General features: G+C 71.0%; 39 protein-coding genes and 4 pseudogenes (1 of these 43 running past the window's edge). 21 read left to right on the top strand and 22 right to left on the bottom strand.

The window, feature by feature from the left end:
• Positions 1 to 1,241, top strand: partial view of an RICIN domain-containing protein gene (locus tag G3I56_RS27845; RefSeq protein WP_164413601.1) — the 3' portion only. The gene continues 445 nt to the left of window position 1, outside the view; only the last 1,241 of its 1,686 coding nucleotides appear in the window; the start codon falls outside the window, past its left edge; its stop codon occupies positions 1,239 to 1,241.
• Positions 1,242 to 1,377: 136 nt separating this feature from the next.
• On the opposite strand, the gene G3I56_RS27840 is transcribed toward G3I56_RS27845, so the two are convergent.
• Complete coding sequence (locus tag G3I56_RS27840) at positions 1,378 to 2,073, bottom strand: alpha/beta fold hydrolase (protein WP_164413599.1); 696 nt, start codon at positions 2,071 to 2,073, stop codon at positions 1,378 to 1,380.
• A gap of 333 nt (positions 2,074 to 2,406) precedes the next feature.
• On the opposite strand from G3I56_RS27840, the gene G3I56_RS27835 reads away from it, so the two are divergent.
• Positions 2,407 to 2,841, top strand: a complete 435-nt coding sequence (locus G3I56_RS27835) for a protease inhibitor (protein WP_164413597.1) — start codon at positions 2,407 to 2,409, stop codon at positions 2,839 to 2,841.
• A 165-nt stretch (positions 2,842 to 3,006) separates the two neighbouring features.
• Here the strand turns inward: G3I56_RS27835 and G3I56_RS27830 are convergent, their stop codons facing one another.
• From G3I56_RS27830 to G3I56_RS27805, 6 genes are all read right to left on the bottom strand, one after another.
• The gene (locus G3I56_RS27830) at positions 3,007 to 3,429 is read right to left on the bottom strand and encodes an STAS domain-containing protein (RefSeq protein WP_164413595.1); all 423 of its coding nucleotides are present in this window, start codon (positions 3,427 to 3,429) and stop codon (positions 3,007 to 3,009) included.
• Positions 3,430 to 3,659: 230 nt separating this feature from the next.
• Complete coding sequence (locus G3I56_RS27825) at positions 3,660 to 5,171, bottom strand: MFS transporter (protein WP_164413593.1); 1,512 nt, start codon at positions 5,169 to 5,171, stop codon at positions 3,660 to 3,662.
• A gap of 234 nt (positions 5,172 to 5,405) precedes the next feature.
• Entirely contained in the window at positions 5,406 to 8,228 is a 2,823-nt protein-coding gene (locus tag G3I56_RS27820) for an NHLP bacteriocin export ABC transporter permease/ATPase subunit (protein ID WP_164413591.1), read from the bottom strand.
• A 1-nt stretch (position 8,229) separates the two neighbouring features.
• Positions 8,230 to 10,455 carry an NHLP family bacteriocin export ABC transporter peptidase/permease/ATPase subunit gene (locus G3I56_RS27815; RefSeq protein ID WP_164413589.1) on the bottom strand — a complete coding sequence of 742 codons (2,226 nt, stop codon included), beginning with the start codon at positions 10,453 to 10,455 and terminating at the stop codon, positions 8,230 to 8,232.
• Positions 10,452 to 11,258 carry an HlyD family efflux transporter periplasmic adaptor subunit gene (locus tag G3I56_RS27810; protein WP_164413587.1) on the bottom strand — a complete coding sequence of 269 codons (807 nt, stop codon included), beginning with the start codon at positions 11,256 to 11,258 and terminating at the stop codon, positions 10,452 to 10,454. Before G3I56_RS27810 ends, G3I56_RS27815 begins: the two co-directional genes overlap by 4 nt.
• Positions 11,259 to 11,431: 173 nt before the next feature.
• Positions 11,432 to 11,650: a type A2 lantipeptide gene (locus G3I56_RS27805; protein ID WP_164413585.1), complete on the bottom strand. Its 219-nt coding sequence runs from the start codon at positions 11,648 to 11,650 to the stop codon at positions 11,432 to 11,434.
• 1,020 nt (positions 11,651 to 12,670) lie between these two features.
• Between G3I56_RS27805 and G3I56_RS27800 the strand changes: the two genes are divergently transcribed.
• Positions 12,671 to 14,119, top strand: coding sequence for a S1 family peptidase (locus tag G3I56_RS27800; RefSeq protein ID WP_203690823.1), 1,449 nt, complete (start codon positions 12,671 to 12,673; stop codon positions 14,117 to 14,119).
• 130 nt (positions 14,120 to 14,249) lie between these two features.
• Here the strand turns inward: G3I56_RS27800 and G3I56_RS27795 are convergent, their stop codons facing one another.
• Entirely contained in the window at positions 14,250 to 16,400 is a 2,151-nt protein-coding gene (locus G3I56_RS27795) for a SpoIIE family protein phosphatase (RefSeq protein WP_164413581.1), read from the bottom strand.
• 332 nt (positions 16,401 to 16,732) lie between these two features.
• On the opposite strand from G3I56_RS27795, the gene G3I56_RS27790 reads away from it, so the two are divergent.
• The 9 genes and pseudogenes from G3I56_RS27790 to G3I56_RS27750 all read left to right on the top strand — a co-directional run bounded on the left by G3I56_RS27790 (position 16,733) and on the right by G3I56_RS27750 (position 30,212).
• The gene (locus G3I56_RS27790) at positions 16,733 to 18,307 is read left to right on the top strand and encodes an acyl-CoA carboxylase subunit beta (RefSeq protein WP_343240071.1); all 1,575 of its coding nucleotides are present in this window, start codon (positions 16,733 to 16,735) and stop codon (positions 18,305 to 18,307) included.
• 86 nt (positions 18,308 to 18,393) lie between these two features.
• Positions 18,394 to 20,208: a fatty acyl-AMP ligase gene (locus G3I56_RS27785; RefSeq protein WP_164413579.1), complete on the top strand. Its 1,815-nt coding sequence runs from the start codon at positions 18,394 to 18,396 to the stop codon at positions 20,206 to 20,208.
• Positions 20,205 to 24,296, top strand: a complete 4,092-nt coding sequence (locus G3I56_RS27780) for a type I polyketide synthase (RefSeq protein ID WP_164413577.1) — start codon at positions 20,205 to 20,207, stop codon at positions 24,294 to 24,296. Before G3I56_RS27785 ends, G3I56_RS27780 begins: the two co-directional genes overlap by 4 nt.
• Before the next feature lie 42 nt (positions 24,297 to 24,338).
• Entirely contained in the window at positions 24,339 to 25,340 is a 1,002-nt protein-coding gene (locus G3I56_RS27775; protein ID WP_164413575.1) for an alpha/beta hydrolase-fold protein, read from the top strand.
• Positions 25,341 to 25,483: 143 nt separating this feature from the next.
• Entirely contained in the window at positions 25,484 to 26,740 is a 1,257-nt protein-coding gene (locus G3I56_RS27770) for a PucR family transcriptional regulator (protein WP_164413573.1), read from the top strand.
• Positions 26,741 to 27,008: 268 nt separating this feature from the next.
• Positions 27,009 to 27,546 (top strand): annotated as a pseudogene (locus G3I56_RS27765) (cutinase family protein).
• Positions 27,547 to 27,660: 114 nt separating this feature from the next.
• On the top strand, positions 27,661 to 28,323 hold the full coding sequence (locus G3I56_RS27760; protein ID WP_164413571.1) for a Tat pathway signal sequence domain protein: 663 nt from the start codon (positions 27,661 to 27,663) through the stop codon (positions 28,321 to 28,323).
• Between the two features lie 21 nt (positions 28,324 to 28,344).
• The gene (locus G3I56_RS27755) at positions 28,345 to 29,208 is read left to right on the top strand and encodes an alpha/beta hydrolase (RefSeq protein ID WP_343240070.1); all 864 of its coding nucleotides are present in this window, start codon (positions 28,345 to 28,347) and stop codon (positions 29,206 to 29,208) included.
• 389 nt (positions 29,209 to 29,597) lie between these two features.
• The gene (locus tag G3I56_RS27750; protein ID WP_343240069.1) at positions 29,598 to 30,212 is read left to right on the top strand and encodes a response regulator transcription factor; all 615 of its coding nucleotides are present in this window, start codon (positions 29,598 to 29,600) and stop codon (positions 30,210 to 30,212) included.
• 297 nt (positions 30,213 to 30,509) lie between these two features.
• On the opposite strand, the pseudogene G3I56_RS45105 reads toward G3I56_RS27750, so the two are convergent.
• The 4 genes and pseudogenes from G3I56_RS45105 to lanKC all read right to left on the bottom strand — a co-directional run.
• A pseudogene (locus G3I56_RS45105) lies at positions 30,510 to 31,061 on the bottom strand (ATP-binding cassette domain-containing protein); the annotation flags it as partial.
• An 889-nt stretch (positions 31,062 to 31,950) separates the two neighbouring features.
• Entirely contained in the window at positions 31,951 to 33,678 is a 1,728-nt protein-coding gene (locus tag G3I56_RS27740) for an ABC transporter ATP-binding protein (protein WP_164413568.1), read from the bottom strand.
• An 88-nt stretch (positions 33,679 to 33,766) separates the two neighbouring features.
• Positions 33,767 to 33,883: a SapB/AmfS family lanthipeptide gene (locus G3I56_RS27735; protein WP_164413566.1), complete on the bottom strand. Its 117-nt coding sequence runs from the start codon at positions 33,881 to 33,883 to the stop codon at positions 33,767 to 33,769.
• Positions 33,884 to 33,943: 60 nt separating this feature from the next.
• The gene (lanKC, locus tag G3I56_RS27730) at positions 33,944 to 36,586 is read right to left on the bottom strand and encodes a class III lanthionine synthetase LanKC (protein WP_164413792.1); all 2,643 of its coding nucleotides are present in this window, start codon (positions 36,584 to 36,586) and stop codon (positions 33,944 to 33,946) included.
• Positions 36,587 to 36,777: 191 nt separating this feature from the next.
• Here lanKC and G3I56_RS27725 point away from each other — a divergent pair, with 191 nt between their 5' ends.
• The 5 genes from G3I56_RS27725 to G3I56_RS27705 all read left to right on the top strand — a co-directional run bounded on the left by G3I56_RS27725 (position 36,778) and on the right by G3I56_RS27705 (position 43,047).
• Complete coding sequence (locus G3I56_RS27725) at positions 36,778 to 39,219, top strand: SpoIIE family protein phosphatase (protein ID WP_164413564.1); 2,442 nt, start codon at positions 36,778 to 36,780, stop codon at positions 39,217 to 39,219.
• A gap of 81 nt (positions 39,220 to 39,300) precedes the next feature.
• Entirely contained in the window at positions 39,301 to 40,368 is a 1,068-nt protein-coding gene (locus tag G3I56_RS27720) for a glucose-1-phosphate thymidylyltransferase (protein WP_164413562.1), read from the top strand.
• Positions 40,365 to 41,375: a dTDP-glucose 4,6-dehydratase gene (rfbB, locus tag G3I56_RS27715; protein WP_164413560.1), complete on the top strand. Its 1,011-nt coding sequence runs from the start codon at positions 40,365 to 40,367 to the stop codon at positions 41,373 to 41,375. The genes G3I56_RS27720 and rfbB overlap by 4 nt, the downstream gene beginning before the upstream one ends.
• Positions 41,372 to 42,244, top strand: a complete 873-nt coding sequence (rfbD, locus tag G3I56_RS27710) for a dTDP-4-dehydrorhamnose reductase (protein ID WP_164413558.1) — start codon at positions 41,372 to 41,374, stop codon at positions 42,242 to 42,244. The genes rfbB and rfbD overlap by 4 nt, the downstream gene beginning before the upstream one ends.
• Positions 42,244 to 43,047, top strand: coding sequence for a class I SAM-dependent methyltransferase (locus tag G3I56_RS27705; RefSeq protein ID WP_164413556.1), 804 nt, complete (start codon positions 42,244 to 42,246; stop codon positions 43,045 to 43,047). Before rfbD ends, G3I56_RS27705 begins: the two co-directional genes overlap by 1 nt.
• A gap of 82 nt (positions 43,048 to 43,129) precedes the next feature.
• On the opposite strand, the gene rfbC is transcribed toward G3I56_RS27705, so the two are convergent.
• Together rfbC and G3I56_RS27695 are read right to left on the bottom strand one after the other, a co-directional pair.
• The gene (gene rfbC / locus G3I56_RS27700; RefSeq protein ID WP_164413554.1) at positions 43,130 to 43,729 is read right to left on the bottom strand and encodes a dTDP-4-dehydrorhamnose 3,5-epimerase; all 600 of its coding nucleotides are present in this window, start codon (positions 43,727 to 43,729) and stop codon (positions 43,130 to 43,132) included.
• Between the two features lie 4 nt (positions 43,730 to 43,733).
• A complete protein-coding gene (locus G3I56_RS27695; protein WP_164413552.1) occupies positions 43,734 to 45,713 on the bottom strand; it encodes a glycosyltransferase family 2 protein in 1,980 nt (659 codons plus the stop codon).
• Positions 45,714 to 45,938: 225 nt separating this feature from the next.
• On the opposite strand from G3I56_RS27695, the gene G3I56_RS27690 reads away from it, so the two are divergent.
• Positions 45,939 to 46,448 (top strand): metallophosphoesterase, encoded by a 510-nt coding sequence (locus tag G3I56_RS27690; protein WP_164413550.1) that lies wholly within the window; start codon positions 45,939 to 45,941, stop codon positions 46,446 to 46,448.
• Here the strand turns inward: G3I56_RS27690 and G3I56_RS27685 are convergent.
• The 4 genes and pseudogenes from G3I56_RS27685 to G3I56_RS27665 form a co-directional block, all read right to left on the bottom strand.
• Positions 46,439 to 46,797: pseudogene (locus G3I56_RS27685) on the bottom strand (XdhC family protein); the annotation flags it as partial. The gene G3I56_RS27690 and the pseudogene G3I56_RS27685 overlap by 10 nt on opposite strands.
• Positions 46,798 to 47,048: 251 nt before the next feature.
• Complete coding sequence (locus G3I56_RS27680; protein ID WP_164413548.1) at positions 47,049 to 47,651, bottom strand: HutD family protein; 603 nt, start codon at positions 47,649 to 47,651, stop codon at positions 47,049 to 47,051.
• A 343-nt stretch (positions 47,652 to 47,994) separates the two neighbouring features.
• A complete protein-coding gene (locus G3I56_RS27675) occupies positions 47,995 to 48,555 on the bottom strand; it encodes a GNAT family protein (RefSeq protein ID WP_164413546.1) in 561 nt (186 codons plus the stop codon).
• Positions 48,556 to 49,332: 777 nt separating this feature from the next.
• Positions 49,333 to 50,328: a helix-turn-helix domain-containing protein gene (locus tag G3I56_RS27665; protein ID WP_343240068.1), complete on the bottom strand. Its 996-nt coding sequence runs from the start codon at positions 50,326 to 50,328 to the stop codon at positions 49,333 to 49,335.
• Positions 50,329 to 50,526: 198 nt separating this feature from the next.
• On the opposite strand from G3I56_RS27665, the gene G3I56_RS27660 reads away from it, so the two are divergent.
• Entirely contained in the window at positions 50,527 to 50,727 is a 201-nt protein-coding gene (locus G3I56_RS27660; protein ID WP_164413544.1) for a hypothetical protein, read from the top strand.
• A gap of 893 nt (positions 50,728 to 51,620) precedes the next feature.
• Positions 51,621 to 53,483 carry a cellulase family glycosylhydrolase gene (locus G3I56_RS27655; RefSeq protein ID WP_164413542.1) on the top strand — a complete coding sequence of 621 codons (1,863 nt, stop codon included), beginning with the start codon at positions 51,621 to 51,623 and terminating at the stop codon, positions 53,481 to 53,483.
• 37 nt (positions 53,484 to 53,520) lie between these two features.
• Here G3I56_RS27655 and G3I56_RS27650 read toward each other — a convergent pair whose 3' ends face one another.
• Positions 53,521 to 54,786 carry a YncE family protein gene (locus G3I56_RS27650; RefSeq protein WP_164413540.1) on the bottom strand — a complete coding sequence of 422 codons (1,266 nt, stop codon included), beginning with the start codon at positions 54,784 to 54,786 and terminating at the stop codon, positions 53,521 to 53,523.
• A gap of 213 nt (positions 54,787 to 54,999) precedes the next feature.
• Between G3I56_RS27650 and G3I56_RS27645 the strand changes: the two genes are divergently transcribed.
• On the top strand, positions 55,000 to 55,689 hold the full coding sequence (locus G3I56_RS27645; RefSeq protein ID WP_164413538.1) for a TetR/AcrR family transcriptional regulator: 690 nt from the start codon (positions 55,000 to 55,002) through the stop codon (positions 55,687 to 55,689).
• Between the two features lie 49 nt (positions 55,690 to 55,738).
• On the opposite strand, the gene G3I56_RS27640 is transcribed toward G3I56_RS27645, so the two are convergent.
• The 3 genes and pseudogenes from G3I56_RS27640 to G3I56_RS27630 all read right to left on the bottom strand — a co-directional run.
• Positions 55,739 to 56,968: a glycosyltransferase gene (locus G3I56_RS27640; RefSeq protein WP_164413788.1), complete on the bottom strand. Its 1,230-nt coding sequence runs from the start codon at positions 56,966 to 56,968 to the stop codon at positions 55,739 to 55,741.
• Between the two features lie 108 nt (positions 56,969 to 57,076).
• On the bottom strand, positions 57,077 to 57,436 hold the full coding sequence (locus G3I56_RS27635) for a hypothetical protein (protein WP_343240067.1): 360 nt from the start codon (positions 57,434 to 57,436) through the stop codon (positions 57,077 to 57,079).
• Positions 57,437 to 57,465: 29 nt separating this feature from the next.
• Positions 57,466 to 57,671, bottom strand: a pseudogene (locus tag G3I56_RS27630) (cytochrome ubiquinol oxidase subunit I); the annotation flags it as partial.

The raw sequence follows: 57,671 nt of genomic DNA, 5'->3' as shown, positions 1-57,671 counted from the left end.
CTCTTCCCGGACTCGCCCAGTGTCTGCTGTGGCACACCGAGGTGGAGGCCGAGCCGATGAATGTCCCCGCCGTCCTTCTTGGCATGGACACGAATATGGCGGCGGCGTCGCTCGAACAGGCCCGCGAACAATTCCGTGAGGGTTGTGTACGCGCCCACCGGGAACTCGCGCCGTCCAAGGAATGCCGGTTCTACAACCGTCTCCTCGACATCCCCATCCGGCGCGGCGGCGCTCTGCTGCCCGATGTCCAGCAGCACCTGTCGGTGTGCAACTACTGCCGGCACGCCGCCGAGCAGCTGAGCCACTTCGAGGGCGGCCTGGGCACGTTGCTCGCCGAGGCGGTGCTCGGCTGGGGCGCCCGGCGCTATCTCGACTCGCGCCCGGGGCGTAGTCAGAGCGGCACGCGGCTGCGCGGCCATGCCCGGCACCGTGGCAGTGGCAGTGGCAGTGGCGGCGGCGGTGAGGGTGCCGGTGGCCGGGGGGTCGGCCTGGGACGCCATCGTCTGCTGTCACGGATTCCCTCGCCGCGCCACCCGCTCGCGGGCGGGACCGGGAAAAGGAGAACCCTGCTCACCAGTGTGGGTCTTGCCTCGACAGTCGTCCTCGCGGTCGTGCTGGGCAGCGGGCTGTGGCCGAAGGACGGCAGTGGCGCCGACCCGGCCGCCTCCTCCAGCGCGACCGCCGGACGCGGCACGGCGCCCGGCGCCACGCCGACCTCGCCCGCGGTGTCCTCCTCGCCGCCCGCGGCGGGCAACAACCCGACCTCCATCCGGCAGACCCGGCTGCGCAACGTCACCGCCGACCAGTGCCTCGACATCCGGGGCGGCCGGGCCACGGCCGGCGCCGTCACCAGGCTCGCGTCCTGCTCGACCGCGTGGACCCAGCTGTGGACGTACGAGGACGACGGTCAGTTGCGCAGTGTCGCCAACCCCGAGCTGTGCCTCGACTCGCACGCCGACGCCGGTGTCGTCATCCTCGGCCGCTGTGCCGCCGAGTCCGCCGAGCGCGGCAATGACGTCCGCTACGACCTCACCGTGCGGGGCGAGCTGCTGCCACGCTGGGAGGAGGGCCTCGCCGTCGCCACCGCCTCCGCCGACCCCGGCGCGGACGTGGTCGTCAAGGTCCGGGACGGCTCCGCAGGCCAGCGCTGGCTGGCCGACAAGGTCACCGCCAGCCCCGAGTCCCTGTCGATAGGCGGCTCACTGGGCAAGGCTGCCCAGGTCGACGCGGACCCGAGGTAGCGGCGGTGTCTCCCGCCCACCCGACTGACGCCCTCGGCGCGTCCGGCGTCAATCGGGGGTCTGGGGGCGGCAGCTCTCAGTGGGGGTCCCCCTCTGGGGGAGGGACGGGTAAGGGTGTCGGGGGCGGAACGCTCGGTCAGGTGCGGGTCGCCGACCGGTGCAGGATGGCGGCCAGTTCGCGTGGGCGGGAGAACATCGGCCAGTGTCCGGTGTCCAGCTCGACCAGATCCCATCGGTCGCTCCTGAGCAGCTCGACCACGTCCTCGGACGGCTCCGGGTCGTCGAGCAGACACTTGACGTAGGTCGCGGGAAGGTCACCCATCGAGCCCGTGAGGACGGCCGGCTCGGTGAGGGTGGCCCCGGGGTGGGGTGTCGAGCCGCTCACGATCCGCGCGATCTGCTCGTCGGTGAGCCCCTGGCCCGCGAAGTGGTCCGGCCCCGGGGTCGGCCAGAAGCCGTCGTTCGCGGCGATCGACGCCTCCGCCCCGGCACTGTCCCAGCCCCACAGGAACGACCTTCCGTGGGCCGGGACACTCGCGTCGACGAACACCACCCGGCCCAGCCGCTCACCGATCCGCTCGGCGGCCTGCCCGACGGGTATCCCCGCGTAACTGTGACCGACGAGCACGACGTCCCGCAGATCGAGACGCTCGACCTCCTCGACGACGTCCCGCACATGCGTCTGCTGCCCGGCCGGCTTGCCCCGCCGCTCCGCCACCCCCGACAACGTCAGCGGGTGCACCCCGTGCCCGGCGGCGCGCAGCTCGACCGCCACCTCGTCCCATGCCCAGGCACCCAGCCGCACACCCGCGACCAACACGAATTCGCTCATGGGGCACAACCTAACGCGGTGGCCCGGGAGCCCCGTACGGCGCCGAATCGGAATGTTTCAGGCCGATTAAAAAGGCAGGTGGATCCAGCCACTCCGTCGCCTCAGGTGATCAACGGCCGCTCAGTTACGGGCTTCACGCGTTCGAATCACGTAACTTCACGCCACTGATTCAATACGCAAGGTTACTGAAACGCATGGGGTCGAGATGAGTTTCGGCGCCGGACTCGGCAGACTCACGCTCGCCGATCCGGCCCGACCGGCTGGGATCGAGTACCCATGCGGACCGTTGGACCTTCGATTCGCATCTACGAACTGAGCGGAAGGATGCACACAATGCCGAACACCGCGCGCTGGGCAGCGACTCTGACCCTGACGGCCACCGCCGTCTGCGCCCCTCTCGCCGGCCCCGCCGTCGCCGCCCCGGGCTCCGCCCCCTCCGGGCTCTACGCACCCTCGGCCCTGGTGCTCACCATGGGCCACGGTGACACCGCGGCCGCAGTCACCCCCGAGCGTGCCGTCACCCTGACCTGTGCCCCGACGGCCTCGGGCACGCACCCGGCGGCGTCCGAGGCCTGCGCCGAACTCCGGGCTGCCGGAGGGGACTTCGACCTGCTGGCGGCGAAGGGCGACGTGAAGTGCACCAAGCAGTACGACCCCGTGGTCGTCACCGTCGAGGGCGTGTGGCGGGGCCAGCGGGTCGCCTATGAGCGGACTTTCGCGAACGAGTGCGTGAAGAACACCTACGGGGCAGCCGTCTTCACGTTCTAGGGACCGGGGTCGCGCGCTTCCGTGAGCAACGCAGGATGCACGCGGATGGGGAGTGCGAACCCCTGTGTCGCGGAATGCCGCACGATCTCGTAGCGGGGCCGGTCGGTGGTGTGGGGCCACCGACCGGCCCATCGGCATGTGTACGCGAGGGCGGAAACGGTTCCCTCACTCCGGCTTCGGCTCCGGCTCCGGGATGTGGGCGAGGGGCGGGAATCGGTGCAGCAGGCGTGCGGCGCGCAGCAGACGGTGGAGGCGGGGTGTGTCGGAGACCAGGCGCAGCCGCCCGCCGCGCTCGCGGGCCCGGGTGTCGGCGCGGCACAGTTCGCGCAGGCCGGAGCAGTCGAAGAAACCGACGTGCCGGAGGTCCACCAGGACGTCGGGGCCGGGGCGTGAGGTCGCGGCGTCCAGGTGCTCGGCGAGGAGACCCGCGGTCGCCAGATCGATCTCGCCGGAGACCTCGACCACGGTGAACGGCCCGTTCGGGTACGTACGGGCATACGGGTTGGCCGTCGGCGGCAGGGCTCCGGACGAGTCCGAGGCCGTGCGCTCGGGCGGCCCGGGGGTGCGGTCGTCGGCTTCCGGCGTCATGGCTGCTCCACCTCGGCGGGGGCGCATTCGATCTCGGTAGCTTCCCCGGCTGAGTCCGGACCATCCCTGACACGCCGCTCGCAAGATCTAGTTCACTCGACAGGGTGAATTGCGGCCATACCCATTGACATTCCATGCATCGTGCACTTACCCCGGGGGTGTCGCGACAGCCGGAGGGGCCGCCGTCTCCCTACGGACGGCGGCCCCTCGGCCTTGGTGACCCGGGTCGATCACATGTGGACGACCGGTGCGGCGTTCTCGTCCTGGACCGGGACGCCGGGGCGGTACAGCAGGAAGGTGATCAGGGCGCCGGCGGCGAAGAAGCCCGCCGACCACCAGAAGGCGGTGGTGTAGCTCTCGATCGTCGACTGGGCCTGGACCAGCTTGTCTGCCGCGTTCCGGCCGGACAGGTAGTTGGTCGCGGCGCTCGCGGCGAGCGTGCTCAGCAGCGCCGTGCCGATCGAACCGCCCACCTGCTGCATGGTGTTGACCGTCGCGGAGGCAACTCCCGCGTCCTCGGCGCCGATCCCGCTGGTGGCCAGCTGCATCGCGGGCGGCATGATGGCGCCCATTCCCGCGCCGATCACCAGCAGCTGTGGGAGCACGGCGGTGCTGAAGGACGAATCGACGTCGATTCCGGTCAGCCAGACCATGCCGGCCGCGCCGAGGGCGAAGCCCGCCGGGATGATGATCTTCGGCCCGAAGCGGGGCACGAGCATTGTGGTGGACACCTGGGCCGCCACCATCAGGGCCGCCATCATCGGCATGAAGGCCAGGCCGGTCTTGGTCGGGCTGAAGCCGAGGTTCAGCTGCAGGTAGTAGGTGAGGAAGAGGAAGACGCCGAACATCGCGGCGCCGGAGATGAGCACCGTGAGGAACGAGGCCGCACGGTCGCGGTCCAGCAGGACGCGCATCGGCAGCAGCGGGTGCTTCGCGCGGGTCTGCCACCGGGTGAACGCCGCGAGGAGCAGTACGCCCGCGGCCAGGAAGCCCCAGGTCTGCGGCGAGCTCCAGTCGTGCGACTCGGCATTGGAGAAGCCGTAGACGACGGAGAAGAGGCCGGCGGAGACCAGTAGTGTGCCCGGGACGTCGATCTTGGAGTTGGCGGCGTCACGGTGGTTGCTCAGCAGCATCCAGCCGCCCACGAAGGCCACCACGGCGAAGATCAGGTTCACGTACAGCGTCCAGCGCCAGTCGAGCGCGTCGGTCAGCAGACCGCCGAGCAGCAGGCCCACCGCGCCGCCGGCCCCGGCGATCGCGCCGTACACGCTGAACGCGCGGGCTTTTTCGCGCGCGTCGCTGAAGGTCGTGTTGAGGAGCGAGAGCGCGGCGGGCGCGAGCAGTGCGCCGAAGACACCCTGGAGTGCCCGGGCGACGACCAGCATCTCGAAGCCGTTCGCGGCGCCGCCGAGGACGGAGGCACCGGCGAATCCGGCGACACCGATGAGGAAGGCGGGCTTGCGGCCGAACAGGTCGGCGATCCGGCCGCCGAGCAGCAGCAGGGAGGCGAAGGCCAGCGCGTACGCGGTGACGACCCACTGCCGGCTGCCGTCGGAGAAGCCGAGGTCGGCCTGTGCGGAGGGGAGCGCGATGTTCACGATGGTGGCGTCGAGGACGACCATCAGCTGCGCGATACCGATGATCGCGAGGATCCACCACCGCTTCGGGTTCGGCGCGGCGGATCCCTTGTCCGTGTCGTGCCCGACGCCCTTCGGGGCGCCTTGGGTAAGGGACTGTGGCATCTGAGCACACTCCAGGGAAGGTCGCTCGTGAGCGGAGCGACGAGTGGTGACGGAAAGCGAGGAAGACCAGAGGTTACGAGTATGTAAACGAAACGGTTTCGTACTCTCGGCCTTTTGAGATTAGACCATTTTCATCGAAACGGCAAAGTATCGAAACGGCAAAGTATCGATACGGGAAAGTATCGTTAGGGGGATGTCTGTCGCCCCGCCGGTGTTCCGGAGGGCCTGCTCCGCCTACGCCAGCTGCCGTCGCACCAGTTCGTGCAGCCGTCCGCCCGTGTCCGCCAGCAGCTGGGCCGGGGGCCCTTGCTGGGCCACCTTGCCGTCCTCCATCACGATCACCCGGTCCGCGTCCAGCACCGTGGACAGACGGTGGGCGATCACGATGCGGGTGGCGTTCAGCGCGCGGGTGCTCTCGATGACCGTGCGCTGGGTCTCGTTGTCCAGGGCGCTGGTCGCCTCGTCGAAGAAGAGGATGCGCGGCCTGCGGATCAGTGCCTGCGCGATCATCAGCCGCTGTCGCTGGCCGCCCGAGATCGCGCCGCTGCCCTGGACGATGGTGTGCAGGCCCATCGGCATCCGCTTGATGTCCTCGGCGAGGCCCGCCATCCCGGCGGCGGCCATCGCCTCCTCCGGCGTGTACGGCTCGGTGCCGCAGATGACGTCCAGGATCGAACCCGTCATCGGCTGGGCATGCTGGAGGACGACACCGCACTGGCGGCGTACGGCCGACTGGTCGAGCGCGCCCAGGTCCTGGCCGTCGTACAGCACACTGCCCGAGACCGGCTTGTCGAAGCCGATCAGCAGGCGCAGCAGCGTCGACTTGCCGCAGCCGCTGGGGCCGACGACCGCCACGAACTCGCCCGCCCGGACCTGGAAGGACACGTCGTCCAGGACGAGTGGGCCGTCGTCCGTATAACGGAAGGAGAGCCGGCGGGCCTCGATCGCGCCGGTCAGCACACCCGGCCGGGTGCTCGCGACACGTACCTCCGGGGTCGCCTCCAGTACCGGCTTGATCTCCTCGTACAGCGGGAGCGCGGCCACGCCGGAGACGAAGGCGCCGGTCAGCTGGGTGACCGAGGTCAGCAGCATCGTCACCGAGGTGTTGAAGGTGAGGAAGGCCGCCGCTGACATCTCTCCGCGCGCCGGACCCGCGAGCAGCATGAACATGAGCAGGGTGCAGACCGGCAGGTACACCGCGCCCAGCACGGTCGTGAGGTTCCTGATGCGGCCGACCTTCTGCTGCAACTCACGGCTGCGCGCGAACTCGCCCGCCCAGGCCGCGTACGCGTAGTTCTCGGCCGCCGCGACCCGCAGCTTGGGCAGGCCGCGCAGGGTCTGGAAGGCCTGGTTGTTCAGCTTGTTGGAGAGCGTGATCAGCCGCCGCTGCCAGCGCACCTGCCACAGCCCGAGCCCCAGGAACACGGTGGCGATCACCACCAGCATGCCGACCGCCGCCAGCGCCATCGGCACGCTGTACCAGAGGAGCAGGCCCAGATTCATCGCCGCGACCGTGACCGACTGCGTGACGACCGGAGCAACTCCCGCCAGCAGCTTGCGAATCGCGCTGATACCCATCGCCGCACTGGCCAGCTCACCGGTCGAGCGCTCGGTGAAGAACTTGGTCGGCAGTCGCAACAGCCGGTCCCAGACGGCCGGTTGGAGAGTCGCCTCGATCCGGCCCTCCATCCGGAGCAGGGTGAGGTTCTGCATGAGTGTGAAGGCCGCCGCCACCACGCTGCTGATCATCACGGCCAGACAGAACTGGACGATCAGCGTGGTCTGCGCCCTCGGCACGAACTCGCCGAGCACCCTGCCGGTGGCGACAGGCACCAGCGCGCCGATGGCGATCGTCACGAGGCTGCTCAGCAGCAGGTTCACCACATCGCCCCGGCTGCCGCCCATGCTGAACCGGAGCAGTCGCAGCGGGCTCATTCCGCGTTCGGGCAGCGGGCGGTAGAACATCACCGCCCGCTCCTCGAACTCTGCGGCGTTCGCCTTCTCCACCGGTGTCTCGCGTCCCGACGACGGCTGCAGGGCCACATAGCCGCCGCGTCGCCACAGCAGCGCGACCGGTGAGCCCGACAGAGTGCGGTGACCGATCAGCGGGCCGACGTTGTCATGCCACCAGCGGCCGTCGAGCCGGACAGCCCTGGTGCGGACGCGGGAGGCGAGCGCGATCCGTTCGACCGGGTCGAGCCGGTCGCTCTCGGTGCCGCTCCGCGCGGGCTCGGCGAGTGTGATCCCGGCTGCCTCGGCGACGAGCTCGCAGGCCGCGTACGTGGCATCGGCGTCGGCGGCGGTCGTGCGCTTCGCCGAGGGCCTGCCGATCGAGGCCAGCAGCGTCCGGTCGGCCTGGGCACGGACGGCCTCGCCCGCCTTGATACCGGCCGCCGTACGGGTCTCGTGGCCGCGTTCCAGCTGCTCGATCCACCGGTCGAGGGTCGCGAGCAGCCGGTGCTGCTGGTCGACCATGCCCTGCCAGACCCCGGGGTCCATCAGCAGATCGGCGGCGGCCTCCGCGCCGTACAGCGATCCGTACCGCACGCTGCCCGGCGGGACCTGCATCCAGAACACATCGTCGTCGGTCGGCGCGGCGGCCCGCTCGGAGGCCATCGGTGCCTGGAAGAGGACGGACAGGCCTCGTCCGACGCCCAGGGCGAGGGCGTACTCCAGCGGGCTGGTCGCCGGGGGCACGTACTGGGCGTTGCCGTACTCGTCGTACGACCAGGTCTCCGTGCCCGGCGACCGGTACAGCTCGCGCAGGCCGATGCGGTGCACCACGCAGTCGCGCACCGGGCGGGCGACCAGGGTGTGTTCCGGGCCGGTGACCGGGCCGAGCAGCAGGGCGCCCGCCTCCAGCCGGCCGATGTGGTGCCACTGGCCCTGCTCCACGGCGTCGACCGCGTACAGGTCGAGCGCGCCGGACGCGACCAGCCACAGCACCTGCGGACCTTCGAGGTCGAGGCGGCCCTGCCCGGACAGGTCGAAACGCGTCCCCATCTGCCCGAGCGCGGCAAGGACGACATCGGCATCGCCTTGGTGGACGGCTCTCATCTCATCGCTCCCTGATCAGCTCGGCGTACGCGCCACCGGCCGCCACCAGGGCGTCGTGCCGCCCGCGTTCCACGATCGTGCCGTGCTGGAGTACGACGATCTCGTCGCTGTCGCGCACGGTGGAGAGCCGGTGGGCGATCACCACGCAGGCGCAGCCGCGCTTGCGCAGGTTGTCGATCACGGTCTGCTCGGTCTCCGCGTCCAGCGCGCTGGTCACCTCGTCGAGGACGAGAATGCTGGGGTCGCGCACCAACGCCCGCGCGATCTCCAGACGTTGGCGCTGTCCGCCGGAGAAGTTCCGCCCGTCCTGCTCGACCCGGCTGTGGATACCGCCCGGCCGACGCGTGATGACGTCGTACAGCGCCGCGTCCTCAAGGGCCGCCACCACCGACTCGTCCGGGATCGACGGGTCCCACAGTGCCACGTTGTCACGCACACTGCCCTCGAAGAGGAACACGTCCTGGTCGACGAAGGAGACCGAGGCCGCCAGCGCGCCGCGCGGAATGTCCTCCAGGCGCTGCCCGTCGATCCGGATGACGCCCTCCCAGGGCGCGTACAGGCCCGAAATCAGCCTGGAGACAGTCGACTTGCCGCTGCCGGAGCCACCCACCAGCGCCACCTGCTGACCCGGACCGACGGTCAGGTCGAAGCCGGAGAGCAGGGGTTTGTCGAGGGGGCTGTAGCCGAAGGTGATGTTCTGGAGTTCTACGTGGCCATGCAGGCGGCGCGTCGAATCGCCGCCCCCGCCCGGGCGGGCGTACAGGGGGTCTGCCTGGAAGTTCTCGACGTCCTTGAGCCGGGCCACGTCCGCCGCGAAGTCCTGGATGCGGCCCGCCACCCCGTTGAGCCGGGTCAGGGGTGCGGTGAACCGCACGACCAGGGCCTGGAAGGCCACCAGCAGGCCCACGGACATATGGCCCTCGACGGCCCGCATCCCGCCGATCCACAGGATCAGCGCGCTGTTCAGCGTCGCCAGCGTCGGCGCGACCACCCCCAGCCAGGCGCTCGGCACGCCGAGTCGCTGCTGTTCCTCCAGCGTGGTCGCGTGCTGCCCGGCCCACTTGCGGAAGTAGCCCTCCTCGCCGCCGGTCGCCTTCATCGTCTCGATCAACTGGAGCCCGGAGTAAGCGGTGTTGGTCAACCGGGCGTTGTCCGCGCGCAGTTTCGCGGTACGGGTCGCGCGCAGCCGGATCACCACCCGCATGGCCACGATGTTGAGCAGCGCCACGCCGATCCCGACGGCGGTGAGTTGCGGGTCGTACGTGTACAGGAGCACGGCGTACAGCACCACGACGATCGCGTCGACGCCCGCCGCCGCGAGGTCGCGGGCCAGTGTCTCGGACACCGCGTCGTTCGACTGGAGGCGCTGGACCAGGTCGGCAGGGCTGCGCTGCGAGAAGAAGGTGACCGGGAGACGCAGCAGATGGCGCAGGAAGCGGGCGCTGCTCAGGGTCGAGGAGATGATGCGGCCGTGCAGGAGGTTCGCCTGTTGCAGCCAGGTCAGTACGAGCGTCAGCGCCACGCACGCGCCCATCGACGCGAACAGCACCTCCAGCATCGAGGTCTGCCCGCCGATCAGGAACGTGTCGATGTAGGTGCGGCTGAGCGCGGGCATCGCGGCGCCCACCGCCACCAGCAGCAGACTCGCCAGGATCGCGGCGGGCATCGTGCCCGAAGTGCCGCGCAGCCGGGCAGGCATGGCACCCAGGACGCCCGGCTTGCGCCCGCCCCGCACGAAGTCGGGGCCCGGCTCCATGACGAGGACGACACCGGTGAAACTGGAGTCGAAGTCCTCCATCGGCACGAACCGGCGCCCCTTGCCGGGGTCGTTGACGTACACCCCGCGCCTGCCGAGGCGGCGACCCATGCCGTCGAGGACTACGTAGTGGTTGAACTCCCAGAACAGGATCGCGGGCGCGTTCACCTCGGCGAGCGCTGCCGTGTCCATCTGCATGCCCTTGGCCGTCAGCCCGTAACTCCGGGCCGCCTTCAGGAGGTTGCTGGCGCGCGAGCCGTCCCGCGAGACACCGCAGGCGATGCGCAGCTCCTCCAGGGGGATGTGCCGTCCGTAGTGGGCGAGGACCATGGCGAGCGAGGCCGCGCCGCACTCGACGGCCTCCATCTGGAGAACCGTCGGCGTGCGCACGGACTTGCCGCTGCCCTTCGGAACCGTGCGGCGGGGCGGGGCCGAGCGGCGCCTGGTCCGGGAGTTCGGTGAGGCACTCACGGCAGCAGCCAATCGACGGGACGCTGGTCCGCCAGCCGGATCGAGCCCGAGGCCAGGGTCATGGAGGTGAGCGCGAACGGCGGCCCCTCGGCAGAGGACCACTTGTAACCGCTCTTCGTCGCCGACGACTTGTCCAGTCTCACCAGCACGGCGACAGGGCGGCCCTTCCTGGTGAACTGCTCGCCCAGCTGGCTGTCACCGAGGAACGCGCCGATCTGCTGCTCGGTCTGGGCGGCCCGGTCCACCGACCGCACATGGCCGCGCAGCACCCCGTACTGCTGGGTGGGCGCGGTCTGCACGGTCAGGTCGACGGCTGCGTTCGCGGGAATCGTGGCTGCGCTCTCGGCCGCGACGTAAAGCGTCGCGTACAGCGGGTCGCTCGCGCGGGTGACCTTCTCGATGGCCGCGATGTTCGTGCCCGTACCGACGATCTGGCCGATCGTGGCGGCGAGCGCGGTGAGCCGGCCCGCGGCGACCGAGCGGACGACCGACTCCCCGGAGGCCGTACGGACCTTCAGCACAGGGGAGTTGGCGGGCAGCCGGGCCCCTTCCTCTGCGAGGACCGCGGTGATCTGTCCGGAGACGGGGCTCTGCAGGACGTAACTGCCCTCCCCGTGCGTGAGGATGGCGGGCGCGCTGACCGTGGACGAGACGGACCCCGTGACCGCCCACACCGACGCGGCGGCCATGACCACGACCGTGACGGAAAGGACCAGCCAGCCCTGGGGACGCGCGAAACGCACCGGAAGGTCCAGCTCCTCGGCCGACTGGAGCTTGGCGAGGGCCTGTTGGCGGAACTGCACGGGACTTTCCCTCACCTGCGAGCGGATGAATACCGGCGGTGAGCCGGCTGGTCCGAGCGCACCGGACTTCACCGGCCCGAGGCAGACGAACCGCATGGCCGGCGGAGCGCCCAGGCACCCGAGAGTCCCGGAACCGGGAAGCGGTTCCGGGACTCAGCGGCGCAAGGCGTCGATCAGAGACCGGCGACCAGGCCGGTGACCGCACCGGTGTTCAGGCCGGTGAGGCCCTCGACCGTGCCGGTGACCGTGCCGACCAGCGGAAGCACGCCGGGGGCAGCGCTGTCCACCAGGTTCGTGACGGTGCCGACGGCGTTCAGGGACAGACCGCCGGAGACGGCGTCGAGGGCGGCGTCCGACAGCTCGGCGGTCTCAACCTGGGGGGTGGAGTTCATGATGGAACTTCCCTTCATATGGGGATTTCACAAGGGGGAGAGCGGCCCTCTCTGGTGGGGCAGACGACGGCCGCGACCGCAGGGCGACCCAGGCTCGTTTCCGGAACCTCGGCAGGCCCTGCGATGCGATGGATCAAAGCACGCCCCCGCAGCGCGCTTCCAATCAACCGACCGCCTCACCAGGGCAATTGAGACCCCGAGCCCCACACGGTGAGGGTGCGCGCACGCCTTGGCGGCGACTTCTTCACATGCCGCACGGCTTCGGTGCACTTCGACTCTTGCGGTCGGGCGGGAGCGTCGGTCACCGGTACACGGCGGAACCGAACATTCCGCCACCAAAGGCGTGGTGTGTGACGAGCGGATGTGCGGAACCGTCGTATGCGGTGACCTGGCTGCGTATTCGCTGTGCAGATTCCCTGAAGCCGGGATTCGCAACGGATTGACCGACACAACGCCATGAGTCGATTACAGAAAGTGCCTTTCTGTGCATGTCCTGTGCGTGAAGTCGATTCGCGAGCAGGCGCACCGTGCTTGCGCGGGCCGCAGGGGTCGCCTCGATCGGGACATCGGATCCGGTCACCCGGCACGGGAATTTCGTGGACCGCAGGCCCGTCGCCAAGGGGGCGAAGGCTCTCCGTGCAGCCGACGCCGGGATCACGCCCGAGGGTGCCGGCGGCAGCCGTCGACGTCTGCCCCGCCACTGTGTCGACCAGGGAATTCGCGGCGCTGTGCGGTGCTCGCGCGGTTCCTCGGCCGACGGGCCGGGGCCGGGCGCCCGGGGTGCGAAGTCGGGGAAAAGGATCTTGTCCGCTTCGGTGGGCGTCATCGTCATATGTGCCGTTGTTCCCGGCAGTCGTCGGTCAGGCCATGGCAATGGCCGATTCGCTGTTTCGCAAAGGGAGTTGGCAAATAATTTGAACGCCCCGAGCAACCCGCCCGTACCTACAGCCATCCAGGCGCCCCAGTCGGTCGCCGATGAACGATCGGCGGCTAAGACCCCGCCCCGCAGGAGGTCAGAAGTTGAGTCACAAGCGAGTTCCGAAGCGTAAGGCCGCGATAGCGGTGGGCAGTGTCGCGGCGATCGGAGCGGCGGCACTGCTGCTGCCCAACGCCATGGCGTCCCAGACCGACGCTGCGGACGGCGCGGCTCCGAAGACCCTGAAGGCGACGGATGCCTCGGACCTGGCCTCGCGGCTGCAGCAGTTGCTCGGGGATGCCTTCGCGGGCTCCTACTACGAAGCCGACAAGCAGCAGCTGATCGTCAACGTGGTCGAAGGCGTCAACAACAACGTCGTCATCCAGGCCAAGAAGGCCGGCGCCGCTGTCCGTGAGGTGGACAACAGCATCGCCGAGCTGAAGGCCGGCGCGCAGACGCTGAAGACCAAGGCGACGATCCCGGGCACCGCCTGGGCCCTCGACCCCCGCACCAACAAGATCCAGGTCACCGCGGACAGCACGGTCACGGGCGCCAACTGGAACACGATCGAGTCGACCGTCAAGAGCCTCGGCTCGGGCATGGCGACCATCAAGAAGACCGAGGGCGCCTTCAAGACGTTCGTGGAGGGTGGCGACGCCATCTTCGCCGGCGGCGCCCGCTGCTCCCTCGGCTTCAACGTGGTGACCGGAGACGGCACGCCCGGCTTCCTGACCGCCGGTCACTGCGGTGTGGCCGCGGCCGAGTGGTCGGACTCGGAGACCGGCGAACCCATCGCCACCGTCGAGGCGGCCACCTTCCCCGGCGACGGTGACTTCGCACTCGTGAAGTACAACGACCCGGCGACCGTGGCGGCCAGCACGGTCGACGTCGGCAACGGCCAGACCGTCGACATCCTCCAGGCCGCCGAGGCCGCGGTCGGCCAGCAGGTCTTCCGCATGGGCTCCACGACGGGCCTCAACGACGGCGAGGTCACCGGCCTCGACGCCACCGTGAACTACCCCGAGGGCACGGTCACCGGCCTCATCCAGACCAACGTCTGCGCCGAGCCCGGCGACAGCGGCGGCTCGCTGTTCACTCAGGACGGCGGCGCGGTCGGCCTCACCTCCGGCGGCAGCGGCGACTGCACGGTCGGCGGCGAGACCTTCTTCCAGCCGGTCACCACGGCCCTGGCGGCCGTGGGTGCGACCCTCGGCGCGGCCGACGCGGGCGCGGGCGCCGGTGAAGAGGCCGGTGCCGGTGAGGAAGCCGGTGCCGGTGCAGCGGCTGGCGCGGGCGAAGAGGTCGGCGCCGGCGATGAGGCCGGTGCGGGCGAGGAAGCCGGTGCTGGTGCAGCGGCCGGTGCGGGTGAGGAAGCCGGTGCGGGCGAAGAGGCCGGTGCTGGTGCAGCGGCCGGTGCGGGTGAGGAAGCCGGTGCTGGTGAAGAGGCCGGACTCGGTGAAGAGGTCGGCGGCGACGAGCTCGGCGGCGTCGACGACCAGACCGGCAACGGCGCGGACGACGGAACCGGCCTGGAGAACAACGACAACCACTGACCGGCGACACCGGAAACACCAGTAGTCCCGGCCGCCACTGACACGGTCCGGCCCTCCGGCGGGAGGGCCGGACCGTTCCGCGTGCGCGGGGCTGTCCGGCCCAACAGGTCGGAGTCCCGTGGAGCGTCCGTCAGTTCTCCGTCCGCGCCCTCAGCAGAAGCAGCGCGATGTCGTCCACCCGCTCCGTCACCCCCGCGCCGAACTCGACCAGCCCGTCGGCCAGTTCGTCCAGCGGCTGGTCCCCGATCGCCGCGAGCCGTCGGCCGAGGGCGGCCAGCGTCTCGTCGATGTCGACGCCCGGGGACTCGATCAGCCCGTCGGTGTACAGGGCGAGAACGCAGCCCGGCAGCAGCTCGACCTCGGTCGTCGGGTAGCTGGCCGAGGCGTCGATCCCCAGCAGGGGACCCCCGGCCAGGTCGAGCACCCGCACCTGTCCGTCCGGATGTCTCAGCAGCGGCTGCGGATGCCCCGCACGGGCCATCACCGCCCGGCCGGTGACCGGATCGAGCCGCAGATACAGACAGCTCGCGAACAGCTCGGTCCCGAGGTCGATCAGCAGCCGGTTGGTGCTGCTCATGACCTCCTCCGGCGCCTGACCGACGGTCGTGTACGCCCGTACGGCCGTACGGATCTGGCCCATCAGGCCGGCCGCCGTCACGTTGTGCCCCTGGACGTCTCCGATCACCGCCGAGGCCCGCCCGTGCGACCACACCAGGTCGTAGAAGTCGCCGCCGATGTCCATGCCCTGGGTGGCGGGCAGATAGCGCGCGGCGGCCTCGAAGCCGGGCAGCGACGGCAGGGAACTCGGCAGCAGCGCGGCCTGGAGGCCGTGCGCGACCCGGTGCTTGGCGTCGTACAGCATGGCCCGCTCCAGAGCCTGGGCGATCAGACCGCCGAGGCTGGTCAGGACGGCGCGCTCGTCGGCGGGGAACGTGTGCTGTTCGGCGTAGCCCAGCACACAGGTGCCCACCGGACGTCCGGACGCGATCAGCGGGAGAAACGCCCAGGCCGCCGTCGGACCGGACATCTCCCGCACCGCCGGATACGCCCGCTCCAGCTCCCCCCGGGACTCGAAGAAAGCGGGCACACCGGTGCTGAGGACCTGATTTCCCGGGGTCTGCGCGGTCCGAGGCAACCCGTCGAACCGCTCCACGAGCTCTGGGTCGGTGTACCCGCGATGCCCCACCACGCGCATCCGCCCGCTCTGCGAGCCCAGCAGTACGAGCGTCTGACAACCAGCCGCCGGCATGATCTCGTCCGCGGCCAGCTGGATGACGTCCTGGACGCTCGCCGCCTCGGTGAGCGCCCCCGCAAGGGACAGCACCTGCGAGATCGTGACCAGGCTGGACGGCCCGCCGGGCCTGCGCCCAGCCCGTTCCAGCTCGGCCACCGCCCGCGCCCGGGTGATGCGGACGCTCAGCCCGGTCGCGCTCGGATACAACCGGAACGACAGCCAGTCGCCGGGCGGGCGCAGCGCCACGAACGAGGTGACGTGCAGGCTGAACAGCGCGGCGCGGTAGCGGTCCTCGTACACCGGATCGTCGAGCCAGGGCACCGAAACCCACAGCTGGGTGCCCAGCAGAGCGCCCGCTGGGACACCCAGCAGGTCCGCGGCAGCCGCGTTGACGAAACCGACCCGCCCGTGCAGGTCGAGCGAGCACAGCCCGTACGGCAGCCGCGCCACCATCCGTGCCGCCTCGACCGTGCCGAGGGGGTCGGCCGTGGGTGCCTCGGGCGAGATGGCCAGCAGATCCGCCTCGGGCCGCAGCGTACGGTGCTCTGCTGCGGCGCGCTCCAGACGCAGCGCCAGCCGGTCGCAGGCCGTGCCGAGCTGCCGGCGCTCCCGGTCCGACAGCTCCGGCGAATGCGAACCGGGCCAGGTCACGAAGACCGCCCCGTACACCGTGGAGGCGGTCGCCACCGGCACGGCGGCCAGGGTGAAGGGGTAGGGCAGCACCACGGCGACCCGCGGGTACCGCCGGGCCATGTCCTCCTCGCCGCCCACCCAGATGAACCGCCGCTCGCGCGCCGCCTCGGCGACGGGGACCGGTGCGCCGATCCCGACCCGCTCCCAGGGCGCCGCGAACGCCCGGGGCAGCCCCGCCATGACGGCCATCTCCAGCACCGACCCGCCCGGGGCCAGCAGATACACCCCGCCCGCGAGGGCCCGGACGTCCTCCATCATCCCCGCGAGCGCCAGCGACAGCAGCGGCTTCCCGAACGAGGCCGAGCGGGCGTCTCCCCCCGGCCGTCCGCGCGCGGAGGCCCGTCCATCGGCCATCGGGCCACCTCCTCACCGGGCCGGGTGCTTCCGACTCAAGGCTCTGTCCACTCGGCCCTTCGCGCACGGCGAGCGGGCTCCGGCACACCCCGGGCCCAAGCGCCGGCGCCGACAGGCCGGGCCTCCACGCGAAGATTTGGGAGTCCTTTGGTCCAGGGCAGGCACCTGACAGTCGCCGTCCGCTTGTAGTCCGTCTATGAACGCGGGCCCCAGGTCACTCAACAACTTCACATTGGCAGCGGAAAAGCGGACCACACCCCTCTGAGCTGCCATGCTCACAACCCCCGACGGAGGTGGCTGTGACCTCGATTGCGGAAACCCTGGGATCGTCCGTGCCCACTGCGCGTACCACGGCGGAACGACTCGCGGACCTCACCGCCCGGCACCAGCGGGCCCTGGCCGGCGGCTCCGAGGCAGCCGTCGCCCGGCAGGCCGCCCGTGGCCGGCTCACCGCCCGCGAACGCGTCGCCCGGTTACTGGACGAGGGGTCCTTCGTGGAGACCGGCGCCCTGGTGTGCGCCCGCACCGGCACGGGCACCGAGGCGTACGGCGACGGCGTGGTCACCGGCTCCGGCACTGTCGGCGGACGGCAGGTGTGCGTCTTCGCGCAGGACGCCACCGTCCACGGCGGCAGCATGGGTGAGGCGTTCGGGGAGAAGGTCGTCAGGACGATGGATCTGGCCCTGAGCACGGGGTGCCCGATCATCGGCCTGAACGACTCCGGTGGCGCCCGTATCCAGGAGGGTGTGGCCTCCCTCGCCCTCTACGCCGAACTGGCCCGCCGTAATGTCCAGGCGTCGGGCGTCATTCCGCAGATCTCCGTGATCATGGGGGCGTGCGCGGGCGGTGCCGCCTATTCGCCGGCCATCACCGACTTCACCGTCATGGTCGACGGCACCTCGCACATGTTCGTCACCGGCCCGGACGTCATCGAGGCCGTGACCGGGGAACGTACGACGGCCGAGGAACTCGGCGGCGCCCGCGCCAGCAACTCCGGGAACGGCAACGCCCATTTCCTCGCCGAGGACGAGGACGACGCCCTCGACCTCGTCCGGGTTCTGCTCTCCTACCTCCCGGCGAACAACCGCGAAAGCCCGCCCGAGTATGCCTTCGAACCACGGGCCCTCGACGCCACTCCCGGCGACCTGCGCCTGGACGGCATCGTCCCCGACCGGCCCGAGGCCGCGTACGACATGCGCGAGATCCTACGGACGGTCGTCGACGACGGTGAACTGCTCGAGGTGCACGAGCTGTTCGCGCCCAACATCCTCTGCGCCCTGGCCCGCGTCGAGGGCCGCTCCGTCGGTGTCGTCGCCAACCAGCCGCTGCACAGCGCCGGTGTGCTCGACATCGACGCCTCCGAGAAGGCCGCGCGCTTCGTCCGCTTCTGCGACGCGTTCGGCATCCCGCTGCTGACCTTCGCCGACGTCCCCGGCTATCTCTCCGGCACCCACCAGGAACAGGCCGGGATCATCCGGCGCGGCGCCAAACTGCTGTACGCCTACGCCGAGGCCACCGTGCCCAGGGTCACCGTCGTGGTCCGCAAGGCCTACGGCGGGGGATACGCCGTCATGGGCTCCAAGCACCTCGGAGCCGACGTCAACCTCGCCTGGCCCAGCGCCAGGATCGCCGTGATGGGCGCCGAGGGCGCGGTCAGCGTGCTGCACCGCCGTGAACTCGCGGCGGCGGCGGCCGACGGCGAGGAGACCGCGGCGAAGCTGAGGGCGAAGCTCGTGGAGGAGTACGACACGGCCTGGGCCACCCCCTACGCGGCCGCCGCCCGCGGCTACATCGACGCGGTCATCGCGCCCAGCACCACCCGGGCACACCTCACCCGGGCGCTGCGCACACTGCGCGGCAAACGTGCCGCCGTCCCCGACCGGCGGCACGGCAACATCCCGCTGTGAGTGCGGCGCAGCCGTAGCCAGCCACAGCCAGCCGTAACCACATGCCCCCGGACGGGGACACGACCAGTGACGTGAGGAGCTCCCCCATGCCCGCGCACGCCCTGCCGCACGCCCCTGGCAGATCCTCCGCAGCACCGGAACACCTGGCCACCCTGCCCGCCCATCTCGCGCACTGGGCCCACCACACCCCCGGCCGCCGCGCGTTCACCTTCGCCGACCACACCTCTCCCGGCCTGTCCGGCAGCCTCCGTACGCTCACCTGGCACCGCCTCGACATCCGGACCCGCGCGGTCGCCGCCCGGCTGGCCGAGACCGTGGCGCCCGGCGAACGCGTCGCGCTGCTCACACCCCAGGGCACCGACTACGTCATCGGCTTCCTCGCCGCGCTCAGGGCCGGCATCGTCGCCGTCCCCCTGTTCACCCCCGACCTGCCCGGACATGCCGACCGTCTGGCCGGAGTCCTGGCCGACGCGCGGCCCTCCGCCGTACTCACCACCAGCGGCGCGGCCGACTCCGTACGCGCCTTCCTCGACGCCCACGACCTGCGGCCCAGCCTGGTCGTCACCGACCTCGTCCCCGACGACCGGGCGGGCGGCCCGCTGCCACCCGCTCCGGACGAACGGACGATCGCCTACCTCCAGTACACGTCCGGATCGACCCGCTTTCCCACCGGCGTCGAGATCTCGCACGCGAACGTCGTGGCCAACGCCCGCCAGGCGCTCACCGCATACGGCGTCGGCACCCCCCTCGCCACCACGGTCGGCTGGCTGCCGCTCTACCACGACATGGGTCTGGTGCTCAGCGTCGCCGCTCCCGTCGTGGGCGGGCTGCTGTCCGTCCTCATGGACCCCGTCGCCTTCCTGCAGCGGCCCGCCCGCTGGCTGCGCCTGCTCTCCGACCACCCGGGCACTCTCACCGCGGCGCCGAACTTCGCGTACGACTACTGCGCGGCCGTCGTCACCGACGAGGACAAGGCCGGCCTGCGGCTGGACCGGGTCGCCGTGCTCGTCAACGGCAGCGAACCCGTACGGCCCCAAACCGTCGACCGTTTCCACGCGGCCTTCGCCGAGCAGGGCCTTCCGGTCGACGTCCACTGCCCGTCGTACGGGCTCGCCGAGGCCACCGTCTTCGTCAGCGCCCACCGGCCCGGACAGCCGCTGAGCCGGTACGCCCTGGACCGGGAGGCGCTGGCGGCGGGCAAGGCTCTCCTGGTCGCTCCCGACGACCCCGCCGCGGTTCTGCTCGCCGCCTGCGGTGAATCCGTCGGGCAGTCGGTGCACATCGTCGACCCGGCCACCGCGATCCCCCTGCCGGCAGGGGAGGTGGGCGAGATCTGGGTCCAGGGACCCAACGTCGGGCGTGGCTACGCGGGCAGTGAGCCGCAGACCCGTGAGACCTTCCATGCCCGGCTGGGGCGCCTGCCCGGTCACTGGCTGCGCACCGGCGATCTCGGGACGATGCTCGACGGGCAGCTCCTGGTCACCGGCCGTCTGAAGGACCTGATCATCGTGGACGGCCGCAACCACTACCCGCAGGACGTCGAGGCCACCGCGCAGGCCGCCCACCGGGCGATACGTCCGGACCGTCTCGCCGCCTTCGCCGTCCCCGCCGATCACGCCCCCGGTGGCGGCGCGGCGGCCGGGGCCACCATCGCCGCGGAGCGCGCGGTGGTCGTCGCCGAGTACGCCCGAGGCCTGTCCCCGCAGGCCCGCGACCACAAGGAGGTCGCCGCCGCCGTACGCGCCGCCGTCTCCGCCCGGCACGGCCTGCGACTGACCGACGTACTGCTCGTCCCACCCGGGGCCGTGCCCCGCACCTCCAGCGGCAAGGTCTCCCGTACGCTGACCCGCTCGCGCTATCTCGACGGCTTCTCCTACAGCTTCGAGCGGGGCCTGGCATGAGCGGGTCCCCTACCGACTCCGTCGGCCTGCGGCGGCTGGTCGTCGAACGGGTCGCCCACTGGTCCGGGGTGCCCGGTGGGGACATCGCGGGAGACCGGCCGCTGGCGGAGCTCGGGCTGTCCTCCCGGGACGCGGTCGCCATCGCCGGAGAGCTGGCCGACGCGCTTGGCAGGGAACTGCCGGCGACGCTGCTGTGGGAGACGTCCACCGTCAATGGACTGGTCGCCCTGCTCAGCGGTGGTCCGGCCCCCGGCCAGGCTCGCGGCCCGGCCGTCGGGCACGCCCCCCGGGCCGACACCGAAGAGGAACCGGTCGCCGTGGTCGGCGTCGGCTGCCGCCTCCCCGGCGGGGTGCAGGGCCCCGACGACTACTGGCGGCTGCTCGTCGAAAGCGGCGACGCCGTCGACCGGGTGTCCGAGGAGCGCCGGCGGGACTTCGTCACCCAGGAGCCGCCGGACGCCAGCCCCTGGGGCGGATACCTCGACGACGCCACCCTCACCGGATTCGACTCCGCCTTCTTCGGCATCTCCCCGCGCGAGGCTGACTCGATGGATCCGCAGCAGCGCATGCTGCTGGAGGTCACCCAGGAGGCCCTCGACCACGCCGCCATACCCGCCGCCTCCCTGGCCGGCACCAACACCGGGGTCTTCGTGGGCGTCTCCGCCCCCGACTACAGCCGACTCACCGCCGCCGACCCGGCAGCCCTCGACGCCTGGGCGACCACCGGGGGCGCCACCTCGATCTCGGCGGGCAGGCTCAGCTACGTCTACGATCTGCGTGGCCCGAGCGTCGCCGTCGACACTGCCTGCTCCTCCTCCCTCGTCGCCGTCCACCAGGCCTGCGTCGCGCTGCGCGGCGGCGACTGCGACACGGCGCTCGCCGCCGGGGCCAACGTGCTGCTCACCCCGGTCGTCACCGTCGCGTTCGGCCGTGCCGGTGCCCTCTCGCCCGACGGCCGGTGCAAGCCGTTCTCCGTCACCGCCGACGGCATCGTCCGTGCCGAGGGCTGTGCCGTGGTGGTCCTCAAGCGGTTCAGCGACGCGCTGCGCGACGGCGACCGGGTCCTCGCCGTCATCACGGCCACCGCCGTCAACTCCGACGGCCGCTCCAACGGCCTCACCGCACCCAACCCGGCGGCCCAGCGCGCCCTCCTGGAGACGGCCTACGCGCGCGCCGACGTCGATCCGTCGACCGTGGACTACGTGGAGGCGCACGGCACCGGCACCCCGCTCGGCGATCCCATCGAGGCGGGCGCACTGGCCGCCGTCCTGGGCCGCGGACGCCACCCCGACCAGCCGCTGCTGCTCGGCTCGGTCAAGAGCAACCTGGGCCACCTGGAGGCAGCCGCGGGGGTGGCAGGGCTGGTCAAGGCCATTCTCGCACTCCACCACGGCGTCATCCCCGGCTCGTTGCACGGCGACCGGCCGGCTCTGGACAACCAACCTCTGAGGCTCGTCACCGAACCCGAACCCTGGCCCCGCTACAGCGGCACCGCGACCGCCGGAGTCTCCGCCTTCGGCTTCGGCGGCACCAACGCGCACGCCGTACTCGAGGAGTGGCAGCCCGGCCGGCCCGCCGCCGTGCGAGCCCTCCTCACCCCCGGCACCGCGACCCTGGTGCAGCTCAGCGACGCCGATCCGGCCCGGGTCCGGCACACCGCCGGACGGCTCGCCGACTGGCTCGGCACGCCCGACGGGAGCGCCGCCCGGCTCCAGGACGTCGCACGCACCCTCGCCGGGCGCGCCGGCCGCGGCGCCGCCCGCGCGGCCGTCGTCGCCCCCGACCGCGACGCACTGACCGACGCCCTGCGCGCGCTGGCCGCAAGCCGCCCCCATCCATACGTCAGCACCGGCGACCGGGACCGGCTCGGACCCGGCCCGGTGTGGGTCTTCTCCGGCTACGGCACCCAGTGGGCCGCCATGGGCCGACAACTCCTCGGCTGCGAGCCCGCGTTCGCCGCCGCCGTGGAGAAGCTGGAGCCGGTGCTCGCGGCCGGGTGCGGCATCTCCCTGCACGAACTGCTCGCCGACTGCACGGACGACGACCTGCGACAGGTCGAGACCGCCCAACCCCTCCTCTACGGCACCCAACTGGCGCTGGCCGAACTCTGGCGCTCCTACGGCGTTCAGCCCGTCGCCGTCATCGGGCACTCCATGGGCGAGGTCGCGGCGGCCGTCGTCGCCGGGGCACTCGACCCCGCCGACGGCGCCCGTGTCATCGCCGTACGGTCCCGGCTGCTCGCCACGTTGCGCGGCGGGGCGATGGCGGTCGTGGACCTGGCCGACGACGAACTCGGTGACCTGGAGCGGAAGTTCCCCGGTGTACACCTCGCCGTGCACTCCTCGCCCCGGCAGAAGATCGTCACCGGTGAGGCACAGGCTGTCTCGCGGCTGGTCGACCACCTCGAGGCACAGGGCCGCCCGGCCCGCACCATGCCCGTCCAGGGCGCCGGGCACTCACCCCAGGTCGAGCCGCTGCTGCCCGAACTGACGGCCCATCTGGGCGGAATCCAGGGCCGCACCGACGGTGCCGTCCGCGTCTACTCCACCGTCCACGACGACCCCACCCGTCCCGGTACCTTCGACGCCGCGTACTGGGCGGAGAATCTGCGCCGCCCGGTCCGGCTCGCCGGTGCGCTGGCCGCCGCCGCGGCCGACGGGCACAACACCTTCATCGAGATCTCCCCGCACCCCGTGCTCCTGCACCCCCTCGCCGAGAACCTGCCCGGCGCTCTCCACCTGCCCACCCTGCGCAGAGGCAACGACCCCGCCCTCACCTTCCGCAGTCAGCTGGCCGCCCTGAACGCCGCGGGCCACCCTTTCCCGGCCCGTCTCCTCCACCCGCACGGCGAGGTCGTCGACGTTCCGCTCCCGTCCTGGCGCCACACCCGCCACTGGTGGACGCACGGAAACGGCAGCCTGTCGGCCGACGTCCCACAGCACGAGCGCACACTTCCGGAGGCCGATTCCCCAGCGCCGCCGGAGCCGGGGACCGGTCCCGGGTCGGTCACCGAACGGCTCGTCCGCCAGATCGCCGCCATCACCGGCCACTTCCCGGAGCAGATCACCCCCGAGACCCCGCTCACCGACCTCGGCCTCGACTCGCTCATGGCCGTCCGCCTGCGCGAGGCCGCGGTGCGCGAGTTCGGAGTCTCGCTCTCGCTGAGCGACCTGTTGCTGGCCGGCACCGTGCAGGCCGCCGCCGACGTGATCGCCCTCTCCCCGCGCGACGAACCGCGGGAACGCCTGCCACGCACTCCGGTCGCCCGTCGCCCCGCGGCCCGGCCCATGCCGTACCCGCTGCGCGTCCTGAGGCCGGAGGGCGACCGACCGCCGTTGATACTGGTTCATGCCGCGGGCGGCACCCCGGACGTCTACCGTCCGCTCGCCGGGCTGCTGGCACCCGGGCTGCCGGTGTACGGGGTGGACAGGGTCGAGGAGGTGGACACGGTCGCCGCGAGGGCGCGACTGTGCGCCGAGGCGATCCGCAAGGCGTGGCCCGATGGCCGCTACCGGATCGGCGGATGGTCGTACGGCGGGTTCGTGGCGCAGGAGGCCGCCCGGCTGCTCGCCGCCGAGTTCGCACCCCCCGACGCGGTGGTGATCATCGACTCGGTACGTCCGCTGCGCCCGCCCGGACAGACCGCGTGGGACGTGGCCCGCGAGCACTTCGAGGGATTCACCGCGTACGTGGCCCGCACCTACGGCGCGCGGCTGGACCTGCCCTACCCGCAGCTCGCGCGGCTCGACGACCGGGGCCGTATCGACCTGGTGCTGGAAGCCCTGAGCGCGGTCGCCGACATCCCGCCCGCCGCGCTGGAACACCAGCGCACCTCGTACCTGGACCTGCGGACCGGCGAGACGCACACCCCCCGTTCGTACGACGGCCGGGTGATCCTCTACCGCGCCACCGAGCCCGCGCCGCACACGGTGCGCGATCCGGCGTACGAGCGTGAGGACGACGCCCTCGGTTGGGACGAACTCTGCCCGGACCTGAAGATCGTCCGCGTCCCGGGACACCACCTGTCACTGCTCGACCCGCCGCACGCCCAGGTTATCGCCGACCACCTGAACCGGGCCCTCGGCTGAACACCCCGTTCGCCGACATCACCTCACAAGGAGCCGCCCGCCATGTCCGACCACCCGTCCGTTCCTCGCCACGGCCTCTCCCGCCGCACCCTCGCCAAGGCCGCCGCCCTCGGTGTCGCGGGCGCGCTCACCGGAACCTGGCGAGCCTCGGCCGCCGGCGTCACCGCCACCCAACTGGGTCCCCGCACCTACGACCTGAACATCCCCTCGGCCGCCCTGGGCCGAACCGCGCCCGTGCGGATCATCCTGCCGACCTCCTACGCCGCCCAGCCGGGCCGCACCTGGCCGGTGCTCCACCTGCTGCACGGCGCGCACGACGACTACAACTCGTGGACCCGCGAGACCGACATCGAGGCGTTCACCGCCAACCGGGATCTGATCGTGGCCATGCCGGACGGCGGGCCCACCGGCATTCCCACGCGCTGGAAGACCGGCCCCGACCACGAGACGTTCCAGCTTCGGGAGGTCACCGCGGTCCTGCGCGCCTCCTATCGAGCCTCCACCGTCCAGGCCGTGGCCGGGGTGTCGACCGGCGGATACGGAGCCATGGCGCACGCCGCCCGCAACCCGGGAACGTTCGTGGCCGCCGCGTCGTACAGCGGAATCCCCGCCACCACCGTGACGAACATGCCGAAGATCGTCGAGGCGATCGTGCGCCGGGAGAATCTCGACCCCCTGATGCTGTGGGGCGCCCCGACGACCGACTCCGCCGTCTGGGAGGACTTCAACCCCGTGGCACGCGCGAGCGGCCTGCGCGGCACGGCGCTCTACGTTTCCGTCGGCACCGGCAGTCTCAACGGAGGGCTCGGCGCCGTCCTCGCCCTCCTGCAGATCATCACCGGCGGCACCGGTTCCGTGACACCCGGGGTCCTGGAGAGCCTGGTGACAAGCTCCACGCAGAACTTCGTCACCACTCTCGGCCAGCTGGGCATCCCGGCCACCCAGCACGTCTATCCGGGCGGCGGGCACCAATGGAGCGACTGGCAGCGGGAGTTCACAAGCTCCTGGCCGGTCCTCGCCAGAGCGCTCGGCCTGCCGGCCTGACCCGTACGGGTATGTACCCACGGCCTTGTCGCGCACGGACAAGGCCTTGGCTCCGACTTGTAACTCCCGTACAGGGCACCAGAGTTCGGCGGAGGGATATCGTCGTCGGTCATACCGCCTGACCGACGGCAGGAGCAAACAGCATGGATCCCTTCGCCGTTGTCCCCCAACGACTGGCAGAGTTCCTGCGCCCGCAGCTCGACGAGATCGCCGGCGAGGTCGAGCGCGAGGTACAGCTTCAGGTGCCCGAGTACGCGCGGCCGGCCGACGACGCGTACGTGCGGACGATAAGAGCCGGAGTCAACCAGGCCCTGACACTCTTCGTGGACCGCATCGCCGACACCGGCAAGAAGCGGGACCTGGAGCACGTCGTCCACACCTACCAGGAGATCGGGCGTGGCGAGTCCGGCGAGGGCCGCGGCCTCGAAGTGCTGCAGGCCGCGCTCCGGCTCGGCGGGCGGGCCGCGTGGCGGCGCATGATGAAGGCCGCCGACGAACTCACCCTGGACTCCGGTGAAGTGGCCGCGCTGGCGGACGCGGCCTTCACCCACATGCACGAGATCATGCAGGCGGCCACCGAAGGCCACACCGAGGCCCGGTTGCGCAGCAGCGGTGAGTTGCAACGGCGCCGCAAGCGCCTGCTGGACCTGCTGCTCGCCGACTTGCCCGCCTCGCCGGAAACCGTCGAGGAACTGGCCCGCGCGGCGCGCTGGCCGGTGCCGCGGCGGGTCGCCGTCATAGCCGTGGGCGGGACCGGGCAGGAGGAGGACGAACGGCAGTTGCTGCCCGCCGGAGTGCTGGCCGACATGACCGCCCGCCCGGCCCGGCTGGTCATCCCGGACCCGGACACCACCGGCCCCTCGCACGGACGAGCTCTCGCCCCCGCCCTGCGGGGCCGGCCGGCCGCGGTCGGGCCGACGGTGCCGCTCGCCCAGATCGCGGACTCGCTGCGCTGGGCGGCCCGTGCCCTGTCGCTCATACAGCGCGGTGTCCTGCCCGGCGAAGGCCTGGTCCGGTGCGCCGACCATCTCTCGACGCTGATCCTGTACGCGGACGAGTCGCTGGTCCGGGCCCTGTCGCACCGGGTTCTCGCACCGCTCGCCGGAATCCCGGCGCCGCAGCGCGACCGGCTGGCGGAGACGCTGCTGGCGTGGCTGCAGAGCGAGAGCAGCGTCGGTGGCACCGCCCTGCGGCTGCACCTCCATCCGCAGACCGTGCGGTACCGGATGCGCCAGCTGGAGAAACTGTTCGGCGATTCCCTGCGGGATTCCGAGACCCGTTTCGAGCTGGAACTCGCCCTGCGGGCCGGCGCGGCCTCCGGGTCGCCCCGCGAGCATCTCCAGCCGGTACCGGAACCCGTCCGCCTGTCGGTTTCCTCCGTGCGCTCGACCGGCGGCTGAACCTCTTCGCACCCGCACCCGCCCCGGCTACTTGGTCTTCCCAATGCTCATCCGCCGAGGAAAACCGGGACCACATTTGTCAATCGAGTGACTAACACAGATATTGCGCGGCGGCCTACCTTTTGGGGCAGCCCATTCGCCGCGCGGTCACTCCAGGAATTCGGATACGGGGCCGGTCGCGCACGACGTGCGGAGGTTCGACCATGCGATTTTCGTGGTTACGTCGAAAACGCGTATTAGCTAGCCTGTCCTCGCCGGCAGCGCGGGCCTGGCCGTCCAGGCCGCCCCCACCGCCTCAGCGGTGGCGTGTTCGGACATCGAAGTCCTTGTCGCCCGTGGCACCTTCGAACCAGGCCCGCTCGGCACGGACGGCTCCCTCGGCCTGATTGTCGGTGATCCGGTCTTCGCCGCCCTCCGACAGGCGATCCCCGGGAAGACGCTCACCAGTTACCAGGTGGCCTGTCCGGCGGACCTCACCCCCACCTCGCCGACTTAGGGAAATGCGGAAATGGTGAGCCGCGTCGTGGGTCAGGCGGCGGTCTGTCCAAATCGGCGATTCATTCTGGTCGGCTACTCGCAGGGCGCCAATGCGGTCGACAATTCGATCGGTATCAGCAGTGAGAGTGTTCGGTAACCCCATCGGATTCCTGGGCAAAAAAGTCACGGGAACATACGCGAGCCGCACCATCGACTTCTGCGCCACAGGCGACCCGTTCTGCCAGTTCGCCGGTACGGACATCTCCGCCCATCTCGGCCACACGGTCAACGCGGAAGAGGCAGCAGCCTTCGCCGCAGGCAAGCCCTGACCCCGGTATCCCGTTCCCGCAGTCCCCAACCCCCTGTGTGGGCCGCCGTCTTCACCCCGAGCCGGGGATCGGCGACCCGTCTCCACCACCCGCACCCGTACCGGAGGAACCCGCATGCCCAGATACGTTGTCTCCGCTCTCGCAGGCGCCGCCGCCCTGACGGCCCTGGCCCTCCTCTCCACCGCCACCGCCTCGGCGGACAGCGCCGTGCTCACCTACGGCGCCGCCGGCGGCAACGCCGTCTCCGTCGGCGACGTATTCACCGCCTCGCTGGCGACCGGCACTACGGCCAGCATCACCACCAGCCTCAACGGCACCTCGGGCATCACCTGCTCCGGCTCGACGCTCTCCGCCACGGTGACGTCGAACCCGGCCGCCCCCGGCACCGCCACCGAGTCCGCGACCTCCCAGACCTTCAGCGGCTGCACCAGCAACGTCTTGGGCGTCTCCGCCGTCCAGAGCCTCACTGTCAACGCCCTGCCGTACAACACGTCCGCCGCCTCCGACGGCACCGTCACGGTGACCCCGGCCTCGGGCAGCGCGATCCAGACCACGGTCGTGCTCTCCACCCTGCTGGGCTCCGTCACCTGCGTCTACCGGGCGCCCAGCCTCACCGCGGTGAGCAGCAACAGCACCAACAGCCTGACCTTCACCAACCAGGCGTTCACCAAGTCCTCAGGCTCGTTCCTGTGCAACAGCAAGAGCTACTTCACGGCCACCTACGCCCCCGTGGTCGACAGCAGTGTCAGCGGCGCCCCCGCCGTCTACACCAACTGACAGCCCCCCGAGAGGACTCCCGTGAAACTGCTCCGCCCCCGTGCGCTCATGGCGACCCTCGCGATCGTCGCCTCGATCGCCATCGCCGCCCCCTCCCAGGCCAGTGCCGCAAACCCCTACCAGCGCGGCCCGAACCCGACCGAGGCGATCATCACCGCCGCCACCGGCCCGTTCGCCACCGCTACGGCCAACGTGCCGTCAGGAAGCGGCCCGGGCTTCAACAACGGCACCATCTACTACCCCACCGACACCAGTCAGGGCACCTTCGGGTCCATCGTCGTCATGCCGGGCTTCTTCGCCGCCCAGTCGCAGATCGCCTGGTACGGACCCCGGCTGGCCTCCCAGGGCTTCGTGGTGCTGACCCTGGACAGCAACGCGCCGTGGGACCCGCCAGGTGACCGCGGTAGCCAGCTGCTGGCCGCGCTGGACTATCTGACGACCAAGAGCGCGGTGAAAAGCCGGATCGATCCCAGCCGGTCGGCCCTGATCGGCTGGTCGATGGGAGGTGGCGGCACGCTGGAAAGCGCGGCGAACACTCCGTCCCTCAAGGCGGCGATCCCCCTGGCGCCCTGGGACGTGACCAACGTCGGTGACCAGATCAAGGTGCCCACCATGATCTTCGGCGCCGACGGCGACACGGTCGCCTCCGTCGCCCAGTTCGCCCTGCCCGCCTACAACGCCATAACCAACGCCCCCGACAAGGCGTTCATCAACCTGAAGAACGCCGACCACTTCACCTTCGCCGAGCCCAACACCACGGTCGCCAAGTACAGCATCGCCTGGCTCAAGCGCTTCGTCGACAGCGACACCCGCTACAACCAGTTCCTGTGCCCGGCTCCGAACGACCCCAACACGGTCGACTTCCAGATCACCTGCCCGGTGTAACCCACCGGGAGCGAAGGGCGCCTGACGGACATCTGTCCAGTTCGGGCGCCCTTTCTCCGTGCCCGGAAGAAACCCGCCTTCCTCGGCCCGCCCGCCGCGCCGCAAGGTCGTCCTACGCGTCTACGTGGGGGTGGCGCCGGACAGCGAGTCGTCAGCGTCGTCCTGCTGCACGAGGACCGTTCCGTACCCGCGCGACGATCCCGCACGACGGACAACGAACGGCTCGTCGTCACCGTCCTCGATCCGCCCGAACCCGAGTCCGACGTGGTTCCGCCACGCACCCTGTTGGCCGGTTCTGCACGCCCTGGAGCCGCCGCGAGAGACGGAAGCCGAAAAGGGGGCACACGCGACAGCGGTGAACCCGGGGCGATGTGAGTGAAGGAGCGGCAGTGATCCGAGTACTTCTGGTGCACGACGCGTGTCTGATGCGGTCGGTCCTGGCGGAGTGGCTGAGCAGAGAGTCCGACCTCGGTGTGTCCGACGCCTCCTGGCAGCGGGCCGGGGGCAGAGTGCGGTCGCTGCGGCCCGATGTCTGCGCGGCCGACCTGGAGAGCCTGGACACCTACGGCATACCGCCGCTGGGCGAGTTACGGGGGCGCGGGGCGGGCGCACCCGCCCCGCGGCTGCTGGTACTGGCCAGCGCCGAAAGGCCGGGCCTGCTGAAGCGGGCGGCGGAGGCGGGCGCGCTGGGCTACGTCGACAAGGACAGGGAGGGGGCGCCGGAGCGACTGGTGTCCGCCATCCGGAAGGTCGCGGCGGGGAAACGTTTCGTCGACGACTCGCTCGGCTTCGGCTTCCTCAGAGCCACCCAGATTCCGCTCACCCCGCGTGAGCTGAGCGTCCTGTCACTCGCCGCGGAGGGGTCGTCCGTCGCGGAGATCGCCGGCAGCCTGCACCTGTCCCACGGAACCGTGCGCAACTACATGGCGGCCATCACCCGCAAGACCGGAGCCCGCAACCGCGTCGACGCCATCCGTATCTCGCAGGGCGAGGGCTGGCTCTGACGGCTCCGACGGCTCGGACGGCATCGCCGACCAGCTGCCCACCAGATCGCGGTAGAGGGACGAGCGCTCCAGCAGTTCGTCGTGCGTCCCGTACGCGCAGTGCCGGCCGTCCATGACGAGGACGCGGTCCGCCCGGCGCGCCGAGGCGATCCGGTGCGCGACCACGACCAGGGTGGTGCCGGCCCGGGAGGCGAAGGCCCGCTCGGCGCGTTCCTCGGCCGCCGGGTCCAGATGACAGGTCGCCTCGTCGAGGAGCGCCACACAGGCGTACGAGAGCCAGGCCCGCGTCAGCGCGATCAGTTGGCGTTCCCCCGCCGACAGCGTGGCCGGTTCGACCAGGCCCCCGGGACCGCCGTGCCGGGCGAGGAGCGGGGCGAGCCCGACCGCCTCGGCGGCGGCCAGCAGCTCGGACTCGGGCACGGGATCCGGCCGTAGACAGCCGAGGTTCTCGGCGAACGTCCCGCCGAACACGTATGCCTCCTGAGGTATGACGACCCGGTGCGCGTGGGCGGTGTCACCGGGTACCGGATGCCCGCACAGCCGGATCGCGCCGTGCCGGGGTTCGAGGAGTCCGGCGGCCAGCGAGACGAGGGTGGACTTGCCGATGCCGCTGGGGCCGACGACGGCGAGTCGCGTGCCCGGGGGCAGGCTGAGGGTGAGGCCCTCGAAGACGGGCGCACTGGTGGGCCCGTAGGCGAAGGTGAGGCCGGAGACGGTCAGGGCGGGCGCCCTCGCGTGGGTGTGGGTGTGGGCGGGGCGGGGGTCCGGACCGCTGCCGCCTTCCGCCGCCGGACCGGGCGGCACCAGGCGGCGCAGTACCACCGCGAGCCGGGAGCCGCTCGTGCCCATGCCGTGGACCAGGTTCTGGAGGGCGGGCAGCAGGGACTGGGTGACATAGGCGAGCGCGCCGACCAGCGCACCGGGTGTGACGCCGCTGCGCAGCAGCCAGGGCGCGGTCAGCAGCAGCAGGACGATGGGGAGCTGACCGCCGACGGCGATCGACGCCACGCGGGGCACTCCCCAGTGGGCCAGCGAGCGGGCCGTCCGCAGCTCGGCCTCGACCCGTTCGCCGACGTCGGCCGCCACCTGCTCCTCCGCGCCTGCGGCGGTCACGTCCCGCAGTCCGGCGCAGACGTCGCCGAGCCGGTCGGCGAGGCGTTCGTCGGCGACGAGGAAGGCCTCCTGGCGGTGCGCCAGCGGGCGCATGCTCGCCGCGAACAGGCCGACGCCGGCGACCAGCGGGGGCACCACCACCAGCAGCAGGGGCGGTGCCAGCGAGCCCAACCCGATCAGCGCGCCCGCGGCCGTGAAGACGAAGGAACGGGAGACCATCACCACTCCGGCGAAGGTGTCCCGGGCGATCTCCACCTGCTGGGTCAGCGCGGAGAGCGCCCCGCCCTCCGCCTCCCGGACCCCGCGCGCCACCACCCGCTCCACGAGCCGGTCCCGCAACGGCTCGACGAGGGAGGCGACCGCCCGGTACACCCGCCCGGTGCCGTACGCCCCGACGGCCACCGCGAGCACGGCGACCCCCAGCCACCCGAGTCCGACGCCCGTCCGGCCGCGCAGGAACCCCTCGTCGAGGGCGCGGGCGAGGGCGTAGCCCATGAGGAAGGTCTGCGCGGTCTCCAGCACGGACCACAGCACGAGCCGCACCACGACCCGCCGCTGCTGCCGCAGAAACCGCAGCCCACGCGCGCCTAGGCCGTACCTCCCGGCCGGCTGCCGCCGGGCGCACTCACCCTTGCGCATCCGCGAACACCTCCCGGTATCCCTTCTCGCGCCACAGTCGCGCATGTGTTCCGACCGCTCGCATCCGTCCTCCGTCCAGCCAGGCCACCGTGTCCGCGCGGGCCGCCGTGGAGACCCGGTGGGCGACGATCACCCGGGTGCCGCCGGGGGAGTGGTGCAGCAGGGCGTCGACGACCTGGTGTTCGGTGACCGTGTCGAGGCTGGAGAGTGCGTCGTCGAGGACGAGCAGCCTGCTGTCGCGGGCCAGCACCCGGGCGAGGCCGAGGCGCTGCCGCTCGCCCCCGGACAGGGGCGCGTCCCGGCAGGGGGTGGCGTAGCCGTCGGGCAGCCGGCGTACGAACGTGTCGGCGCGGGCGGCGGCGGCGCCGGCCCTGATCCGGTCGGGCGGTGCCGCCCGGACGCCGAAGCCGATCGTGTCCGCGACGGTGTCGCCCAGCAGGGCGGGGCGCTCGAAGGCACAGCCGATCGCGCGGCGCAGCTCGTCGTGGTCCAGCTCGGGCAGCGGTACGCCGTCCAGGAGCACGGTTCCGTCGTCGGGATCGGCCAGGCGTCCGGCGAGGGCCGCGAGGAGGGACTTGCCCGCGCCGGAGCGGCCGACCACGGCGAGTGTGCTGCCCCCGGGCACGACCAGGTCGACGCGGTCCAGGAGCGTACGTCCGCCGCGGCGGGCCGTGACCCCGCGCAGCTCCAGCCGGCCCTGCCCCGGCGGCAGGCGGCGGCTGCCGTACACCGTCACCGGTTCGGCCAGCACCTCGCCGAGGCGCCGGGCCGACGCGCGGGCCCGGACCAGCCCCGACAACTGCCCGACCAGGACGCCCACCCCGGCCGCCAGGACGGCGTACCGCGAGGCGGCGAGCATCTCGCCCACCGTCAGCCGGCCGTGGACCAGCAGGACACCCGCCACTGCCACGACACCCAGTTGCAGCAACGGGGCCAGGGCGACCGCCCGGGCCGCCGCGCGCCCTTGGACGTGCCACATCCGGTGGCCCGCGCGGGTGAGTTCGGGCAGGGGCCGCAGGACCCGGGCCACCTCACGGTCCGCCGTGCCGCACGCGGCGATGGTGCGGGACCCGCCGATCGCCTCCGCGAGCCCGCTCGCGATCCGCCCCTGGGCGTCCTGGTAGTCGGCCACGCACCGGGAGGAGTCCTGGGTGAAGGTCCGCAGCAGCAGGGCCAGCAGAGGCGCCCCGGCGAGGAACACCGCCGCCAGCCACGGGTCGAGCAGGCCGAGCGCCACCACCGCGCCGACCGGTCCGGCGAGCGCGGCCACGAGCGCGGCCAGGGCGGCGGGCGCGGTCCCCGCCTGCGCGGCGTTTCCGACCAGGCGGGCCACCAGGTCGCCGGACCCGAAACGCTCCCCGGCCCGTGGGCCCACGGCGAGCAGATGCCCGGTCAGCCGGTGCCGCAGCCACGCCGTGGCGCGGGCGCTCGTGGTCCCGCTCAGCACGGTCTCCACGGCGTCGAGGACGGCGAGCAGCAGGACGATTCCGGCGCACCACAGCACCCAGCGCATGGCGCCGGCACCGCCCGGGGTCGTCAGCAGGGCGTCCAGGGCCCGCCCCAGGGTCAGCGGCAGGGCCAGGCTCAGACCGGTCGAGGCCGTGGCGACCAGGAACAGGACCGCACAGCGTCCCCCGGTGCGGCGCACGGTCGCGCGCAGCGGCGAGGCGGTGTCCGCGGCCCGGGCCGGCCGGTCATGGGTGGTTGTCGTCATCGGGTGGGCCCTCCGACGGGGGATGACGGACCGCCGGGCGGGCCTTCCCACGAGTGGGAAAGACCGCCCGGCGCCCCTGCGGAAGTGCTTACAGACAGAGGGTGACGCTGGCCGCGCTGACGCAGGACAGCAGGCTGAGCGTGCTGTAGGCGCCCGTGGTGGCGGTCTCGTCGGACTCCATCGTCTGAAGGTCGAGCAGTGCCATGTCGATTCCTTTCGTCGGTCCCGGTGGGTTCCGGGATCTTCTGTGGGGACGGGTGTCGTGTCACGACTCCTTGTGGGGAGCCGCGTTCTGGGGCCGCCGTAGCGGCGGGAGGAAGGGCAGTGCGGCGGGGGCCGTCTCGTCGAGGGCCGCGCCGAGCGCGAGCAGACAGCCCGCGGTACCGGTGCCCAGGTCCATGGAGAGCCGCATCATCTGGTGCCCGGGGAAGGCCAGTTGGCCCTGGTACGACATCGCGTACCAGCCGAGCCCCGCGATCTGTTCCCGCTGCCGTGCCTCGGGGGCGCCGGTGCGGGCGAGGTGCAGGATCATGCCGGCCCTGCCCTGGAACAGACCGGGCTGGGCGTAGAAGCGGGAGGCGGCCGCGGTCAGGATCCGGTCCCGGGCCTCCTCGAAGCCCTCGCGCCCGTCGGAACGGGTCCGGGAGCGCCCCTCGGCCGCGTCGAGTGCCAGGTAGTCGTCGAGGACCAGGCCGATCCCCACGCTGCCTTCCGCGAGGTACGGCATGGTCCGCCATCCCTCGTCGACCTCGAGACCGCCGCCCCGCTGGACGACGCAGCGGTCCAGGTCCCGGCGCAGCGCCGTACCGGCCGCTTCGAGCAGCGCGGGGTCGCCTGTCGCCTCGTACTGCCGGAGGAACAGCAGCGCGGGCCCGCTCGCGCCCCGCAGCAGCCCGGCGCGGCGCTTCGACGGGTCCGGGAGCGGCTCGTCCAGACGGCTCACCAGGATGTCAGTGACGTCCTGGGCCCGCTCTGCGAACTCCGGCTCCCCGGTAGTGCGCGCCAGCCCGCCGAGGACCAGGCCCAGCCCGGCGAGACCGCCGCGCAGGTCCGAGGAGAGCTTGTGCCACTTCTCCCGGAGGACGACGTCGATCAGGTCCAGCGCGCGGGTGCGGTGCCCGAGCAGGTCGAGGACATGGGCGACGCCCGCGAGTCCGTCGTACAGCCCCAACGGCGTGCCCACCGGCACCGGGTCTGTGTGGGCCAGCAGCCAGCGCTCGCCCTCCTCGTACCGTTCGGCGCCCGCGTGGGACAGCGCGTACAGCACCCCGGCCGCGCCGTGCGCGACGCCGAGTCCGCCGCCGTCGGAGAACTGGGTGATGTCACCCGGGAAGAGGCGGTCGTCGCGGTCGGGGGTGGCGGAGGCGAGGATCGCCTTCACCATCGAGTCCCGGCTGTACGGCCAGTCGCCGGGCTCCACGGGAACGGCGGGCGGCGAGGGCGCGGGGCGACCGGGTCCCGGCGCGGACACGTCACGGGTGATCTCGGCGACCGCCCCGGCCAGGAACTCCGCCGGTACGTCCGGGAACTGGCCGGCGATCACCTCGGCCAGGTGGGCCGCCTTACCGCGGTCCACCACGAACAGGGTGGTCAGGGGCATGAAGAACGCGAGCCGCAGACACGCCAGCGCGTACCGGTCGACGTCCAGGCCCCGGCGGTCGGGCGGGGCGAAGAACCCCGGGTGGGCGACGACCTGGCGGCCCCGCTCCTCGACCGGCGCCGCCGCCTCGAAGTCGACCAGGGACACCGACTCCTCGTCGGGCGCGACCATGATGTTGAAGATGTGCAGGTCGTTGAAGACGATCCCGCGCGCGTGCACCGCCTCGACGGTCTCCTCGACCGCACGGTGGATACGCAGCGCCCACCGCGTGTAGGCGGCCACCGCCTCCGGATCGGGATCGTGGGTGAGCAGCGGGTGGCGCTCGGCGAAGAAGGAGTTGAGGGGGCGCCCCTCGATGAAGTCCATGACGAGGAAGCGGTGGTCCCCGAGCGTGAACCAGTCACGCACCTCGGGCACCGTCCCGAGCCCCGACACCTGTTCCAGCGCCGCCCGCTCGCGCTCCAGCCGACTGATCGCGTCCGCGCCGTCGGCCGCCAGGCCCGCATGCGGACGCCCCTCCTTCAGGACGACCCGACGCCCGTCGCGCGTGTCGGTGCCGACGTACACACCGCCGCCGTTGGAGAAGTGCAGGGCCTTCTCGATGCGGTACGGCAGGTCACTCACGGTTGTCGCGTTGCGGGCCGCGAGCTGCGCCTCCAGGAACTCGGGCAGCCGCACCCACTCCGGGACCTGGAAGGAGGGCGCGCGCCGGTCCGGCACCAGCCGGCCTTCGCCGTCCCGGACAGCGGGCACGAGCGAGCCGCGCTCGTCGACGACGAAGGAGCGCGCGAACGCCCCGTAACGGACGTACAGCGGACCGTCGTGCCAGCGCAGATCGGTGAGGATGTACGGGCCCTCGCAGCCCTCCAGCAGCGCGCCCAGCTCGGTCAGCACCTGATGCAGAAGGTCCTCGTCGGCCGGGTAGATCGTCACGAACTTCCCGCTGCCGTCCCGGCCCGCGTACTTGGTGTTCCGTAGATGCAGCAGATGGGGGCCCGGCAGGAACTTGAACGGGATCCCGCGCGGCACGCAGTAGTCCCACACCGCCGCGGCGATCCGCTCCGCGTTCGCCCGGGTGGCGGAAGCGTGCACCTTCCAGCCCTGGGTGGGTCCGGGCAGCGGGTCGCCGTCCGGACCGAGCGGCGTCAGTGCCAGCCAGTCGCCGATCCGTCCCGCCCGCCAGCCCTCCGGCACCGCACGGCCGGCCGTCTCGAACAGGGGAGCGGCCTGGCCGGCTGCGGAGAGTCGGTCGGGCGTCTCGTAGAAGTGCTGGTCGGCGAGTGCGTACACCTCGTACCGCTGGTCCATGCCCGCCTCCTCGATGGCTTGCACCGAGCCTTCCAGTCCGTGCACGGGTCCCGACAGTCACAGCTGTCACGAGAGCACTGTGCGGAACGCACGGGTGGGGGCCGGGGCGAACGCCCGGAGCGTCAGGGGCTGCGCCTGCGCCCCATACGCGCTGTAATGACGACGTGGTCAGTGAGGAGGCGGGACGCGGAATGAGAACGGCGCGTGCCGAACTCGCCCTGAAGTCGCTCACCGTCGACCTCGACCCCCGTGAGCGCCTCCGCCGCATCCTCGAACAGACGCTCGTCTTCGCGGGCGCGACCGTCGCCGCGGTCTACACCCCGGGCGACACCGGTGACGTGCTGTGTCTCGTCGAGTCGGCCGGCGTGCCGCGGACGCTGTACGGCCTGCGCGACAGCTACCCCGTGGCCGCCCACTCGCCCGCCGCGGACGCCCACCGCACCGGACGGCCGGTCTGGCTCGGCCCCGACGAACTCGCCGAGTGCGCCGAGTACCGGCGGATGCCGGCCGGCGACGTTCACCTGGCCGCCCTGCCCGTGCGCGCGGGCGCGGCGGTCGGTGACGGGGGCTGTCTGCTCGCCGTGACGGAGCATCCCGGGGGCTTCGACGAAAGCGCCCGGGACTGCCTCGGGCTGCTCGCCGAAGCCGTCGCCTGGCCCGCTCCGCCCGCCGCAGGAGACCCCGGCGAACTGGCGGCCGGTGCCTTCAGCCTCGCCATGGACAGCGGGCGCGTCGAGGTCGGCGACGAACTCCTCGAACTGTTCGCCCTCGACCGGGCGGACTTCGACGGCAAGGTCGAGACCCTGCTCGGCCTGACCGTGCCCGAGGACCTGCCCTCCCTGATGTCGGTCGTCGAGGCCGACCACATGTCCATCGGCGACCGGGAACTGGAGTTCCGGGTGCTCCAGCCCGCCGGCCCGCCGAGATGGCTGCGGCTGCGCGGGCGGCTCGTGACCGCCGGGGAGGGACGGGCCGCCCGGCTCGTGGGCACGGTCGGCGACGCCTCCACCCTGCGCTCCGGCGTCACCGACGTGGCCCGCGTCCAGCGCCTCGCCGCAGCCCTGGCCACCGCCGGAACCGTCCGTGACGTCAGCCAGGCGGTTGTCACCGCGCTGCGCGAGCCGCTGCTGGCCGACCGGATCGCCCTCGCCGAACTGGACAACGAACGGCTCGTCGTCACCGTCCTCGACCCGCCCGAACCCGAGTCCTGGCCCGAGCTGTGGCGGCTGGAGTGGCGCTCCGAGTGGCCCGAGTCACCCGTCCGCTCCATGCCGACACTGGCCGCCGCCCTGCGCGAGGGCAGGGCCGCCATCTGGCCCGCGGGCACCGAACTGGAGCCCGCGCTCGACGGCGTCGGCCCCGGCGGACTCGCCGTGCTGCCGCTGCCCGCCGGCGGCCGGATGGCCGGCATCTGCCTGATCGGCTGGGACAGCCCGCACGAGTTCGGCACCGACGAACGCGCCCTGCTCACCGCCGCCGCCGGCCTCGCCGGACAGGCACTGACCCGCGCCCACGCCTTCGACGCCGAACACGAACTCGTGGGGATGCTGCAGCGCTCCCTGCTGCCCCGCCGCCTGCCCAAGCTGCCCGGCGGAGTCGCCGAGGCCCGCTACCTCCCGACCACCGAGGGCCTGGAGGTCGGCGGCGACTGGTACGACGTGATCCCGCTGCCCGACAACCATGTCGGCCTCGTCATCGGCGACGTCCAGGGCCACAACGCGGGCGCCGCCACCCTCATGGGCCAGATGCGCACCGCCCTGCGCGCGTACGCCGTCGAGGGCCACCCGCCGGACGTCGTCGTCTCCCACGCCAACCGTCTCCTTGTCGACATGGAGACCGACCTCTTCGCCACCTGCTGCTATGTCGAGGTCGACATGGAGGAGGGCACCGCCTGGTACGTCCGCGCCGGCCACCTCCCCCCGGTCGTCCGCCATCCCGACGGCACCACCGAGATCACCGAGTCCGACGTCGGCCCCCCGCTCGGCGTGCTGGCCCGGGCCGAGTACCCGATGAGCATGCTCCGCCTCCAGCCCGGCACCCTCATCGCCCTCACGACCGACGGTCTCGTCGAGTCCGCCCAGATCGACATCGAGGACGGCCTCGACGCTCTCGCCGCAGACCTCGCCGCCGCCGACCCCGCCCACCTCGGCCTGGTCGCCGACGCCCTGCTCGCGGGCGCCAACCGCAACGACGACGTGGCACTGCTCCTGCTGCGCTACGACGGCATGGAACTGCGCCCGCTGCGGGAGAGCTGGACGGTGTGGCGGGTGCCCGAGGCGGTCCGGCACGCCCGCCGCTTCACCCGGCGCACCCTGCGCGCCTGGGGTGTGGCGGGGGAACCGGGCGTCCAGGAGAACATGGACACCATCCTCCTCGTCGTCTCCGAGCTGGTCACCAACGCCCTCGTGCACACCGACGGGCAGGTCCGTCTCGACCTCACCCTCTTCAACGGCCGACTGCGCGTCGCCGTCGCGGACAACTCGCCCCGTACACCCATCAGACCGACGAACCTCGGCTGGGAGGCCACCGGCGGCCGGGGCATGCTCCTGGTCGAGGCCATGTCGGCGGCCTGGGGAACCGTCCCGGTCAGCGGCGGCAAACAGGTGTGGAGCGAGCTCGTGCTGGAGCCCTGAGGACGCGCGGGCCGGCTCCCGTACCGGTCACGCTGCGGCACCGGATATTACGTCGTGGGAAATCGCAGCTAGGGTGAACGGATGAAGGCTCTCGTGCTCTCCGGCGGCGCCGGCACGCGGCTTCGGCCGATCACCCATACCTCGGCGAAGCAGCTCGTACCCGTGGCCAACAAGGCCGTGCTGTTCTACGGCCTGGAATCCCTCGCCGACGCGGGCATCACCGAGGTCGGCATGATCGTCGGTGACACCGCCGCCGAGATCGAGGAAGCGGTCGGCGACGGATCGAAGTTCGGCCTGAAGGTCACCTACATCCCGCAGGAGAAGCCCCTGGGCCTGGCCCACGCGGTGCTGATCGCGCGGGACTTCCTCGGTGACGAAGACTTCGTCATGTACCTCGGCGACAACTTCATCATCGGCGGCATCAGCGACCTCGTCGCCGAGTTCCGCAGACTGCGCCCCGACGCCCAGATCCTGCTCACCCAGGTGCCCGACCCGCGATCCTTCGGCGTCGCCGAACTCGACGCGGACGGCCAGGTGATCGGCCTGGAGGAGAAGCCCGAGCACCCCAAGAGCGACCTCGCGCTCGTCGGCGTGTACCTCTTCACCCCGGCGATCCACGACGCCGTACGCGCCATCAGCCCCTCCGGGCGCGGCGAGCTGGAGATCACCCACGCCATCCAGTACCTCATCGACGCCCGGTCCGACGTACGATCCACGCTCATCAAGGGCTACTGGAAGGACACGGGGAACGTCACCGACATGCTGGAGGTCAACCGCATGGTCCTGGAGGGCCTGGATCGGCGGATCGACGGCGACGTGGACGACGCGTCCGAGACCATAGGGCGAGTGGTGATCGAGGCCGGCGCGAGCATCAGCCGCTCACGCATCGTCGGACCCGTCGTCATCGGCGCCGGAACCGTCGTCAGCGACTCCTACGTCGGGCCGTTCACCTCCGTCGCGGAGAACTGCCGGATCACCGACAGCGAGCTGGAGTTCTCCATCGTGCTGCGGGACTCGTCCATCGCCGGGGTGGGCCGCATCGAGTCCTCGCTCATCGGCAGGCACGTCGAGGTGACCCCGGCTCCCAGTGTTCCCAGCGCCCACCGACTAGTCCTCGGAGACCACAGCAAGGTGCAGATCCACTCATGAACCTCCTCGTCACCGGCGCCGCCGGATTCATCGGCTCCACGTACGTCCGCACCCTCCTCGCGTCCGACGCCCCCGACGCGCCCCGGATCACCGTGCTGGACAAGCTCACGTACGCGGGCACCCTGGAGAACCTGCCGGTCGGGCACCCCCGGCTGAAGTTCGTCCAGGGCGACATCTGCGACGCCGAACTCGTCGACAAGCTGATGGCCGAGGCCGACCAGGTGGTCCACTTCGCCGCCGAGTCCCACGTGGACCGCTCGATCGACGGGGCTGCCGACTTCGTCCGTACCAACGTGGTGGGCACCCAGGTGCTGCTGGACGCGGCCCTGCGCTACGGCGTCGGCCCCTTCGTGCACGTGTCCACCGACGAGGTGTACGGCTCGATCGAGTCCGGCTCCTGGCCCGAGGACCATCCGCTGGCCCCCAACTCGCCCTACTCGGCGTCGAAGGCGTCCTCGGACCTGCTCGCCCTCGCCTACCACCGTACCCACGGCCTCGACGTCCGCGTCACCCGCTGCTCCAACAACTACGGGCCGCACCAGTTCCCCGAGAAGGTCATCCCCCTCTTCGTCACCAACCTGCTGGACGGAAAGAAGGTCCCGCTCTACGGCGAGGGCCTCAACGTCCGCGACTGGCTGCACGTCGACGACCACTGCCAGGGCATCGACCTGGTGCGCACCGGCGGCAGGTCCGGCGAGGTCTACAACATCGGCGGCGGCACGGAACTGAGCAACAAGGAGCTCACCGGGCTGCTCCTGGAGGCCTGCGGGGCCGGCTGGGACAGCGTGGAGTACGTCGAGGACCGCAAGGGCCACGACCTGCGCTACTCCGTCGACTGGGGCAAGCTCCACGACGAGCTGGGCTACACCCCGCGCCACGACTTCGCCGCCGGACTCGCCGCCACCGTCGCCTGGTACCGCGACAACCGCGCCTGGTGGGAGCCCCTCAAGCGCCTCGTCGGCGCCGACGAGAAGGGCGACCGGGGCGGGAAGCGGGTAAGCGAATGAAGTGGCTGGTGACCGGCGCCGCCGGCATGCTCGGCCACGACACCGTCGCGGAACTCCTCAGGCGCGGTGAGGACGTCGTGGGCCTCGCCCGCGCCGCTCTGGACATCACCGACCCCGACGACGTGCGCCGCGTCCTCGCCGAACACCGCCCGGACCTGGTCGTCAACTGCGCCGCCTACACCGCCGTCGACGACGCCGAGACGGACGAGGAGACGGCGCTGCTGATCAACGGCGTCGGGCCGCGCCTGCTCGCCCAGGCCTGCGCCGAGCACGGCGCCAGGCTGATCCACGTGTCCACCGACTACGTCTTCGACGGCGAGGCCCGCAGCGCCCCGTACCCCGAGGACCACACCCCGGCCCCGCGCACGGCGTACGGCCGCACCAAACTCGCCGGTGAACAGGCCGTCCTGGCCACGCTTCCCGACGCGAGCGCCGTCCTGCGCACGGCTTGGCTGTACGGCGCCCACGGCGGCAACTTCGTGGCTACGATGATCGGCCTGGAGGCGCGTCGGGACACCCTCGACGTCGTCGACGACCAACGCGGCCAGCCCACCTGGAGCGCCGACGTCGCAGAACTGATCGCCGACCTCGGACCTCGGATCGGCCCCGAGGCGAACGGTATCCTGCACGCCACCAACTCCGGCGAGGCCACCTGGTTCGAGCTGGCGCGTGAGGTGTTCCGCCTCATCGACGCCGACCCGGACCGCGTACACCCCACCACCAGCGCGGCCTTCGTCCGGCCCGCACCCCGACCCGCGTACAGCGTCCTCGGCCACGGCCGCTGGCAGCAGACCGGTCTCGGACCTCTCCGCGACTGGCGTACCGCCCTGCACGAAGCACTGCCACACATCCGCAAGGAGATTTCCTAGTGAAACGCCATGAGTTCCTCCGGGAGCTCCACAAGGTCAGCGCGAACAGGAACTACCTGGAGATCGGCGTCAACGACGGCCGAAGCCTGACCCTGTCCCGGGTACCGAGCATCGCGATCGACCCCGCGTTCAAGGTGGTCTCGGAGATCCGCACCGACGTCCATCTCGCGAAGGCGACCAGCGACGACTTCTTCGCCCGGGAGAACCCCCTCGCCCACCTCAAGGGCGGCCGGCACCCGCTGCGCAACCTGGCTCGCAACCGCAGCCCGTTCGGCCACTGGCAGCGCACCACGCTCGACCTGTCGTTCATCGACGGCATGCACCTGTTCGAGTACGCGCTGCGCGACTTCATCAACGTCGAGAAGCACTCGGACTGGGCCAGCGTCATCGTCCTCGACGACATGCTGCCGCGCAGCATCGACGAGGCCGCCCGCGACCGGCACACCAACGCCTGGACCGGTGACGTCTACAAGCTGATCGAGATCCTCGCCCGGTACCGTCCCGACCTGGTCACGGTCCTCGTCGACACGGCGCCCACCGGACAGCTCATCGTCTTCGGCGCCGACCCCGACAACACGGTACTGAAGGACAAGTACGACGAGATCATCGCGGAGTTCGAGGTCCCGGACCCGCAGAAGGTGCCCGAGAGCGTCCTGGAGCGGACGCCCGCGATCAAGCCGGAGACCTTCGTCGAGGCCGGCTTCTGGGCCCCGCTCGTCAGGTCCCGCAACCGCGGCACCAAGCGCGGAAAGGGCCTGGAGCAGCTGCGCCGCAGCCTGGCGCCGCTGAGCACCAGCCGCTGACGCCGGACCGAGCGAAACCTGCGGCCCCGGCAGCTGATCACTGATCAGCTGCCGGGGCCGCGGTTCGTTTCCGTGGGGGGAGTTACCGGTTGCCGCGCAGCTCCGCGTAGTACGCCTTGCACTCCTCGTACGAGGGCAGCAGCCCGGACCGCTCCGCCTCCGCCAGTGTCGGCGCCTCGGCGTCCTTCTCCGACAACACCGGTTCGATGCCCTCGGGCCAGGCGATGCCCAGCTCCGGGTCGAGCGGATTCACCCCGTGCTCACGGCCCGGCGCGTACCCCGTCGAGCACAGGTACACCACGGTGGCGTCGTCGGTGAGCGCCATGAAGGCGTGCCCGAGGCCTTCCGCGAGGAACACGGCGTGCCGGGTCTCGTCGTCGAGCCTTACCGCCTCCCACTGGCCGTAGGTGGGTGAGCCGACCCGGATGTCCACCACGACGTCCAGGACCGCGCCGCGCACACATGTCACGTACTTGGCCTGGCTCGGCGGTACGTCCGAGAAGTGCACCCCGCGGACGACGCCCCGGCGCGAGACCGAGCAGTTCGCCTGGGCCAGGGAGAGGTCGTAGCCGGTGGCCTCGCGGAACTCCTCGCCCCGGTACCACTCGTGGAAGGCGCCCCGGTCGTCCGGGAAGATCTTCGGCTCCAGTACCCAGGCGCCTTCGATGTCCAGTGCTCGCATGCTGTCAGGCTCCGTTTCCGCGTCGCAGGCCGGCCTTGCGCGCGATCTTCCCGAGGGTGCGCCGCACCTTGCGGACCAGCCGCTGCCCGGTGCTCGGCCCGGCCGGCCTGGCGGGCCGCACGACCTGCACACGGCCACCCTTGGCGGTGAGGCCGACGGACATCGCCAGGAAGCGCGGCTCGCCGGCCACCGGGGCCAGGCACAGCGACGGCTTCCACGTCCCGTCGGCCAGCGCACGGCCGGGCAGTGTCGCCTCGACGAACGCTCCGGAACCCTCGGAGGCGCCGGACAACGTGCCGGACACCTCCACGGGCTCGGCGACCGCCGACGAGGTCAGACGCAGCAGCGCCTCGGTGTCGCCGGGCACGTGCAGGGGGAGTGCCACCCGCAGACGGTCACCCGTGACGGTGACATCGTCCGGCTTGAGGCGGCCGAGGCCCACGCCCTTGACCGCGCGGTCGACGTCCAGGGACAGCGTGGCCTGCTTCGCGGTCCAGTAGGGCAGGACCACACGATCGGCGACCACACCGGCCGACGGCACCGGACGGGGGTCCAGCTTCACCGGGCCGAGACGGCACTCTCGGGTCCAGCCGCCCAGCTTGATGCGGACGAACACGTCGAACAGACCGCCGCCGAGGGCCACACCGCCCGCCGCCGTGCCGGGGTCGACGGTGGCCGTGCCGCGCAGCACCAGCCGTACCTGCTGCCCGTCCTCGTCGGCAGGGAGGATCTCGCGGGTGAGCTCCACCGGCTGGAAGAACTGGGCGGCCGTGGTCCGCTCGCGGACCAGGAAGTCCGCCGTCGCACTGCCGAACCGGGCGACGGTGGACGCGCCCACCCGGGCGATCGCGTCGTCGGCGTCGGTGGGTGTGCCGTCCAGGTCGGCGCCGTCGCTGTCGTCCTCGGCGGGGAACGCCATCGGCTTGCCGCGCGACGTGAACTCGGCGGTGAAGCCGACGTGCAGGACGCCGTCACGCCACTCGACGGTCTGCGGGGTGGCCGTGGGGGCGAGCGACGCCTCCCACTCGGCGAACGCCACCACGTCGTCCAGCCGGTCGGCGGCGATCAGCGCCGCCACGATCCGCTGCGCCTCCTGCATACCGTTGGCGACACCCGGGCCGAAGCGCTCGACGACGACCCCGCGGATCTCGTCGAACATCTCCTTGCGGTAGTCCTCCGGCAGCTTGAGAAGCCGGTTGCCGCGCATGCGCTCGACCATCTCGTTGCGCAGCCACCGCCGGTAGAGCCGGTCGCGCACCACGCCGGGCTCGGTGTACTGCTCGACGACGTCGAGGGCCTCGCGGAGGTTACGGAAGTAGCCGACCGGGTCGAAACGCTGGAACCCCGCGTTCGAGGCGTCGTCGCGCTTGACGTGGTAGTAGCAGACGTAGTCGCTGAGCACGGAGACGTTGTCCGCGCGCAGATAGGCCTCGGTCACGAAGACATGGTCCTCGAGACGCCGCCTGCCCTCGGGGAAGCGCAGGCCGATGCGGTCGAGGAACGCGCGGCGGAGCATCTTGTGCGGGGTGAGGCTGTCGATCAGCGGGGCGTTCTCGACACTGGCCTTGGGGTGGTTGTGCCGGAACAGCTCGACCGGGACCGGGCGGCCCTTGCCGGCCATCTTGCCGACGATCACATCCGCGCCGTTGGCCACGCCGTACTCGTACATCCGCTCGAGGGCCTCGTCACCGAGGTAGTCGTCGTTGTCGACGAACATGACGAACTCGCCCTGCGAGGCCTCGATACCGACGTTGCGCGGTTTGCCCGACCAGCCCGAGTTCTCCTGGTGGATGACCTGGAAACGCGGTTCCTCCGCGGCGAGCTGGTCCAGCCGGGCCGGCGTCCCGTCGGTGGAACCGTCGTTGACGAAGATCACTTCGTACTCGTCGGCGGGCAGCGACTGCCGCAGCAGCGACGCGACGCAGTCCTCGATGTACGGTCCCGGGTTGTACACCGGAACGATGACGCTGACCTTGACCGGCATGCGGCTGGAAGCTCCCTTTTGGCTCTACTCCCCGTTCCGCAAAGGCACGGTCGGGCTGCCTGATACTAACCGGGCGAGGACCCCCGCGACCTGCCGGGGCGAGGCCCCAAGGGGCGCGCGAGCGCCCTGAAGGGGCGCGGGGAACTGCGCGACAAGCCACGATGTAGCCGCAGCCGCGCAACGGCATATCACGCCACCCCCAGCAGCGCGCTTACGCTCAGGTTCGTGCGCCTTCTCCTCCTCTCCGACACCCACCTCCCCAAACGCGCCAAGCAACTGCCGGCGGCACTCCTCACCGAACTCCCACTCGCCGACGTCGTCTTCCACGCCGGTGACTGGGTCGACACGGCCACTCTCGACCTCCTGGAGAGCCGTAGCCGTCGTCTGGTCGCCGTGTACGGCAACAACGACGGTCCCGACCTGCGGGCCAGACTCCCCGAGGTGGCGTACGCCGACCTGGGAGGCCTGCGCTTCGCGGTCGTCCACGAGACGGGCCCCGCCCAGGGCCGGGAGGCCCGCTGCGCCGCCCGCTTCCCCGGCATCGACGTCCTGGTGTTCGGCCACAGCCACATCCCGTGGGACACCACCTCGGACACCGGCCTGCGGCTGCTGAACCCCGGCTCACCGACGGACCGGCGCCGCCAGCCGCACTGCACGTACCTGACGGCGACGGTGACGGACGGCGGTCAGCTCACCGACGTGGAGCTGCACAGGCTGCCTCCCCGTCAGGCCTGACCCGCCTTCGGCGGATGAATCGCGCCGCCCGTCGCCGTCAGCGCCACCCGCTGCCGCCCCACCGCACGGCGACGATCTCGGCGGCCACGGACACCGCCACGTCCTCGGGCGTACGGGTGCCCAGATCCAGCCCGATGGGGGAGTGCGGCCGGGACAGCTCGGGGCCGGTGAGGCCGGCCTCCGCCAGCCGTCCGCGACGGTCGTCGTCAGTGCGGTGGCTGCCTATCGCCCCGACGTACGCGGCGGGCCGGCGCAGCGCCTCCTCCAGCAGCGGTACGTCGAACTTCGGGTCGTGGGTCAGGACGCAGAACACCGTGCGCAGCGTCGACGTTGACGAGCGCACCCTGCGGGAGATCCATTTCCCGGCGTTCGAGCGGAACGTGATCGAGGCGCGTCCCGCGAGGGCAGTGTGCGCCTCGCACCGCTTCGTCCCCCACCGCTTCCGCCGTCGCATACGCCGTATGGCATCTTGACGAACTCCACATCGCCCCACGGCGCGACCTCGACGACACCGGCGCGGGGTGTGCGCCACGATGGGGGAGTGTCAGCACATCGCCGACACCGGGCGTGAGACGACCGGGTGGGCGCTGGTACCCGCCGTCAGCTCACCGCGGTGATCGTGACCCTGGCCACCGCGCCGTCGCCCCGTAGGGTCAGCGCCGCCGGGCCTTCGTGACGCACGCAGTCGAGACGGCCGAGGGTGGTCTCCCGGCCATCCGGTCCGCCGACGGCGATCCCCTCGGTGACGGCCATGACGAGCAGGGTCTCGCCCGTGGCGCAGGCCAACTCGGCCCCCCGCGCGGCGGCGACGGTGATGATCCGCACCTGTGCCGTCGCCCGGCTCCTGCGGGTCATCACATTCATGTTGCGGACCGCGCCCGCCTCCAGTCGGCAGTCCGTCGTCGCGTCGCCGGAGAACGCGAAGGGACTCAGCGGCCCGACCGGATGCGCTGTTCCGTCCACCGTCAGCACCATGCCCTCGCCCTCGACGGGGGTGATCACGCGGTCGATCCCGGGAAAGACGGAGAAGGAGCCTCCTGCGTCCACGTCCGCGACACTCACCCGCCAGTCGAAGCCGTCCGTGGTCTCCGCCGAGGCCAGGGGCGCCTGCACGGTGCCCGACGCGACCTCTCGGGTCACACCCCCGCCGTTCTTCCACGGCATGCTGCGGTACTGGCTCCAGCGCAGAGCATCTCCGCCCATCCCGCACCGCCTCCTTTTTTCCGTCATCCGGTCGGCTGCCCTCACCGGCGAACCCGTGCCACCGGTCTCTCTGTTGTCGGACCGCGGGAGCGCCCAGGCACAGACCGGACAGGTCGAGCCCCGGGGCTCGCGAGCCGGAGGCTCACCTTACGTTTTGGCGTGCTGGGTGTCGGCGGGGTGGTGGGCGACAAGGAGTGGCCAGGTCAGTTCAGCCATCTCGGCGCACCGTGATCGACGCACACACCCTGCCGTCGCCGGGCGGACGGAGCAGTGCATTCACTCCAAAAAGGGCACGTCGTCGGTAAGCTGCCGCAGTTCTCACTCTGCTCCGGAGGTCCAGCATTCACTCCAGTTCGCTCAACGAGTGCAACTCCGCAAACTCGTCAGCGAGTACGCCCATTACGACGAGATCATGGTGTCGGTTGGCAAAGAACACGTGATCGCGCAGGCGCCCCTCCTCGGCGAAGCCGAGACGGCGATGCAGTGCCAGCGATGCCTCGTTGTGCGCGAAGATCCGCGCCTCGCACTTGTGGTATCGCCGCTCGGCGAACATGAATCGCAGCAGCATCACCACGGCTTCTGCCGCGTAGCCCTTACGCCGGTGCCCAGCGCCCATCGTGATGCCGTACTCGAACCGTCCCGCCCGCGGATCTGCGTGGTGCGAGCCGACAGCCCCCACGATCTGCCCCGTGTCCACGGCTTCGATGGCCAACGTGAAGCAGTCACCATCGGACTTCGCGACGGCCTGTTCCTTCGCCCGGGCGCGGAACCCCTCGGCAGACCCAGGCGGATGCAGCAGGTCTCCCGACCGCTCCTCATCGACAGCGAAGCCCACGAACGCCGTCCAGTCCTCGGGTTCGATACCGCGCAGACGTACCCGCTTACCAGTCCAGAACGAAGTCACCCCCTATTCGATCACGCCCCAAGATGCGATGCGCAGGTCCTCCTGACTCTGGCCTGAACTGCCTTGTCATACCGGTGGAGCCAGATCAACTTCGTACCATGGAGCCGCGAAACGCTGGTGTGCTGGTGCCAAAGAAGTGCTTACAAACACCGGCCTCACGCCCGATCTGCCGGGCCGGTTGCAAACCCAGGATTGCGGTTGCCGCGTCGTACCGGCTGCGGGTCACCGGGAGTGGAGGGTGCCGTCGACCCGGAGCCGGTGTTGCGAGTGTGGTCCGGTCCATCTTTCTCAGTGCCTGTTGCGTGCCTGTTCCAGGGCTGTACGCATTTCCTTGGTGTCGGCCTGCTTCCCCGGGTCTTGGAAGAAGGGCAGGCGGGGGTCGGACAGGTAAGGGAGGACGTCGGTGGGGCTGCCCTCCTGGATGCGCCGACTCTCCGCCGTGGCGCAGGCGTCCACGGTGTCGTAGCGAGGCGGTCGAGGAGGGCGTTGACGGACTTTTTGGCCGCGTCGTCGTCACCGGCGATGGGCAGCGCGCTGCGGTCGGAGGGTCCGGCGGAGCGGGCGAGGGAGATGAGGTTTTCGATGTAGATGGTGTTGAACGTCCGACAAGCCTTCCAACCGTTCCAGGGAGTTCCAGATCAGGCGAAGGAGTCCAGGTCAACGCCTGAAACTCCGCGTCGGCTCACAGAGTCCGTGAGATCTGTGTGAGGGAGCGTGAGACGAAGAAGCCCCGCCCGGCGCGACGCCGGGCGGGGCTTCTGGCGTATCTACAGCCGGTCAGCTCACCCGTGCCGCCACGTGCGCCACGGGCGCGTGATCAGCTCCCGGAAGGTGTGGTGGGACGGGTTCTTGCCGCAGTGCTTCAGCACCCACGCCTGCCCGTCGGCGAAGTCCTCTGATGCCTCCGAGGACTCCTCGCACACCGCGCACTCCAACGCGTACGTCGTCGGCTCGGCGTCCGGCTCTCGGTCGGGTTGCAAGGTCGTAGTCGCCGCTGCGTGCGGCGGACGTGGCGGCGCTCATGGTGAGGGCGCCCCACACCTTCAGTCCGTCGGCCGTGTCTGTGTGCCCGCCGCCTTCGATGCTCTCAGCTGCGCGCAGGGCGATCCCTAGGGCGTCTGCCAGACGGCCTTGCCGCTGGTAGGTCCAGGCGACAGAGTTCACGATCATGGGGACCAAGAGCGGGTCTGCGGACTGCTCGGCTGCGCTTATGGCGCGTTCCAGGCTCGTGAGCGCAAGGTCTGTCTTGCCCATCCGCACGGCGACGTGCCCAGCGAGCTGGAGTGTCTTACCCAGGGCTGCGAAACCGGCCCTACGGTCGCCGTCGCTGCCTGACACCGTCGCGGAACGCGCATCGGTGATCAGGTCGGGGAGGCTCTTCATCACGGTGTCGAACTCGGCTGCGTGGTACTGCGACCATCCGTCTGCGATGTGCTCGCGCAGTCGGTCCATGGAGAAGTCCGGGCCGGTCGGTTCCGGCTGCGGTCCCCAGAGCGCGGGCATGATGACGCGGCGCACGGCGACGAAGCGCGGCCCGTCGCTCTCTCCGCTTGCCGCGACCGCCGGAGGGTCGCCCAGGAGCGTGGTCAGCTCCACGCCCAAGCCGTTGGCGAGCGCGTGAAGCGTGGGGAGTCGTGCCGAGTGCTTTCGCCGCTGTTCGAGCTGACGGATGACGTCGACTGACACGTTGGAACGCTCGGTCAGCTCTTCTTGCGTCAGGGCGGCCAGACGGCGCAAGCGGCGCAGAGTCTTCCCCAGGTCTTCGTTTGCCACGCTGCCACGGTACGCGGATATGCCTCTTCAGCAGCAGAGAGCCGCACGGTCGCCGGGGCGCAGTGCGTTCAGGTCACCGGGGGGCGACCAAGGTGTACGCCACCAGCCACCGCGCGCAACCCCGAGAGCGTTGACCTGCCCGGAGGGAGGTGCTCCGGCTCGACATCACCGACCCGCACTCCGTCGCCACAGAACACCTTGGTCACCGGTGTGTATCTGGGCCCCACCGACACCGACATGGCCCGTGGGGTGCTGTTCGAGAGGAACGACCCGGCCGACGTCGTCAGGTCCGCGCTCGACGGGACCGAGGTCATCGCCGACCCGAAGTCCGCGCAGGCCAAGGCGAACCTGTCCCTCGATCCAGCCACGGTCCACGCGCCGGCCGCAGCCACCGCCTGACCACCACCATCACGCGCCACGGGGCGCGACAAGTCGTAACCGAAGAGCGCCCCGTCCGCTTCTTCCTTGCTCGGACACCGAAAGAAGGCATCCCCGGACGGGACAGAGGCCCCCGCGCGCGAGGGTGTCGTGCTCACTCCATGGTGAGGACGATACGGCCCTGGAGCCCACCCCGGGTCGTGCCTCGGTGGCCCTCGCCCTACAAGTAGCAGCACCGGTAAGGGGGTTGCCGCAGGAGGAGGCACGAGTGGTGCGACGGGACAGTGCGCGGACGATGGCCTCGGTGACCGCAATTGCGGTCGCGGCTGCGGCGTCGGCTCTCCACGGAGCCGAGCTCGCCAACGCGGAGAATGCCGACGCGATGGAGTCGGCGAGATCAGCGTTCGCCCCACCGTCCAGGCGTGACAGTTGCCGTCACCGGCACCGGTTCGGTCCACCCGCAAGCTGAACAGGCGGCCGGTCTCGAACGGCTCGTCGGGTAGCGGCTGCGGCAGCGGGCGTTCGACGCCGAAGTACTCGCCGATCGTGCGGGGCCGCGACCGGATGCGGTGGTCGTCGTCCTCGGCGTCCCATCGCTCGACCATCGTGTTGAGTTCGGCGAGGGCGTCGAATTCCGGGACGGGGGTCAGGTGGTTCGCGGCCCCATCAGGTCGGCGACCTCAGTCGACGGACATCGGTTCACACGAGCCATCCGATCCGCCCACGACGCGAACGCCGCGTCCGCCCGTGGAGTTCGCCCGCCGCGTGCCAGCGTCCGAGCGCGGGGAGAATGTCACGCGCGATCTGCTCCTTTTGTCGCCCATGTGACGTGATGATCGCCCATGGGCGTCAAAAGCTGAAGATTACTCAGGAGTCAGTTGGTATTGACGACTCCTGATGCGCGCGGGACTGTAATGCACATGTCGAAGTTGCGTGTGCATCTGCTCGGCGTACTGGTCCTGGTCACGGGTTTCCTGACCACCGTCGGCTCCCAGCCCGCTCGGGCCGACACCCTTTGGTTCGACTCTCCTACTTCCACCACCCTCACCGTCCAGAACGGTCGGTTCACCGACGCTCTGGGCCGAGAGGTGGTACTCCGCGGCTACAACGTCTCCGGTGAGACGAAGCTCAAGGAGAACAACGGACTGCCCTTCGCCTCGGTCGCCGACGCCAAGAAGTCGGCGACCGCCCTGCGAGCGCTCGGCGGCGGCAACAGCGTCCGCTTCCTGCTCTCCTGGGCGTATGCGGAGCCTGTTCGTGGCTCGGTGAGCAGCGGTTATCTGGCCGCCGCCACCGCTCAGATGGGTGCCTTCCTGGACGCGGGCATCCGTGTCTACCCCGACTTCCACCAGGACCTCTACTCCCGCTGGCTCTTCGACTCGGACAGCTGGTACACCGGCGACGGCGCCCCCAAGTGGGCGGTCGACCTCGGCAACTACCCGGACGAGTACTGCGGGATCTGCCCCTTCTGGGGACAGAACATCACCTCGAACGCGGCGGTGACGAAGGCGACTTACGACTTCTGGCACAACACCTACGGAATCCAGGACTCGTTCCTCGACACCGCGCAGAAGACGATGACGTACCTGAAGCAGAACCTCACCAGTGCCCAGTTCACGGGTGTCGTCGGCTTCGACCCCTACAACGAGCCGCACGCGGGAACGTACGACTCGGGCCAGACCAGCCGGGCCTGGGAGAAGGACGTCCTGTGGCCCTTCTACGTCAAGTTCCGCGCCCGGATGGACTCGGCGGGCTGGCAGGACAAGTCCGCCTTCGTAGAGCCGAACCTCTTCTGGAACGGCAACATCGACTTCCAGCGGCAGGAGGGCGGACTGCTCGACGCGGGGACCATCGGTCCGCGCTATGTCTTCAACACCCACTTCTACGACCAGAAGGCGATCTCCGGCATCTTCATGTGGGGCAAGGCCGAGGACGGCCAGTACGCCACGGACATGGGTACGGTCCGTGACCGGGCCGCCGCGGGCGGTACGACGGGGATCGTCAGCGAGTTCGGCCACCCGCTGAACGGCAACGTCTCCGACAAGGCGCCGACCGTCCTCAAGGCGATGTACCAGGGGCTCGACTCCCGGGTGAAGGGGGCGAGTTGGTGGGCCAACGCCAGCGGATCGGGGCCGGTACTCTCCGGCAGCCAGTGGCAGTGGGACATCTACAACGGCCGCCACCACGAGCTGATGAACGACAACGCAGACAAGGTGCTCACCACCGGTGACGCCTGGAACGACGAGGACCTGTCCGCCGTACGCCTCGACGACTCCGGTACGGCGGTCCTGCGGCAGGACGCCCGGATGCTGGACCGCGTCTATCCGGGCGCCACGGCGGGGACGACGCTCGCCTTCACCTACGAGGACCGCTCCCGGGACGGGTCCACGACCCTCACCTGGAACCCGGTACCGAGTTCACTGCCCAACGTGTCCTCGCTGGTGGGCTCGGGGCAGTACAGCGTGCTGGTGTGGCGGTCGAAGGGCATCTCGGCGCCGACCGAACTCCATCTGCCGGCGTCCTTCCCGACGGCGACCACCACGGTCGTCTCCGACCTCGGCACGGTCTACGGCCCGCCGGCCTACACCAGTACGACCCCGATCGCGGCGGGCACCGATCCCGGTGGCACGGGAAGCCGCCGCCTGCTGCTCACCGCGCCGGACTCGGGAGTCCTGCACTACGCGCTGGTGACCAACGGGGCGACGGCTCCCTCGGCGACCGTACTCAGTGCCGCGCGGGCCGAACTGGCTTCGTGGGCCGCGCAGGAGTTCAGCTAGCCGATCCACCGGCGGTCAACTGACCTGCGAATATGGGTCAGTTGGTCGCCGGGCCAGTCCAGTCCGCCTCGACATGGCCGAGGCGGACGCGCTGGGGGTGGTCGCCGACCGGCACGGACACCGTCTTAAGCCCGGTGGCGAAGTCGATGGCCGTGATCTGGTCGGCGCCGCTCTCCGAGATCACGCAGGACTTGCCGTCGCCGCTCACCGTGGCCCAGTAGGGCTTCGAGGCCGGGACGAGCGGACCCTCCTGGAGCGTCGTACGGTCGACGACCGTCGCGTAGTCGTCCATCGTGCCCGCGACGCACAGTTTCGTGCCGTCCGGCTTCATCGAGATGCCGTGGTGGCGCGAGTCGTTGACGAACGTGGTGCGGTCGTCGCTGGTCGCCGGGTTCTTCGGCAGGGTCTTCGTGCGGGTGATCTTGTCGGTGGCGATGTCGTACTCGAAGAAGCCGTTGAAGAACGAGACCTGGAAGTACAGCTTCGACTCGTCGGGCGAGAAGGTGGCCGGGCGGACCGCGTCCGAGAAGTCCGTGAGGCCGATGGCGTTGAGCCGGTCCCGCATGTCGATCACCTTCACCTGCTTGAAGGTGGCCGCGTCGACGACCGTGATCTTCCGGTCGCCCTTCGTGAAGTCCTGCCATGGAGCGTCCTGGTTGGTGTTGACGTCACCGATGGCCATGTTCCAGATGTACTTGCCGTCCTTGGTGAAGATGTTCTCGTGCGGCTTGTCGCCGGTGGCGAACGAACCGATCTGCGCGCCGGTGTTGATGTTCAGCACGTGCACGGTGTTGGAGATCGAGGCGGAGACCGCGACCCGGGTCCCGTCGGGGGAGACCGCCATGTGGTCGGAGCGATAGCCCGACACGGGGAAGCGCCAGTTGATCGCCCCGGTCGCGAGGTTGATCGACACGACGTCGGCGAAGCTCGGCCGGGAGACCACCACCGACTTGCCGTCCGGGGTGGAGTACATGTCGTCGACCAGCTGGTCGTGGCCCTCGCCGACCCCGTTGCGGATGGCCATGAAGTAGATCCACTTGATCGGGTCGGCGTTGATCGCGGCCAGCCGCGCCGCCTTGTCCGGTACGACGTTGATGCGGCCGATCTTGGCGAAGTCGCCGGTGGACTTGACGACGTCCGCGGTGCCTTCCCAGTTGTTGCCGACGAACAGGACCTCGCGCAGGCTCGCGGCGCTGGCGTCCTCGGCGTCGGTCGCCGCGACGGCGGCGGACGCGGGGGCGGTGATGGTTAGGACGAGAGCGGCGGCCATGGCACAGAGGTACCTGGATCTGGAAGCAGGCATGAGTGCTCTCCCTTCCGGGAGTGAATGGATCGACTGTGGCGGGTGCATGACATGTGGGGCAAAAGGGGGAACATGACTGAATGTGGTTGTGGTCGGAAAACTGAACACGGTCACGTTCAGATTGGACTTACTGGAAAGTAAGGAGGGGGTGCCCTTCTCCACAAGACTCCGTGCAGGACAAACTTGGCCACCGGACCGACGAAGGAGGGTTCATTGGCGGGCAGACTCAGGGCGCCGACCGGCCGTTACGCGGGCAAGACAGCCGAGGAACGACAGACCGAAAGGCGCCGGAGATTTCTGGACGCCGCACTCCAGATGTTCGGCGACGCCCCGGGCTACCGCTCGACGACCGTCGCCGCGCTCAGCGAGGCGGCCGGTCTGTCGACGCGCCAGTTCTACGAGGAGTTCCGCACCCTCGAGGACGTCCTGGCCGCCCTTCACCTCCAGGTCAACGACTGGGCCGAGGGAGCCGCGCTCACCGCGCTGACCGCCGCCGAGGGCCTGCCCCTCGCCGAACGAGCCGCCGCGATCTTCCGCGCCTACGCCGCCAACGTCACCGCCGACCCGCGCCGCATCCGGCTGACCTTCGTCGAGATCATCGGCGTCAGCGCCCGCCTGGAGGAACAGCGCCTCGCCCGCCGCTCCCGCTGGGTGAACCTCATCTGCACGGAGGCGGAGGCCGCCGTCGCCCGCGGGGAGGCGGCGCCCCGCGACTACCGGCTCGCCGCCACGGCGTTCATCGGCAGCGTCAACGGCCTGCTGCACGACTGGAGCGCCGGGTGGGTGGACGCCACGCTGGACGAGGTGGTGGACGAACTGGTGCGGATGCTGCTGGGCATCCTGCGCCCGGCGGGCTGGGTGCCCCCGGGTCGCGAGGACATTGGGGGCGCTGGGGGCGCCTGACGATACCGGCGTTTCGCGGGCGGGGGTATGGCCGTGTGCCCGGCGGTGCTCAGCCGGACAGCCGGTTCAGTGACTCCAGTACGGGCCCTACGCCGTCCTCCGCGCCGATCCGGTCCGCGAGAGCGCGCGCCCGTTCTCCGTACGAGGGGTCACGGGTCGCCCGTACCAGGGCCGAGGCCAGCGTGGCGGTCGTCAGCCTCCGCAACGGAACCGGCCGCGGCGCCACGCCCAGGGAGACCAGCCGGGCCGCCCAGAAACCCTCGTCGAACTGGACCGGCACGGGCACCGCCGGGACCCCGGCTCGCAGACCGGCGGCAGTCGTGCCCGCGCCGCAGTGGTGGACCACGGCAGCCATACGCGGGAACAGCGCGGAGTGCGCCACTTCGCCGATGGTCAGCATGTCGTCGCCGGCCGCTTCGAGCTCGCCCCAGCCGCGCTGGATCACCCCACGCAGCCCGGCCTGCCGCAGGGCCCCGACGACGGCCGCGCTCAGCCGCCCGGGATCGGGCACGGTGGCGCTGCCCAGGCCCACGAAGACGGGCGGGGGACCCGAGGCGAGGAACTCCTCCAGCTCGGGCGACAGCCGGGGCTCGGTGTCGTACGGCCACCAGTAGCCGCAGATGTCGAGCCCAGGGCGCCAGTCACGGGGCCGGGGTACCACCAGCGGGCTGAAGCCGTGATGAACCGGCCAGCCCTGGAGTTCCCGGGCGCGCCGGGCGGCACCCGGGGCGCGGTGGGGGAGGCCCAGCCGGGCGCGTACGGCGGGCACGGTCGAGGCGAAGACCTGCTCGACGGCCATGCTCACCCCGTTCCCGGCGAGCCGGTTGCCCGCCACGCCCCAGGAGTGGCCCCCGAGGACGGGCGGCCCGAACTCCCCTGTCGGGGCGAGCGGTTGGAGGTACACACCCATGCTCGGCAGCCGCAGCCCCTCCGCGATGGTGTGCCCCAGGGGGCCCAGCGAGCTGGACAGCAGCAGTACGTCGTTCACTCGGGCGGCGGCCAGCAGTTCGTCGGTCATCCGCCCGACGAGCCGCCGCGCCATCTCGACCATCCGCAACAGCTTCCCGGCCCCGGTCGAACTGCGGTGCAGCCCACGCCCGCGCGCCGACTCCAGCTCCGCCCTGGGGTCCACGGGCAGAGCATGGAACCCGATTCCGGCCCCCGCCACCAGTGGCTCGAAGCAGCCGTGCGTAACCAGGGTGACCTCGTGCCCGGCACGGGCCAGCCCGTGTCCGAGCCCGGTGAAGGGGGCCACGTCACCCCGCGAACCTGCCGTCATGATCGCTACACGCACGGGGGCCAGTATGGCGCCCAGCGCGGGCGCGGGGAACTGCGCGACCGGACCCCACCGGCCGGTGCTCGACGAACTGCCCCTCGCGCGGAGCGCCTAGCGCCGTAGCGGGGCCAGGAGCAGAAGGGTGAGGGGTACTGTCGTCGCCGCAAGCGTCAGGCACACGGCTGCCAACCGGGCTTTGAGGCGGCGGTACTTCGCCTCGTACTCGGCCCGCAACTCCGCGCTGCGGGCCGCAGTGTGCTGCCAGGAGGCGCGGGCGAGAGCGAGGTGCTCCGCAGCGAACCGGCTTTCCAGTTCGGCTCGCTGACGGCTCGTCAGCCAGTCGAGGCGGGCGGTGAAGCGGACGGCCGCTTCATGTCCCTCCTGGCGTGTGGCGGCGATGAGCAGGTGGCCCTGGATCTCGTTGACCAGGGTCGTCATGTCCACCTGTCGGTCGTCGTCTCTCGTGGTCACCGGTGGGTCAACTCCTGCTGCTGGGCGGAGTGGTGGAGGTCGAAGGCCGGGGATTCGCTGCGGATCCGCGGCAGGGTGAGGAAGTTGTGGCGCGGGGGCGGGCAGGATGTGGCCCACTCCAGCGAACGGCCGTAGCCCCACGGGTCGTCGACCTCGACCTTCTTGCCGTACTTCGCGGTCTTCCACACGTTGTAGAGGAACGGGAGCACGGACAGACCGAGCAGGAACGAGCTGA

Source organism: Streptomyces sp. SID12488 (assembly GCF_010548275.1).
In the GTDB taxonomy this organism is placed as follows: domain Bacteria; phylum Actinomycetota; class Actinomycetes; order Streptomycetales; family Streptomycetaceae; genus Streptomyces.
The sequence above is the reverse complement of the archived record's forward strand: the minus strand, read 5'-3'. Positions and strand labels throughout refer to the sequence as shown.

Bases quoted from the DNA above. Each gene is read 5' to 3' on its own strand.
- G3I56_RS27780 (WP_164413577.1), top strand. From the start codon at position 20,205: ATGAGCGGGTCCCCTACCGACTCCGTCGGCCTGCGGCGGCTGGTCGTC.
- G3I56_RS27725 (WP_164413564.1), top strand. From the start codon at position 36,778: ATGAGAACGGCGCGTGCCGAACTCGCCCTGAAGTCGCTCACCGTCGAC.
- G3I56_RS27805 (WP_164413585.1), bottom strand. From the start codon at position 11,650: ATGAACTCCACCCCCCAGGTTGAGACCGCCGAGCTGTCGGACGCCGCC.
- G3I56_RS27655 (WP_164413542.1), top strand. From the start codon at position 51,621: ATGCACATGTCGAAGTTGCGTGTGCATCTGCTCGGCGTACTGGTCCTG.
- rfbB (WP_164413560.1), top strand. From the start codon at position 40,365: ATGAACCTCCTCGTCACCGGCGCCGCCGGATTCATCGGCTCCACGTAC.
- G3I56_RS27785 (WP_164413579.1), top strand. From the start codon at position 18,394: ATGCCCGCGCACGCCCTGCCGCACGCCCCTGGCAGATCCTCCGCAGCA.
- G3I56_RS27840 (WP_164413599.1), bottom strand. From the start codon at position 2,073: ATGAGCGAATTCGTGTTGGTCGCGGGTGTGCGGCTGGGTGCCTGGGCA.
- G3I56_RS27825 (WP_164413593.1), bottom strand. From the start codon at position 5,171: ATGCCACAGTCCCTTACCCAAGGCGCCCCGAAGGGCGTCGGGCACGAC.
- G3I56_RS27735 (WP_164413566.1), bottom strand. From the start codon at position 33,883: ATGGCACTGCTCGACCTTCAGACGATGGAGTCCGACGAGACCGCCACC.
- lanKC (WP_164413792.1), bottom strand. From the start codon at position 36,586: ATGGACCAGCGGTACGAGGTGTACGCACTCGCCGACCAGCACTTCTAC.
- rfbC (WP_164413554.1), bottom strand. From the start codon at position 43,729: ATGCGAGCACTGGACATCGAAGGCGCCTGGGTACTGGAGCCGAAGATC.
- G3I56_RS27820 (WP_164413591.1), bottom strand. From the start codon at position 8,228: ATGAGAGCCGTCCACCAAGGCGATGCCGATGTCGTCCTTGCCGCGCTC.
- G3I56_RS27795 (WP_164413581.1), bottom strand. From the start codon at position 16,400: ATGGCCGATGGACGGGCCTCCGCGCGCGGACGGCCGGGGGGAGACGCC.
- G3I56_RS27680 (WP_164413548.1), bottom strand. From the start codon at position 47,651: ATGGGCGGAGATGCTCTGCGCTGGAGCCAGTACCGCAGCATGCCGTGG.
- G3I56_RS27650 (WP_164413540.1), bottom strand. From the start codon at position 54,786: ATGCCTGCTTCCAGATCCAGGTACCTCTGTGCCATGGCCGCCGCTCTC.
- G3I56_RS27770 (WP_164413573.1), top strand. From the start codon at position 25,484: ATGGATCCCTTCGCCGTTGTCCCCCAACGACTGGCAGAGTTCCTGCGC.
- G3I56_RS27760 (WP_164413571.1), top strand. From the start codon at position 27,661: ATGCCCAGATACGTTGTCTCCGCTCTCGCAGGCGCCGCCGCCCTGACG.
- G3I56_RS27695 (WP_164413552.1), bottom strand. From the start codon at position 45,713: ATGCCGGTCAAGGTCAGCGTCATCGTTCCGGTGTACAACCCGGGACCG.
- G3I56_RS27775 (WP_164413575.1), top strand. From the start codon at position 24,339: ATGTCCGACCACCCGTCCGTTCCTCGCCACGGCCTCTCCCGCCGCACC.
- G3I56_RS27720 (WP_164413562.1), top strand. From the start codon at position 39,301: ATGAAGGCTCTCGTGCTCTCCGGCGGCGCCGGCACGCGGCTTCGGCCG.
- G3I56_RS27835 (WP_164413597.1), top strand. From the start codon at position 2,407: ATGCCGAACACCGCGCGCTGGGCAGCGACTCTGACCCTGACGGCCACC.
- G3I56_RS27640 (WP_164413788.1), bottom strand. From the start codon at position 56,968: ATGACGGCAGGTTCGCGGGGTGACGTGGCCCCCTTCACCGGGCTCGGA.
- G3I56_RS27830 (WP_164413595.1), bottom strand. From the start codon at position 3,429: ATGACGCCGGAAGCCGACGACCGCACCCCCGGGCCGCCCGAGCGCACG.
- G3I56_RS27740 (WP_164413568.1), bottom strand. From the start codon at position 33,678: ATGACGACAACCACCCATGACCGGCCGGCCCGGGCCGCGGACACCGCC.
- rfbD (WP_164413558.1), top strand. From the start codon at position 41,372: ATGAAGTGGCTGGTGACCGGCGCCGCCGGCATGCTCGGCCACGACACC.